Genomic DNA, 57,252 nt, shown 5'->3' with positions numbered 1-57,252 from the left:
GTTGATCAACCGCATCCTGTTGTTCGACGGTCACCCGAACCTGCAGAAGCTCGGTGCCGTGACGGTCGGCGAGGACGCCCAAGAGATGCTCCGGCTGGGGGCCGACGGCGAGCGCGCCGCGGTGGCGCAGTTCAACGGGGCCGCGAAGGAGTGCCACGACCTCGGCGACCACGGCACCGCCGCGGTGTTCGAGGAGATGGTCCGCGACGAGGAGAAACACGTCGACTGGTTCGAGAGCCAGCTCGACGCGATCGAGCGGGTCGGCGCCCAGCAGTACCTCGCCCAGCAGATCGACCCGGGCAAGTCACCCGGCTGAGTCGACGTGATCTCATTCGATCAGATCCGGGTCGAACATGAATTTGCGGACGTCTTGCGCACAGCGGCAGGCGACCGCGATCTTTGCGGCCCACTCCAGGGCGGCAGCCCGGGTGGGTACGTCGACGATCGTCATGCCGCAGATGAGCTCCTTGCTCTCCGGGAACGGGCCGTCGATGACCATCCCGTCGGTCTCCACCACGGCGTGATCCACGTCGTCGTCCTCGTAGTCCAGCCCGCCGCCGGGACATCCGCCGGCAGCGCTCGCCGTGCCACCCACCGCGTGGCGTGGTAGCAGTACCGCCGAGGCCATAGAACAAGACGGGAGTGCAGCGGCTGGTGGATGATCCTGAGGTGCGTGCGTATCGGTCCGAAGTCCCGTGGTGGGTCTTGGCTGTCATCGGCGGCGTCCCGTTCGGGGTCGCTATGGGGCTCTCCACGAAGTTGGACGGGTCGAGTTGGACGGAGGCTGGCGTAGGCGCCCTCGTCACCGGTATTCCGTTCGGTCTGGCGATGGGTTGGTGGAGCGCCAACTGGCAAACCGGGATGAAGGAGGCTGAGGGTGATCTCCCGACCGACAAGGTCGAGGTGGCTCACCAGGCAGCGGCAGGCGGACCCGTGCCCGTGGACGCGGAGATTCGATCGGCAGCTCTCTCCATCGCCTCTGTGCAACTGGGGCAGTTCGCCGGAAAGACACGCAGGCTGTCCATCGTCATGATGGTGTTGTTGTGGATCACTTCTGTCGTTGGAGCCGTCGCTGACTCGCTGTGGGCGCTGGTGCCTGCGTTGTTCTTCGGGGTCATGCTCTTTTGGCAGTGGTACCTGCCTCGCCAGATCCGACGCCGCATCAGCGTGCTCTCCGGAGCAACAACCGCGAGCGCTGACTAGAACGCGCTCAAGCCGGTGTGGCGCGGGGCAACGTCGTATCGCCCTGCGCCGGTGCTCCGGATCAGGCGCCGCTCGGGAACGGCACCCCGGTGCTGCTGTGGCAGCGGTGCCTGCCACGCCTACAGGGCTGCGGACCGGACGAGGCGCCCGGTCCGCAGTCCTTCAGCTCACGGCTCAGTTCACTGACTCAGCTTGGTGAGCCTGGTGTACCAGTTTGCGAGACTGGTGCGCGTGCCTCCGCAGCTTCCGAAATTGGCCAGGTTCGGCGAGGGGAAGTATTCCGCCAGTGTGCAGGTCTGGCCGATGTACTCCGACGCCAACCAGATGTTGCCGCCGTCGGTCACGGCGGCGCCGTAGTCACCCCAACGAGTCCGCGGCGGATCCCCGACGAACGCCTTGTACGAGGTGAATCCGTCAGCTGGCCCGAGCCCCGCGGCCGCGACGTGGATCGGCCCCACCGACCCGCTCTCGTCGATGCGGACGTAACCCGCGCTCGGGAAGTTGGTCTCGCCGAGAACCGAGAAGGCGATCGCTCCCTTACCGGCCGGGGTGAAGGCGATGGCCGGCATGGTGAGGTTGTTGTTCGCGAGCGCGATGTAACCCTGCTTGGTCACCCGTCCCTCGATCTTGCCGGCGCCGTTGATCTTCGGGCTCACCGCGAACCAGGCAATGCCCGCCTTGAGTTCGCCGTCCACCCTGACCGCGGTACCGGAGGAACCCCACAGGGTGCCGTTGACGTACCAGGTCTGCTGCATCCGGGAATCCAGCGAGTCCGGCGTGGACTCCACCTCGTCGTGCGCGGGCTCGTCCTCGGGCACGAAGAACGCCTGCCAGCACCCGGGACCGAACGGTGTCGGCATCGTCGTGTCGTTGATGCACTCGCCGAGCGGGATGTTCCCCGGCTTCTGGTCCGACTTCGGCGGGAACACGTACGTCTGGCTGTTCGTCAGCCGGCTCGTGATGCCGAGGTCCGGAGTCGCGGTGTCCAGCGACGCGGTGTTGGTGATCGCCCAGATGCCCAGCCGGCGCGCGGTACCGGTCGGGTTGCCGGTCTCGCTGCCGTCACCGGCGATCGTGCTCAGCGCGTACTCCGTACCGTTCCGTTCGCTGGAGTACTCCCCGGCCGGCGAGTTGGCCGGCCAGACGGTGAAGCCCGGCGAGCCGTCGACGGCGAGGTTCTCGATCAGGGTCAGGTTGACACTGGCCGGGTGGCCGGCGAGCTGTGCCTTCGAGAACGCGAAGATCTGCGCGGCGCTGAAGTTCGGCCCGAACAGGTCGTACTCGTTGGTCGACACGTACACGCCGTTGGCATCCTGACCGATGTGCGGGTAGTCCTGGAAGCACGGGCCGTGGACGACACCGTCGACGGTGCAGCCGTGGTCGGGCGTGCCGTCGGCCCCGTCGTTCTGCGCCGGGACGTGGTAGATGGTCCAGGTTCCGAGCGGGTTGCCGGTGTTCGACACGGCGAGGTCGATCGTGTTCTTGCCGGTGAAGTCGCCGTTGGGCAGGCTGCCCAAGGTGGTCAGGACCACCATGAAGCGCTGGTTGTCCGGGTCGTACAGGCACACCGGGTCGATGACCTGCGGCCCGATCACTCCGGTCGTGCGGTTGATCGCGGGCGGGTAGCCGAAGAACGTGTTGAGGTCCTGGACCCCGCTCAGCGCGGTGGCGTTCGCGGAGCTGCGGACCCGCAGCACGCTGTTGACCGCCTCGACGACGAACCCGTTGCCGACACACAGCGCCTGGTCGGGCGGTTCGAGCGAGAACTGGTTGCCGCCGTTGGCGAGGCGCTGGTCGCGGTGGGTCAGGCCGTTCACGCTCGCCTGAACATCCGCGTTGGAGCCGGCCACGGCGCTGGACGCGACTACTGGTGCGTCGAGCGGCTTCTTCGGGAACTTGCCGTTCTTGAACCCCGGGCGCGGACGGGTGAACTGACCGGCCTCGCCGTCGCCTTCCTCCTCTTCCCGGCCTCCGGGCCGCAGCTCCGGCTGCTGGAGACCGTCCACGCCGAGCGGACGCGTCTGGATGCTCGTCGTTCCGCCGCTGGGGATCGCGCGCGTACCTCCGGCGGCCGCACCCAACGAGGTTGTCGGGGTGATCAGGCCGGCGGAGATGATCAGGGACGCAGTTGCCAGGCCCAACGCTCTGCGGCGGGTCATCTGAGAGGTGAACTTCATGGGTTGCCTCCGTGCTGGTCGCGTGCCACTGGAGTGACGACCGAACGTCAGCACGTCGGCACCCGCAGTGCAGTGGTCGGCCTACCGCACCCCGAGTTGCCCGTTCGCCAAGCTTCACCAGCCATTTGAGTCCTCATATGTGGTGGAGCGCAAGAACCCCGGAAGCTCTCTGGGTCCGTTGGCGCCCGTCGGCCGGCTCAGGGCATGCCGTTCCGATCCAGGAGGCGCGCACCAGTCGATCAGGCTGGGAGCCAACCCCAGCCACGCGCCCAGCCGAACCTTCATCGGTGGTGGCGCGTGGCCGGGTAACCCGTTCGTGACCCTGACCGAACGTGAGCCCACCGCCGATGACGGGCGGCTCGGGCGCACAATCCTCGAGACGCTGAATGATCTTCCGCCGGACACCACAGCCTCGCAGGCCGCTGCCCGGCTCCGTTTCGTCAAGGAAACAAGGCCGAGCGCGAGGTCCTGCTGGACATTCTCGGGATCTGCGGTGCACTCGACACGGACGGTCATTGAGGAATCGTCAAGGAATTCGTTCCGTGGGTTGCCCGTGACCTGCCACCTCAGCGGTTCGTGGAACGTGCGCACCCAGCCTGCTGGTGGCGAGCTGCCGCAGGGATCAACCCCGATGCCGTCGAGAATGTCCTGCCGAACCTGACGTGATGTTGGGAGAAGGCGTGACGCAGGCCGAGGACTTCACCGCTGGTGCTCGGTCTGCTGGAAGGATCAGTCGTCAGTCGTCAGTCGGGAACGGAACACCCGTGTTCGAGCGGCACCTGTAGCCGTTCGGCACCTTGTGCAAATACTGCTGGTGGCAGCGATGTAAACGCGGCGATAGAAGCGCTCTCCTGCCCAGTCGACGTCTCACCCGCCTCGTCTCCGGGCTTCCGGGGTCCGCGCTCCGCCGCGTCGGTGGTCGCCAGGCCTGCTCAACCAGGGGGGATGTTCTTGTTGTGGTGGAAGGCGTTGTCGGGGTCGTACTTGGCCTTGACCTCGGCGAGTCGCTGGTAGGTGTGATCGCCGTACGCCTCTCGAACGCGGCTGGCGCCGTCGTCGGCATCGAGGAAATTGACGTACACGCCGTCGCCGCGGTGCGGTCCGAGGGCTTCGAGGAACCCCCGCGTCCAGGCTGTCTCGGTCGCGGCGACCTTCTCGGACTCTTCGGGGAGCCACGCACCGTCGATGACGATGTTGTATGCCACGTCGCGACCGGCGTAGGCGGTGCCGTCGTGGGGAACTCGGGTGACGGCGCCACCCATGTGGAACATCGCCGCGTAGCTCCGGGGCGAGTTGGCGGTGTAGGCGTGGTCGGCGATGACAGCGATGGCGTCGTCGGTGAGGCCGGCGAGGTTGGTCGCCTTCCAGTAGTAGTGCCAGCCGTGGGGGACGTGGTCGTCGAGGCCGCCCTGGAAGGCGGCGTACGGCGTGGGTGCGAGCAGGTCCACGAGCGGCGACCCGAACCGTTTGAGGGCCCGCACCGCACGCTCGCCATCGTCGACCGCCCCGACGTAGCAGCAGATCACGGCCATGGCCGGCCGCCAGTGGAGCTCCTCGGGGATGACCTGCAATGGAGGGACGGTGCCGAGCCTGATCACGGTGCCGAGTTCGTCGGGCGCTTCGGCGACGAAGTCCCGGTAGAAGCGCAGTGCGTTGGTGGTGTCTTCGGCGGCCCAGAAGACGGGTCCGGCCATCACGGTCGGGCCGAGAGCGTGCAGCGCAAACTGGAACGAGGTGACGACGCCGAAGTTGCCGCCACCGCCTCGCAGCGCCCAGAACAGATCGTCGTGTTCGTCTGCTGACGACTGGATGATGCTGCCGTCGGCGGTGACCACCTCGGTGGCCAACAGGTTGTCGACGGCGAGGCCGTATTTGCGCATGAGGAAGCCGAGGCCCCCGCCGAGGGTGACTCCGGCGACGCCGGTGTGGCCAATGATGCCGCCGGTGGTGGCCAGACCGTGGGCCTGCGTCTCGTGGTCGACGTCGCCCCACAGCGCACCACCCTGCACCCGAGCCATGCGGCCGGCGGGGTCGACCCACACGGCCCGCATCGCCGAGAGGTCGATGACGATCCCGTCATCGCAGACCGCGGTGCCGGCCACGCCGTGGCCCCCGCCTCGTACGGCGATCTCCAGGTCGTGATCGCGGGCGAAGCGCACGGCCGTGGCCGCGTCGCCGGTCCCGCTGCATCGCGCGATCAGCCGGGGGCGCCGGTCGACGGCGCCGTTCCACACGGCCCGGGCGGTGTCGTAGTCGGCGTCATCAGCAGTGATCAGCTGGCCCCGGAACCCGTCGATCTCCATGGCGGTTGCCTCCTCGCTCGGGTAGCCGACTTGCTCGGTGGTCGATGTCGTCATCGGCCCTTCCGCTGTCGACAGCCCCATCGCATCGCCATCGGCCCCGGCGGTGAAGTCAAGAATCTGGACTTCACCGCCGAAGGCAGCGGCGCGACACTGGCGTCGTGAGGACATACGGCCAGTACTGCCCCATCGCTCGTGGCGCCGAGATCTTCGCCGAGCGCTGGACGCCGCTGATCATCCGCAACCTGTATCTGGGGTGCGGCAGCTTCAGCGAGATCCTGGAGGGCGCGCCCGGGCTCTCCCGCACCATGCTCTCGCAGCGGCTCAAGCAGCTCGAACGATTCGGCATCGTCGAGTCAGCACCCAAGCCGGACGGGCGCGGGCGCCATTACGAGCTCGCACCCGCGGGTCACGACCTCTTCAAGGTCTGCGTGTCGCTCGGCGAGTGGGGTGCCGCCTGGCTCGAGATCGCCCCCGAGCACCTCGATCCCTTCGTGGCCCTGTGGTCGATGTGCAACATGCTCCACCGAGACCGGCTCCCGGGTCCGCGCGTCGTCGTCCGGTTCGACTTCACCGGTCGCCAACGCCCCGAGCGGTACTGGCTGCTGATCGAGCACGGCGACACCGAGATCTGCAAGACGTACCCCGGCCTGGACGAGGACCTCTACATCACGGCGGAAGCCGAAGCCTTCGTCAAGTGGCACGCCGGCCAGCTCAGCTGGGCCGAAGCCACCCGCAACCGCCGCATCCAACTCCACGGCCCCTCGTCGCTCGTCCGAGCCTTCCCCACCTGGAACGCCCGCAGCGCCTTCGCCCACATCAAGCCGGTCTCCCGGACCGCTCCGAGCTCGGCAGCCTGACACCTTCAACCCCGACTGGGGTGATTCGTTGGGTGAACAATCGACGGCACCAACTGGCCCCGGGTTCAGATCCGCTCACGGATATGCCGAGGAGGTGGGCGAGCGCTAGGGGCCGTAGGCGGTGAGGAACCGGTCCCGGAAGGTATCCATCGGCCAGACCGGTGCGCCGGCGTCCGGCCGCAGCCCGCCCCGCCAGCCCCAGTCCGCCACCCGAGCCGTCACGGCCGGGTCGGCGGCGATGATACTCACCGGCACGTCGCGGCTCGCCCCCTCGCCGGAGACGATGCTGGCCGGCTGGTGGTCGCCGAGGACGACGAGGACCAGGTCCCGGTCGTGGAGTTGCTGTACGAACGAGGTCAGGGCGTCGAGCGAGTAGGCGATGGACTGTGCGTAGGCGGCCTTCACACGGTCCGGGTCCCGCCACACGTCGTCCGGCGAGTCGCCCTCGGCCGGCATCGGGTCGAAGACCGAGCCGTCGCCGACCCGGCTCCAGTCGACGAGCCGGGGGAGCGGTGCCCAGGGCGTGTGGCTTGAGACCAGGTCGACCTCGGCCATGACGGGAGCGCGATTGGGCTTGTCCAGCTCCAGGCGCTGGAGCGCGGCCAGGGTGTATTGGTCAGGCATCGAGGCGTAGCTGAACTGTGGCCCGGCGTACCCCACGTTCCGGCGGTCGTAGACCTTGTCGTAGTGGTAGTACGCCTTCGCCACCGGCCAGTCCTCGTCGTTGGACGGTACGTCGGCGATGGTCCGCCAGCCCGCGCGACCGAACGCGTCGGTGAGGGTGAGCCGGTCGAGGGTGACGAGGTGGTCGTACCGCCGCTGGTTGTCCACCCACAGCCCGGACTGAAGGGTGGAGTGGGCCAGCCAGCTGAGGCCGCCGAAGGTCGACGAGGTGAGGAAGCCGCTGCGCGAGGAGAAGCCGGCCTGCTTCAGCCGCCGGTCCCCGGCATCGAGCGCCGACTCGACGACGGGGGAGTCGAGCGCGGTGCGTCCGTAGCTCTCGACGAAGACCAGGAGCACGTCCTTGCCCCTCAGGCCGGCCAGCAAGTCGTCGTCCGGGGTGCCGCGGAAGGGATCCTGCTCGAGCGCCCGCACGAACTCCCGCTGGTCGCGGAGGTCGTCACTGACCTGCGTGGCAAGCCGAGCCGCGGCGGTCGAGGCGATGCGTCCTGCTGGCTCCGGCTGGGCGCCGATCAGTGCGGGCACGATCGAGATCGCGGCCAGGACGGCCACGATCCGGATCGACGACCGCCGGTGTCTCGCCACGAGCCGGGTCAGGCGCACCGCTGACAGCGGCAGCAGGGCAAGCATGGCCACGCAGAGCAGTCCGGCTCCGATGAGGACTGCGACGGCGCCGGCGCGGCCGATCGAGTCGCCGAGCAGGCCCAGCGCGGAGCCGGCGTACGCCGTGTCGTAGACGGGGTGGAAGGGGCGGTCGAAGGCGAAGTAGAAACCTCTGTCGAGCAGCCGCAGGGTCGCCAGCACGCCGACGAGGAGACCGCCGATCAATGCGAGGATCCGCGTGAGTCTGCGCGGCAGCACCAGTACGAGGACGACGAACAGCAGACCCTCGAGCGGGATCCGAAGGAAGGCGGCCGGCGACATGTCGCCGGTGTGGTCCGGCACGAGGAGCGCAGCCCAGAGCAGGAGCACCGCCAGCGCCGAAGTCATGGCGGCGCGAGGGCCGGGCTGGCCTCCGGCCAGACGCCACAGCCCCCAGATGTGACGGCCGAACGACTCGGCCAGCAGTCCCAGTGCGATCAGCAGCACGACGGTGGTCACAGCATCGGGCAGGATGCCGGCCGCCGCGACGGTCAGCGCGATGCCCTCGATCGCGGCGACTACCTTGGCCCAGTAGCGGGGCGGGAGCGAACCGCGCAGCCACGGAAGCGCCCAGCCGGCGACCACGAACACGTAGCGGGCCGCACCTATCGCAAGCACCCACCAGCCCGTCGTCCGTGCGGCGTACACGCTCAGGACCAGGATCAGGAACGCGTCGACCTCCATGTCGAAACGCGCCCCGAACGCCGAGGCGGTGCCGGTACGCCGAGCGATCCGGCCGTCGATCCCGTCGAGGACCAGCGCCACCGTCGAGAGCGCCACGAGGGGCGCCACCCGTGCCTGGCCACCGAACGAGTCCGCCGTGAGCGCCGCGACCCCACACGCGAGGACCGCGCGAGCCAGTGTCACTTTGTCCGCCGGCGCTAGCCCGTCACGACGGTGACTCGCCATCGCGCGGGCGAGGAGGGCGGCAAGGCCGGCTCCGCAGGCAACGCCCGTCGCCCAGCCGTAGGTGTCGAGGCCGGTGGTCGCCGCGAGTACACCGAGGAGCGCGAGCAGGCAGACGAACCCTGCGAGCGGGCCGGTCTGGACCCCGCTGCGCACCCGACCCTGAACCCGATGCACGATGCCTCCGTATCTAGGGGTACGACAAGTCATACGGGAAAGGCGACGCTCCGGTTCATCCGGGGGAGAAGGAGGCTGCGGGTGCCGACAGAAGCACGCGCGTTCTGGATCCGCGAACCCGGCCGGGGCGAGATCCGCCCGGTCCGGCTGCCGGAGCCGGGCCCGGGCGAGGTGCTGGTGCGCACGCTGCGGTCCGGGGTGAGCCGGGGCACCGAGGCACTGGTGTTCCGCGGCGGCGTACCGGAGACCCAGTACGACGCGATGCGGGCCCCGTTCCAGGAGGGGGACTTCCCCGGCCCGGTGAAGTACGGCTACCTCAACGTCGGCATCGTCGAGTGGGGTCCGGACGAGCTGCGCGGGCGCACCGTCTTCTGTCTGTTCCCCCACCAGACGGCATACGTCGTGCCCATCGAGGCCGTGACAGTGGTCCCGGACGAGGTCCCACCGGAGCGGGCCGTTCTCGCCGGGACGGTGGAGACCGCGGTCAACGCACTGTGGGACGCCGCGCCACTGGTCGGCGACAGAATCACGGTCGTTGGCGCCGGCATGGTGGGGTGCTGCGTCGCCCGGCTGATCGGTGGCATACCAGCCACGAGGGTGACCCTCGTGGACGTCGACGAGACGCGCGCGGACACCGCGACCGCCCTCGGCGTCGACTTCGCGCTGCCAGAGGACGCGGCCGGGGGTCAGGACCTGGTGATGCACGCCAGCGCGACGTCCACCGGGTTGCAGCTCTCCCTGGACCTGCTCGCCGCGGACGGCACGGTCGTCGATCTCAGCTGGTACGGCGACCGGCAGGTGCAGCTGTCCCTCGGTGGCGCCTTCCACTCCGGACGTCTGGGCATCCGCGCCAGCCAGGTCGGCGTCGTTGCGGCGGCCCGGCGCGGACGGCGTACTACCGCCGAGCGGCGCGCGCTCGCGCTGGACCTGCTCCGCGACCCGTCCTTCGACGCGCTCCTCACCGGCGCATCCCGCTTCGACGAGCTGCCCGACGTGATGGCCCGACTGGCCTCCGGCCAGCTGCCCGCGCTCTGCCACACGCTGACCTACGACGAAGGGTAGGACCGATGTTCAGTGTCACCGTCCGCGACCACATGATGATCGCGCACAGCCTCCGCGGCGAGGTGTTCGGCCCAGCGCAGCGCCTGCACGGAGCGACGTTCGTCGTGGACGCGACCTTCGCCCGGGAGGAGCTCGACTCCGACGACATCGTGGTGGACATCGGCCGGGCCGCCGAGGAGCTGCGCGGCGTTCTTGCGGACCTCAACTACCGCAACCTCGACGAGGTGCCTGAACTGGCCGGCCGAAACACCACCACGGAGGTCCTCGCCAGGCTGATCGCGGACCGGCTCGCCGACCGTGTCGCGGCCGGCGGACTAGGGGAGTCCGCGAGCGGGCTGGCCCGGATCGCGGTGACGCTGGGCGAGTCGCCCATCGCCTCGGCGGGCTACGAGCGGTCGTTGTGACAGAGGTGCACGTCGTGGTCCCGGACGGGATCAACGACCCGAGTCGGCCGAGCGGTGGCAACGTGTACGACCGCCGGGTCTGTCGCGGGCTCGTGGCGCTCGGCTGGTCGGTCCACGAGCACGCCGTGGCAGGCCAGTGGCCCCTGCCCGACGCGGCGGCCCGCTTGGCCGTGGCTGCGGCGCTGGCCCGGGTACCGGACGGCGGACAGGTGTTGGTCGACGGCCTGCTGGCGTCCGTGGTCCCGGAGGTGCTGGAGCCGGAGGCCGACCGGTTGCGGCTCGTCGTACTGCTGCACATGCCGCGGGACGAGCCACGCGAGGTCGCCGCGCTGTCGGCGGCGTCCGCGATCGTGGCCACGAGCGACTGGACCCGAGGGTGGCTGCTGGACAACTACGCGCTGCCCGAGGATCGCGTGTACGTCGTGCGGCCGGGCGTCGACGTCGCCGACGTGGCACCGGCATCGCCGTCCGGCGGTCGGTTGCTCTGTGTCGGAGCCATCACCCCGCTCAAGGGCCACGATCTCCTGCTCGATGCGCTGGCCACCGTCGACGACCCGGCCTGGCGATGCGTCTGCGTCGGCTCAGTGGAGCTCGATGTGGATTTCGTTGAGATGCTGCGCCGACAGGCCGAGGACAGTGGGCTCGGCGACCGGGTGTGCTTCACCGGCCCGCTCACGGACGCCGCACTCGAGCGCGCCTACGCGGAGGCGGACGCGCTGGTGCTGGCCTCGCGGGCTGAGACCTACGGCATGGTCGTCATCGAGGCGCTCGCCCGTGGGCTGCCGGTCGTGGCCACGGAGGTCGGGGGCGTGCCGGAGGCTCTCGGCCACGCCGCCGACGGCAGCCGGCCCGGCCTGCTGGTCGCGCCGGGCGACCCACAGGCTCTCGCGCAGGCTCTCTGTCGGTGGCTGGGTGACCCCCGAGAGCGCGCGCGGCTGCGCGTGGCGGCCAGGTCCCGGCGACTGACGCTGTCCGACTGGTCGCAGGCCTCACGCGAGCTGTCGGCCGTGCTGACGGAAGTCGCCGGGTGAACGGATGAACCAGCGGCAGGTGATGGCCGTGTCACTGTCAAGGGGCCCAACTAGGAGATCGGAGCCGCCATCAGCCGACGCATCTGGACCTGGGCGCGCCTGGCGGGCGGCGCGGCGATCCTCGCTGTTCTCGTTTGGCGGGTGGGCGCCGGCCCGTTGGTGGACGGGCTCCGACTGACGACCGGATGGGCGCTCGCCGCCGCCCTGGCGATCACGTCGCTGACCACGTTGTGCTGTGCGTGGCGCTGGAGGCTGGTCGCGGGCGGGCTCGGCGTCGGGATGCCGCTGAGGACCGCGGTGGCTGCGTACTACCGGTCCCAATTCCTCAACGCCACGCTGCCCGGCGGAGTGGTGGGCGACGTCCACCGGGCCGTGCGCCACGGGCGCGACCTCGGCCACCTGGGCCGGAGCCTGCGGGCCGTCGCGTGGGAGCGGGCGTCGGGGCAGGCGGTACAGCTGGTGCTTACAGTCGGCGTGTTGCTCCTCCTGCCCTTGCGCTCAGGCTCGCTTCTTCTCCTGGTCGCCTGTCCGGTCGCGGTCGTCGCCGGTGTCGCGCTGGTCGCCGTAGCTCTGCGCCTGGACCCGCGTCGCCTCCCGGCCCGGATCGCACGCGCCGTCACTACCGACCTCCGCGACGCGGTCCTCGCGCGGCGGGCCTGGCCGGGCATCCTGCTCGCCTCCGTCGTCGCCGTGCTCGGCCACGCCGCCGTGTTCCTGGTCGCGGTGCGCGCGACCGGGACACACCTGTCGCTGGGTCGGCTGCTGCCACTGGCACTGGTCGTGCTGATGGCGTCGGCGGTACCGACGAACATCGCAGGCTGGGGCCCGCGCGAGGGTGCTGCCGCGTGGGCGTTCGGCTCGGTCGGGCTGAGCGCGGCGCAGGGCGTCACCGTCGCGGTGGTGTACGGCGTGCTCGCGCTGGTCGCCACCCTGCCCGGAGCCGTCGTCGTGCTGGTTGGGCGTCGGCGCGCCCGCGACAGTGTGCGCGGCCCGACCGAGGCGCAGCCCGAGCGAGTCGGGAGCGGTGTCGATGCCTGATCGCCCCTACACCCTGCTCAGCTGCGGCATGTCGATCGACGGCTACCTCGACACTGCCACCGACGAACGACTGCTGCTGTCCAACGATGCCGACCTCGACCGGGTCGACGCCGTGCGCGCGCGCAGCGACGCGATCCTCGTCGGCGCCGCCACGGTCCGCAACGACAACCCCCGGCTGCTGGTGCGGGCCCGGGCCCGCCGCGCCGAACGCGCCGCCCGGGGCCTGCCGCCGACACCGATCAAGGTGACCGTCACCAGCCGGGTCCGGCTGGACCCGCGCGCCGATTTCTTCGTCACCGGCGACACCGAGAAGCTCGTCTACTGCCCCAGCGACGCCGTGGCCGAGGCTCGTTGCCGGCTCGGGGCGGTGGCCACGGTCGTCGACGGCGGTCGGCGGGTCGACATGTGCCGGATGAGCGAGGACCTGCACGTGCGCGGCGTGCGACGGCTGATGGTCGAGGGGGGCGGGAATGTGCACACCCAGTTCCTCACTGCCGGCCTCGCGGACGAGCTGCACCTGGTCGTGGCGCCGTTCTTCGTGGGCGACTCCCGGGCGCCGCGGTTCGTCGGCGACGGACGCTTCCCGTGGAACCCCGACCGCCACGCGCGGTTGGCGGAGGTGCGCAGGATCGGCGACGTCGTACTCCTGGTCTACGCGCTCTCGGAGCGTTTCTGCCAGGACTGAAGCAAGACCAAAGGAGAGCACGATGCACTTGCCCACGGCGACCATCCGTACCCAGATCATGCTGCCGCTGCGGTTCGCCGACGGGTTCGGCACGACCGCACGCGTCTACTCCTTCGACGGACTCGCCGACGGGCGTGAGCATCTGGCTCTCGGCCTCGGCGACCGGGCGGCGGCGGTCTGCGTGGGCACGGGGGCACCGCCGCTGGTCCGGGTCCACAGCGAGTGCTTCACCGGCGACGTACTCGGGAGCGAGCGGTGCGACTGCGGGCCGCAGCTGCTCGAGGCTGTCCGGCGCATCGAGGAGAGCGGCGGGTTCCTGCTGTACCTGCGCCAGGAGGGCCGCGGCATCGGTCTGTACGCGAAGCTAGACGCGTACGCGCTGCAGGACGCCGGCCTCGACACGTACGACGCCAACCTCGCGCTGGGTTACGCCGAGGACGGGCGCGACTACACGGTCGCGGCCCAGATGCTTCGTGCCCTGGGCGTGGACCGGGTCGCCCTGCTGAGCAACAACCCGGACAAGGCGGGCCAGCTGGACCGGCTCGGGGTGACCGTCGCGGAGCGGGTGCCGACCGGCATCCACCTCAACGCGACGAACGCGCGCTACCTGGCCACGAAGGCCCGACGAGGCGCACACACGCTCGACCTCCCGTTCGGCGAACGGCTCGACGCAGAGGCGTAGGCCAGTTCACCGGCCGCGCGGGACGTCAACTCGGCCGCGCCAGCAGATCCTGGTGGTGCACGGTGACGGACAGCCGGCCGGCGGCTGCCTCGGCCAAGCGTCGCCTTGCGTACGGGACGGCCTCGGCGCCCAGCTCCGGTCGTTGCTCGCATGCCGCGGCCAGCCAGCCGGTGAACCACTCAGCCGCTAGAGCGGCCTGACCGGACGCGAGCCGCCACGGGCTTGGGCGGACCAGGACGTCGATGCCCAGCCGGGTGAAGCCATCCACCGCGGCGCCGACCGCGTCGGGACCGAGCAGCCTTCCGGCGCCGGTTGTGCGTCGCTGGTGGGCATTGAACGCGTCGGAGACGCTTTGGTCGAACGGATCGGTCGGTGTGAGTTCGACGCGACCGGTGACGCTGAGGGCGATCAGCACAGGGCAGCCCGACCCGGCACAGGTGGCGACGAGTCGTCCGAGCTCCTCTGCGGTCATCATGTCCAGCAGCGCAGAGGCAGTGATGAGGGCTGCGCCCGCCAGCTCCCCGGGCTTCAGCCGCGTGATGTCGCGCCGACGGGTTTCTATGGTGACCGGGGTGCGGTCGGAGGCCTCGCCCGGCGGGTCCGCGGCGGCGAGTGTGAGCAGCTCGGCGTCGCGGTCGTACATGACCCAGTGTTGGGGTCCGGTCAGCTGCACGGCGAGCCAGCGGGCCATCGACCCGGTACCGCAACCGAGGTCGTGAATGGCCGCGCCGCCGTCGGTCGGCAGGTACGACCGGACCTCCTCGACGAGCTCGGGCGCCCGGGCTGCCGCGTCGGCCGGCTCCCGCAACCTCAGCCACTCCGAGCTGGCCCGGACCTGTCCGGTCGTCATATCACCTTGCCTCCAGTAAACGGGGACGCTAGCAACGTTCGTAGAACGTCTGTAACCATAGACGCGCGAGGCGCGCTGCTCACGGTTCGAAGGGGAGCGGCGGTTTGGCCTGATGGCTCAGGTCGCGCTGCTCGCGCCGCACTCGGGATGACCGTCGGCCTGAGTCGGTTCGGGCTGGTCTCGTCATATCGGTGAGGTGTACTGCTTGGGTATGCCCTTTCGTCGCCGTTCCGCACTGACAGGAAAATGACGCCCCAGCTGCCACCTCCTGCACGCCGCGACAATTCGCATCAAGGTGGCGGGCCTAACGTCCTGACGGTCAAAATGCATTCGCACGCGGATGCCATAAAGCAGGATGAGCGTGCTCATTTCGACCGGGCCTTGCGGCGGGCCCGGCTGTCGGCGTACGCAACTGGTGAGTTCGTCGGTCAGGAAAGCTTCATGCGCGCCAGCGAAATCCTGTCCTTGGCCGTTGAAGCCGGTATCGCGCCCGGGGTTTCCGTGCTGGACCTGTGCTGCGGAATGGCCGGACCAGGACGGTTGATCACTCGGGAACTGGGATGCACCTATGTCGGAGTGGACTCCAACTCCGGGGCCGTTGACATCGCGCGCGAGCGCGCCGGCAACCTTGGCTGTCGCTTCGAGGTCTCCCGGATCCCCCCGGTGCCTCGTGGCCCCTACGACGTGGTGGTACTGCTGGAAACCATGCTCGCTTTTCCCGACAAGCAGGCCCTGCTAAGCGAGATATCCTCGGCGCTGAAGCCAGGCGGGCGCTTCGCCTTCACCATGGAGGAGGGTCAACCCCTGACGGAGGCGGAACGGGCAAGCATGCCCGACGCCGACACCGTATGGCTCATTCCCCTGCCGGACATGCTCTCCTGCCTGGAGCGGGTCGGGCTGCGGGCTCGCTGGCAAACCGAGTGCAGTCAATCCCACCGTGCCGTGGTCGACTCGTTGATCAATGCGTTTGCCGCCGATGCGCCGAACATCGCCGCGCATGTCGGACGCCACGCCCTGGATGAATTGCTGGCCGCCCATCGGCTCTGGAGCGACTGGCTGCGGGCAGGACGAGTGCGAAAGTTCGCCTTCATCGCCGAGAAGCCACAGGTGCCATGAGGAGAGTCGCGGATGTCCGACTGTTGCGCCATCGCTGATCGGGAACGGCGTGCCCGGGGCCGCGGCTCCTGGGCACCGATCGGCGCGGACGACTACAGCTGTCGGCCTGCACAACCTTGGTTCGAACGGTTCGTGCACACCTTACGCACACCAGGGTCTGGACCTGCGCGGCAAGCCGCCTTCCCAAGACCCTGGCCGAGTTCGATGTCGCGATTTCCGCCGCGGCGATCGAATGGCTCCTCCGAACCCGTTCGCGCCGGCGCTCACAGAGGGGTGGACCATGCACAGGCTGGCTCGCGGACGGACAGCGGGCGGGAGCGCTGATCCTCGGAGTGATCGACAACTCAGCTGTTGCGCGGCGATCTGCTGGTAACGCCGGCCGTGTCGGGTGGGCCTATTGAGATGTGAAGGAGAACAGCGTGCGTACGGGCACCGCGGAGCCCGCCGATCTCGTAGTGCTGGCGCGTGCGGCAATGGAGGGTGACAAGGCGTCCCGGGACACGCTGATGGCAGCGGCACGGCCGTTGATGCTGCGGTGGGCTGCCCGCCTGGTTGATGATCCTGCGGTCGTCGAGGACGTCGTCCAGGATGCTTTGATCGAGGTACACCGCACCCTCGCGGGCCTACGGGAGCCCGAAGCCGTGGCCGGCTGGCTGCACCTGGCTGTGCGCAAGCACGCCGACCGGCACCGGCGCCGACGTCAACCGGGACGGCTCCTGGACTTCGACCTGCAAGGGGATGCTGCCGTGGGCTCACGTCCGATCGATCCGGCAGACCTGGCCGAGCGGACCGAGGATCGTGCCGTGGTCCGGCGTGCACTCGCCCTGGTGAAGGACACCGACCGGTTGTTGCTGGTGCTGCGCTACTACGGCGACTGGCCGGAATCCGACCTCGCCGTACTTCTCGGCATCCGCGGGGGAGCCGTGCGCAAGCGGCTGTACGACGCCCGCCGTCGGCTGCGCGTCGAGCTCGCCACCCGGTCCTCCGTCACACCACTCGTTGCCGCGACCGACCCCTGGGAGATGCTCATGACTGATGTACGCGCCCTGCTAGGTGCTATGTACGACCTCGACGACCCGATGCCCGCGCTGCCGCCGGGCAGGCCACCGCTGTCCCGTCCGGAATCACCCGGCCGGCTGGCCACAGAGATAAAGGTCCTCGACACCCTCGTGCCGCTGCCGCGAGGCGGAGTTGTCGACCTGACCGGCCCTATCGGCACCGGCCACCTGATGCTAGTCGCCGAGATCCTGCACAACCTGACGGCCGGAGGTTCCGCCGCTCTGGTGGCTGTCACCTCTGCTGAACGCTCTCCGACCGGGGCATCGGCCCGGCTGTGGAAGCTTCTCGATGCGCAGGCCCCGGCGGCCGAGTACACCGCGGTCGTCTGTGCCCCTGCGGGGCGGGAGGCCGAGGCGGTGGGCCTGGCGGAGAGGTTCGCCGGCTGGCTGGCTCATGGAGGGGTGACGGTGCTGTTGGCCGTTGACGAGATTGTCGCGGAGCGGACCGGGCCTGGGCTGTTCGACGGTGCGGTCGGCCTTTGCGACGGCGGCCCCGGTGCGGTGACCGGGCTGCGCGTCGCTGCGCACGCTGCCGGTGCCGCACCCGCAGCGCCGTGGCCTGGCTCGGATGCCGAAGTCCGGTTGGGAACCGCCGAGATGGTCGTCGGGCAGCTCCCGGCCGTTGACGTCCTCGCCTCCCGCTCAGCACTGCTCGACGGCGACGCCCTGCCCTTGGAAGAACGCACCACCGCCCACGAAGCCCGCGCCCTGCTGGCCCGCGCAGCACGGATCCGCGACTTCCTGACCCAGCCCCTGGAGGTGACGGAAGCGGCCAGCGGGACGCCGGGCGAGGCCGTCCCACCCCAGGAATCGATCACGGGTTTGGCGCGATTGCTCGCATGAGCCCATCACGAGCGAGGAGGAGCGGCCGTGGGGCTGCTCCTCCGTCGCTCTAGTCAGGCGTCAGCTGGGAACGGCACGCCGGTGTTGCTGTGGCACCTGTAGCCGTTGGGATTCTTGGCCAGGTACTGCTGGTGGTAGCAATACCGGCCAGGCGATAGAAGATCGGATCCCCTGCTACGCCTCACTCACTCGCTTTGGAAGGGCTGCACAGATACTGCGTCAACGTGATCTCAGTCGTCCTGCTCCGGGTCGAACATGAACTTGCGGACGTCCTGAGCGCAGCGGCAGGCGACCGCGATCTTCGCGGCCCACTCCAAGGCGGCCTCGCGGGTGGGTACGTCGACGATCATCCCGCCGCCGATGAGCTCCTTGCTCTCCGGGAAGGGGCCGTCGGTGATCGTCCCGTCGATCTCCACCACGGCGTGCTCCACGTCGTCGTCGTCGTACCTCAGCCCGCCGCCGAAGATGAACACGCCGGCGTCCTTGGCCTCCTGGACCACCGCGTGGGACGCCTTGCCCACGTCGGCAAAGTCCTCCTCGGGGATGTGGTCCATCGCGCCCTTCTCGAACGAGATCAGGTACTTCGGCATCTCATCACTCCTTGTCCCGGGCAGCCTCCTTCGGCCACCTATCACCCGTACTACGAACGCCGCGCTCCGGATCCGACAGGCTACCGACAGAAATTCTCACCGGACCTCCGCCAGGCGCAGTCGAGCGTCGGCACCTGGCCTAGCGACCAGTTCCACGGCTAGCACCGAAACCCTCGGGGCCAGATAGAACGACCTCCATCCGCCAAGCGGTTCGGGTTGGCGCAACCAACCCAACAGGTGAGTGCGGGTGGGGTGTTACCGGTTGTCTGCCGGGAACGGTTCGCCGGTGTTGCTGTGGCAGCGGTAGCCGTTGGGGTTCTTGTAGAGGTACTGCTGGTGGTAGCTGTTCCGTCGAGGCGATAGAAGACCTCGGGCTGGAGCTTTCTCCGCGGTGGGGCAAGGAGTAACGTCCTAAGGCAGGACTGTGGACCGCGACGCGAGGGAGCCGCCGCCCATCTGACTGGCGGGGATGCGTCGCCAAGGAGGTCGCTGCAGCTGCGGCCCCGGCCCATCGCGGCTGTATGTCGGCCACCAAGTTCAAACGTATGTGGTGGGCACGCAACCCTTGCCGCGTCGCACCGCCGGGGGGTCATCGTGCGAGTAATCACCAGTCAAAGGGCCGCTCTCCGAGTGCCAGCGCCAACACCACACCGACCATTTCGATTCGCGGCCATTGGGGTTCGCGCGGTGTGCTCAGTGGCACCCGTCGTGCTGTTGGCTGCGGCCCTGCTGGTCGGCTGCTCCGCCGACGTCACCGTTGGGGGCGACACGGTCGATTCGGACCGGACGGCGGACGCTGTCGGCAAGTACCTGCGCGAACTGGTGCCCGAGGTGCAGGTTGGAAGCGTCACCTGTCCCAAAGAGGTGAAGGTCGCCGAGGGCGCGAGTTTCCAGTGCACCGCCGAGGTAGCGGGCAGCCAACTGCCGGTAACCGTGACCCTGAGTCATGTGAAAGATGGCGATTACACCTACGAGCTCAAACCATCCAAGGCGCTCATCGACAGCGGCAAGGTCACAGCCGAGATCAAGTCGAGGCTGCCGGCGCAGGCCGCAGCTGCCACCGTCGACTGCGGCACGCCGCGCGTGCGGGTCGTCGAGGTCGGGAGGACGATCCCGTGCACCATTTCCTTGGGGAGCAAGCGCCAGGTCGTACGGACCGTGGTCGACAACCTTGACGGGACAGTGCACTTCGAGCCGGCCACGGTCTGGCCGGTGACGCCGCCGAAGTCTTCGACCGGCAAGATCGGCGACACGCTGACGGTCTACGACGAGGCGGGTGACGCCCAGCTCGAGGCCACCGTCACGCGCCTGAAGTTCTCTGTGGGCGACGAGTTCGACCGCCCCGAGCATGGCCTGTACTTGGGCGCGTACGTGAAGCTACGCGCACTCGCGGACGGGCAGGACCTTGTGGAGATAACCGCGCTGGTGGGCGGCCGCAGCTACAGCGGGGACGCGATCATCACCTCGACCGCGTTCGATCCGCCCCTGGATCCGGTGATCCTCGACAAGGGCGAGCAGGCGTCCGGCTGGCTGGTGTTCGACGTCCCCGCCCGGCACGGCCAGCTGGTGATGCATGACGTGGGCGGGCACCAGCTAGCGGCCTGGAAGTACTGAGAGCGCCAGGACTCGAAAGAGTCCTGGCGCTCTGGGCCGGCTGTCAGCTCTCGGCCGGGAACGGTACGCCTGTGTTGCTGTGACACCTGTAGCCGTTCGGGTCCTTCGACGGGGACAGGTACTGCTGGTGGTAGCGATGATGGCGAGGCGATAGAACAGGTCGGGTTACTGCGCTCGCCAGATGAACATCAGGCAACCCGGGGCACGGCTACACGCCCTGACCGGTGGATTTCTCGAACCACACGCGGTCGGCAGTGCCCACGGCCATCGTCTCATCGACGTACTGCCGGTCTGACCGGGTGAGGAATCGGAGATCGGCGTTCATGATCTCCCGGTACGCCGCCGGCGTTTCGCCGGTGCGGTCGGCTGCACCTCCGTTACGGATCCAGTCGGCCACGGCGTTGCCCTGGTCACGGACGGAGTTCCACCGCCCGCGGGTCATCGGCCCCATGCCTGCCTCGATCGTCGCAACCACCGCCGGTGGCGTCTCCGGCCAGGAGCACCAGTTACTCACCACTTCGACCAGGCCCAGCGTGAGCGCGTGGTCGAGCTTGGCACTGGGCTCGTGGTCGAGATTGGCACCCGCCAGGGCCTCTTCGGTGATGGCGAGGGCGGTCATCACTGGAGCCGCGTCACCCTGCTCAATCGCTGGACACAGCCGATGCTGGGCGAGGTGCCCGAGTTGCAAGTGCGGCGTGGGAGCGTCGGCGAGGGAGGGCCGGAACCAGCGCAGGCTCTTGGACAGGCGTCGGAGTACGACTTCGGTGGGGTCGGTCGGGCGGCGAAAGATGCTCACCGGCCAACCTTATGGGGCAACACTCGGTGAGCTCGTGATGGCCGCCGGCCAGCTACGGCGCTCAGCCTCCAAGGCCGAGAAGGCCGTCGCCCGGAGACGACCGAGGGCACCACCGCGAAGGTGGTGCCCTCAGTCTTCAGTCTGCTGTTATGCGTCGGCCGGGAACGGGACGCCGGTGTTGCTGTGGCACCTGTAGCCGTTCGGCACCTTGTGCAAATACTGCTGGTGGTAGCCCTCGGCGTAGTAGAACGTGCCGACGGGGGCGATCTCGGTGGTGATGTCGCCGTAGCCGAGGGGCTTGATGACCGGGGCGTAGAGGTCGCGGGTGCGCTCGGCCTCGGCCTTCTGCTCTTCGGTGGTGTAGTAGATCGCCGAACGGTACTGGGATCCCAGGTCGTTGCCCTGGCGCATGCCCTGTGTCGGGTCGTGCGTCTCCCAGAAGACCTTCAGCAGGTCGGTGAAGGTGGTCTTGGTCGGGTCATAGACGACCCGGACGGCCTCGGTGTGACCCGTGCGGCCGGTGCAGACCTCCTCGTACGACGGGTACGGCGTGTACCCGCCCGCGTAGCCGACGGCGGTGGTGTAGACCCCCGGCTGCTGCCAGAAGATCTCCTCGGTGCCCCAGAAACAGCCGGTACCGAACCACACCTCGGCGAACCCCTCGGGGGCCGGTGCGGTCTGCGGCGTACCGAGCACGATGTTCTCCGCCGGTACGGCGAATCCGGGCTGGGGCCGGCCGGGCAGGGCGGCCTCGGGCTCGACCAGGGCTGTCTTGCGGTTGAAGAACGACATCTCACGCCTCTCGCAGAATGACTCTCATAGTCTCCCAACGCGACGCCGCGGGTGAACCTTCCCCCGGCCGATTACGGGGCGTTTACGTCAAGCGATCATCGCGGCGGTACGGCGAGCCGGCGGCCCCGCGGCAAGTGCCCCATAGGACAGAGCCAGCCGCTGTACTGCGTCACGCAGCGTGTCCGGGTCCAGGGTGTACGGCAGCCGCAGGAAGGACTCCAAACCACCATCGGGCGAGAACCGTGACCCAGCGACGACCAGTACTCCGTTCCGCTGCGCCACCCCGACCAGGCTGGAACCCACCGGCTCGGGCAACTCGCACCACAGGGACAACCCGCCGCCGGGAAGCTCGAACCGCCACGACGGCAACGCAGTACGGAGTGCGGAAGCCAACGCGTCCCGACGCACCGCCAGGTCGGCCCGGCGCTCGGGCAGGATCTCGGAGCGAGAAAGCAGCAACCGCGAGACAACGAGCTGCTCGAGCACGGGAGCACCGAGGTCCATCGAGGCGCGGGCGTCGAGGATGCGCGCGACCAGGGTCTCCGGGACCCGCAGCCAGCCGATCCGCAGACCGCCCCAGAACGACTTGCTCACCGAGCCGACCGTGATCACGCCGCTCGGGTCGAACAGCGCGAACGGCGGCGGCGTCTCCTGACCGTCGAGCGACAGCTCGAACAGGGTCTCGTCGATGATCGCGGTGGTCCGGCTGCGCGCGAAGGCGATCGCCAGCCGTTGCCGGTCGGCGGCGGACATCAACCACCCGGTCGGGTTCTGGAAATCCACCACCAGCCAGGCGGCTCGCGGCGCCGACTGCCGGATCGTTGCCTCCAGCAAGGGAAGGTCCCAGCCGTTCGGGCTCATCGGGGCGGCCACCACCCGGCAGCCGCTGCGCCGGATCGCGTCGACCGAGTTCGGGTGGGTCGGGCTCTCGGTCAGCACCCGGTCGCCGATCTGCGTCATCGCCCGGATCGCGATCGAGGTCGCAGCCAGCGCGCCGGCGGTGACGATGATCTGGTCCGGCGAGGTCGGCAACCCCCGTGCCTCATAGGAGGCGGCGATCTGCTCGCGAAGCTGCGGCAGCCCCTGCGGGTGGTAGCCGGGCGTCGCCAGGTGCCGAGGGAGATCCTCCATCGCCTCGGCGACCGCAGTACTGATCCCCGGTACTGCGGGCGACGCGGCGCAGGTGAAGTCGTAGAGCCCGTCCGTGTCGATCCCTGGCGCATGGTGGCGCCCGAGCTCGGGCTCGACCTTGGACGGCAGCGAGGTGACACTGCCGGAACCACGGCGGCTGGTGAGATACCCGCGGTCGCGCAGTTCCCGGTACGCCGAGGCGACCGTGGTACGGCTGACCCCGAGCGCGTCGGTCAACTCGCGCTCACTGGGCAGCCGTGCGCCCGGCATGATCCGCCCGTCCGCGATCAGCAGCCGGAGCCGGTCGGCCAGCGCGCGATACGCCGGTCCGGCTGTGTCGGACCAGGTGCCGAGCAGACCGTTCAAGGTGCTCGCGGGGAGATGTTGCCCTGTCATGCAGTCCACTATTGCTTAATTGGCTATCGAGCACCAGGCCAATCGGCCGCAGACTGGGACGTGTGACCGCCACTTCTGAAGCCGTGCCCGCCCAGCGCAGGCAGTTGGCCGCCCTGAACCCGATCCAGCAACTGCAGGCAGGCCAAGTCCCGCGCCGCCTGGTCCAGCTCTACCTGGGACTGATCCTGTACGGCGCCTCGATGGGCCTGATGATCCAGGGCAACCTGGGCCTGGACCCGTGGGATGTCCTGCACTCCGGCATCACCAAGCACCTGGACGTCAGCTTCGGCACGGTCGTGATCGCGATGAGCTTCGTCGTGCTGCTCGCGTGGATCCCGCTGCGGCAGTGGCCCGGCTTCGGCACGATCAGCAATGCCATCGTGATCGGCCTGGTCACCGACCTGACGCTGACCACCGTCGCCCGGCCGGACGAGCTGTGGCTGCGAGCGGTCTTCATGGTCGCCGGGATCGTGGTGAACGGCCTGGCCGGCGCGATGTACATCGGCGCCCAGTTCGGGCCCGGTCCGCGCGACGGCCTGATGACAGGACTCGTACGGCGGACCGGGCTCAGCGTGCGGCTGGTTCGTACCACGATCGAGGTGATCGTGCTCGGGATCGGCTGGCTGCTTGGCGGTGTCGTCGGCCTCGGGACAGTCGCCTACGCGCTGGCGATCGGGCCGATCGTTCACGTCCTGCTGCCGCTCTTCACCGTGAAGCTCAGCGTGCCAGCGGTTCCAACTCCTTCTCCTCAGCCTCAGGAGCAGCCTGAAGCTTGAGCTTGCGCGGCCACCAGGCGCGCGGGCCAAGCAGCGCGATCACGCTCGGCACCAGGAAGATCGACATCACGAACGCCGAGATCGCGATCCCTGCGGCGACCGAGAATCCCATCTCCGTGAGCAGCGCCATCCCGGCGAGCATCAGCGACGAGAACGTGCCCGCCAGGATCAACCCGGCCGCAGCCACCGACGGCCCGCCGTGTTCGATCGCCAGGTCCGCGGCCTCCCGTGGACTCGTACCACGTTCGGCCTCCTCCCGCAGCCGGGCGATCATCAGGATGTTGTAGTCGGTGCCGATGGCAACGACGAACAGGTAGAGCATGATCGGCAGCGAGAACGTCACGCCGGGGTGCCCGGCCGCGCCCTGGAACACCAGCACGGTCGCGCCGGTGGTGCTGAAGAAGCTGAGCACCACCGCGACCATCAGCAGCAGCGGCGCCAGCAGGCTCCGCAGCAACAGCGCCAGGATGATCGCGATCAACCCGCCCGCGACCGGGAAGATCACCGACAGGTCGCGGCTGTTGGCGTCCCGGATGTCGGTGTAGCTCGCGCTGACCCCTCCGAGCAGCGCGGACGTACCGGCAGGAGCCTCGGCGTGCGCGGTGTCCCGGAGCGCGCCGTCTACCAGATCCAGCGCCGATTTCGCGTACGGCGGGTCCGCCAGTACGACGTTGATCTGCGCGACGGTCTTGTCTGGATTGAGTAGCGCCAGTGATCCGTCGGGGGCGGCCGGGAGTACCGAACCGACGCCGTCCACCTTCGCCAGCTTCCCGGCGTACGACTGCAGCTCGGCGGGGTTCAGCGGCGTACCGTCGGTGCTCCGCAGGTAGACGGTGGTCGGGTTGAGCGCGCCGGCCGGGAAGCCTGCCTGCAGGTCCTTGACGGCGCGAGCGGACTCAGTGTCCTTCGGGAGTTGGCTGAAGGCGTCGTAGTCGACCTTCATCCCGAGCGCACCGAGCGCGAGGGCCACCATCAGGCCACCCGAGATCAGCGCGACCACGGCGGGACGGCGGGCGGTGAATCGGCCGAATCGCTTGAACATCGCGCCCTTCGGCGTCTTCTGCCAGGACTTCGACGGCCAGAACACCTTCGGGCCGAGCAGCGAAACGACGGCCGGGATCAGCGTGATCGCGGCGAACGCCATCACCGCGACGGCGATCGCGAGGCCCGGACCGAGGCTCTTGAAACCGCCGAACACGGCCAGCAGCAACGCGCTGAACGCCACCACGATGGCGCCGGCGGCCGACACGATCACCTCGGAGACGCGGGCCGTCGCGGAGACCAGTGCCTCCTTCGGCTGCTCGCCGGCGCGGAGGCGTTCGCGGTACCGGAACAGCAGGAACAGGATGTAGTCCGTGCCGACCCCGTAGAGCACCACGGTCAGGATGGTCTGCAGATCCTGTGTCACCTGGAGGCCGAACGCCTTCGCCGCCAGCGCGATCAGGCCGGGCGCGATCGCGCTGACCAGGCCGACCGTGAGGATCGGCAGGAACGCGGCGACCGGGCTGCGGTAGATGAACAGCAGCAACCCGATGATCAACACGACGGTGGCGATACCGACCACCACGAAGGCGTTGTTGAAGGCGTCCTGGTTGTCGAGGAAGAGCGCAGCGTCACCGGTCACGCCGTACTGGAGTCCGCTGTCGGCGACGGCGGGTCCGGTCAGGTCGCGGACGTGCTGCACCGCGTCGAGCACGGCTTGGTCGTCCGGCAGACCCTTCAGCCCGACGCTGATCAACTGGACCTGCTTGTTGGGCGAGACCGCCTGCGGGCCGGTCACGGCACCAGTGACCCGGTCGATCTTCGCGGCGGCGATCTTGCTCGCGAGGTCGGCGGCCTTCGCCTGGTCGGCCGCGGTCAGCGCACCGCCGTCGCCCCGCTTGATCACGATGCTCGCGGTCGCGTCGTTGGTCTGGCCGAACGCGTCGGCGGCGAGTTTCTGCGCCTGGACCGACTCGTAGGAGTCGGGCAGGAAGCTCGCCTGGTCCTTGTTGGTGACATCCGCGAGCGTCGGCGCGAACGCCAGCACGGCGATGGCCGCGATCACCCACGCGGCGATCACCTTCCAGGGATTGTGGACGACGAATCGTCCGAGCTTCGTGAACACGCGACCCCTCCTGATTCACTGTCTACCTGCCGGTCGGTAGGTAGACTACCTGCCGCCCGGTAGGCAAGAGAAGTGAGAAGGTGGTGACGTGCAGCACGAGACGAGTCCCCGCGACGGGACCAGAGACCGGGCCCGGGACACCAAGTCCGAGATCCACCAGGCGGCGCTCGAGCTGTTCTCCAGTCGCGGCTACGAGAAGACGAGCCTGCGCGAGATCGCCGAACAGGTCGGCATCACCAAGGCGTCGCTGTACTACCACTACTCGTCCAAGCAGGACCTGCTGAAGGCGATCATCGGCACCTTCCTGGCCGACATCCAGCAGGTGCTGACGCTCGTCGACCAGGTCGAGTGGTCGCCCGAGTCCGAGCGCGAACTGCTCGGCGCCTACCTCGACGTGGTGATCAAGCACCGCGCGACAGGCCCGACGGTACTGCGGGACGTCGCGGCCGTGCTCGCGGCCTTCGGCGAGGACCTGGAAACGCTGATCGACCGCAGCAGGAACTTCCAGCTCTGGCTGGCAGGCCCCAACCCGACTGCCAAGGACCGCGTCCTCGCGGCAGCCTCGGTCGAGGTCATCGGCGCCGCCCTGGCCGCCGGCACGGACCAGACCGAGCTCAGCGACGCCGAACTCCGAACAGTCCTCCTAGACGCCGCCACCGCAGTACTAGCCCGCCGCTCCACCCCCACCGAGTCCAAGCTCTAACAGGCGCCATTGTGGACGGGCTGCTCGGCCGGATAGGACCAGGCCTTACGCTGGTCCGGTGAATCACGAACACCAGTACGGCTTCGAGACGCTTGCCATCCACGCCGGGAACGAGCCCGACCCCACCACCGGAGCGGTGGTGCCGCCGATCTATGCGACCAGCACCTACAAACAGGATGGTGTCGGGGGGCTCCGCAACGGCTACGAGTACTCCCGGTCGGCCAACCCGACGCGGACCGCGCTCGAGGAGTGTCTGGCCGCGATCGAGGCGGGCACCCGGGGCTTCGCCTTCGCCAGCGGTCTCGCGGCCGAGGACACCCTGATCCGCTCGCTCTGTGTGCCGGGTGACCACGTGGTCTTCCCCAACGACGCGTACGGCGGCACGTTCCGGCTGTTCTCCAAGGTGCTCGGCGCCTGGGGTGTCGAGATGACCCCGGCCGCGGTGACGCACCCGGACGCGATCCGGGCCGCGATCCGCCCGGGCAAGACCAAGGTGGTCTGGCTCGAGACACCGACGAACCCGCTGCTGAACGTGGCCGACATCGCGATCGTGGCGCAGATCGCGCACGAAGCCGGCGCCCTGCTGGTCGTCGACAACACCTTCGCCTCGCCGTACCTGCAGCAGCCGCTCGAGCTGGGCGCCGACGTGGTCGTGCACTCGACCACGAAGTACATGGGTGGGCACTCGGACGTGGTCGGCGGCGCGCTGATCGTCCGCGACGCGGAACTGGCCGAGAAGATCGCCTTCCACCAGAACGCGATCGGCGCCGTCGCCGGCCCGTTCGACTCCTGGCTGGTGCTGCGCGGCATCAAGACGCTCGGCGTCCGGATGGACCGGCACAGCGACAACGCGGAGAAGGTCGTCGAGTTCCTGCAGCGCCACAAGGACGTCACCTCGGTGCTCTACCCGGGCATCGACGGCCACCCCGGCCACGAGACCGCCGCCAAGCAGATGAAGCGGTACGGCGGGATCGTGTCGTTCCGGGTCTCCGGCGGCGAGCAGCACGCGATCGACATCTGCAACAAGGCGGAGATCTTCATCCTGGGCGAGTCGCTCGGCGGCGTGGAGTCGCTGATCGAGCACCCGGGCAAGATGACGCACGCCTCGGTCGCGGGCACTCCGCTGGAGGTCCCGGCCGACCTGGTCCGGCTCAGCGTCGGCATCGAGACGATCGACGACCTGCTGACGGACCTCGACCACGCGCTGTCCTGACCCGTGAGCCTGGTGGTTGCGGTCGACTTCGGGTCGACCTTCACCAAGGCGATCGCGGTGGACGCCGGCTCGGGTGACCTGGTCGCCCGGGCCGAACACCGCACCACCGTCGATACCGACGTGATGGACGGCTGGCATGCCTGCCGTACTGCGTTGCTGGCGGCGGACTCCGGCGTCGCCAAGGCCGAGGTGCTCGCCTGCTCGAGTGCGGGCGGGGGACTGCGGATCGGTGTCGTCGGCAACGAGGAACTGGTCACCGCGGAGGCGGGCCGCCGGGTCGCGTTGTCCAGCGGCGGCCGGGTGGTTGCCGTGGTCAACGGTGGGCTGACGGCAACGTCGTTGAAGCAGTTGCGGGCCGAGCGCCCCGATGTTGTGCTGCTCCTGGGCGGCACGGACGGCGGCAACTCGGCGGTGATCACCCAGGCCGCGTCGGTGCTGGCGAAGTACCGGTGGCGTCGTCCGGTGGTGACGGCCGGCAACGTCGAGGCGCAGGCGTCGATCGCGGAGATGTTGTCGGAGGCAAGCGTTCCGCACGTGCTCGCGGACAACGTGGTGCCGGAGATCGGCGTGTTCGCCCCGGACAGCGCGCGGGCCGCGATCCGCGAGATGTTCCTCGCCCACGTGATCGGCGGGAAGAACCTGTCCCGCGATCCAGGCTTCGCCGCGATGGTCCGCGCCGCGACGCCGGACGTCGTACTGCGGGGTGTCGAGGTGCTCGCCAAGCTGCACGGGGACGTCGCCGTGGTGGACATCGGCGGCGCGACCACCGACGTGCACTCGGTGATCGAACTGGACCCCGAGGACGCGAACCTCGGCCGCGAGGTGGTGGCGACCCACCCGGTCACCCGCACGGTCGAAGGCGACCTCGGCATGCGGTGGAGCGCAGTACCGGTGGTTGCCGCGGGAATCGAGGCCGGGCTGGTCTCCACGGATGACGCCGGGCTGGTTGAGGCCGCAATACGTCGACACGATGACCCGTCGTACCTGCCGGGCGGGGCGGTCGAGGCGTCGTACGATGAGACGTTGGCGCGGGTGGCCGCGACGGTCGCGCTGCGGCGGCACGCCGGGCGGCAGCGGGTGGTGTTCGGACCGGGTGGGCGCGTGATCGAGCGGTCCGGCAAGGACCTGCGCGAGGTCGACCTGCTGGTCGGGTCCGGGGGAGTGCTGCGGCACAACGGGCCCGAGGTGGCGGCCCGGATCCTCGGCTCGGTCGCTACCGGCGCCCAGGAGGAGGGCTGGCTGGTCCCTTCCGACGCTCGCACCTGCGTCGATACCGACTACGTCCTCGCAGGCGTCGGACTCCTCGCCGATCTTGATCCAGCAGTAGCTGAAGGACTAGCCGCCCACATTCATGGAACCGTAGACGCGGGGCATTAGCGCCGCGGACCATGTGTCCGCACGTCATCTCCGGCGCCCGGCCACATGGTCCGGGGCACTAGTCTCTGGAACAACTGAGACCCGGAGGTGCACCAGTGAGCGGACCGGACGAGCCGGTGGGGCGGGACGACTCGGCCGCGGTGCCGGAGGTCGGACACGACGAGTCGAGTCCCGTAGCGGACAACAGCGTCGCCGAGGAGCTCAGCGACACGGTCGTCCCGGACCCGGAGAAGCAGCTGGTGGCGGCGTCCAGCAAGGGGCCGGTGGATCTCGGGGTCACGCCGGGGATGCAGATCGCGAGTGCGTGGGCCTGGCGCTTCCTGGTGGTCGTGGCCGCGGTCGTGGTGATCGGCTGGGGGATGCGCTACTTCTCCGAGGTCGTCGTCCCGGTCACGGTCGGAGTGCTGCTGACCGCCTTGCTCATTCCTGTGACGCTGGGGTTGCACAAGTTGGGATTGCCGCGTGGCCCAGCCGCCGGCATCACCGTGCTCGGTACGATCGTCGTGATCGCCGGGCTGTTGACGCTGGTCGGTACGCAGATAGCGAGCCAGTTCGACCGCCTGTCGACGCAGGTCGGCGAGGGTGTGCAGAAGGTACGCGACCTGCTCCGGATCAACTTCGGGCTGTCCGAGCAGGACATCACCAACTCCTTGAACAACCTCCGCGAGTCCATCATGAGCGGCGGCGCGCTCGGTCAGCGCGCGGCCGAGGTCGGCACGACAGCGACCCACGTCGTGGCCGGGCTCTTCATCGCGCTGTTCTGCCTGTTCTTCTTCCTCTACCAGGGCGAGCAGATCTGGGCCTGGGTGGTCCGGCTGTTCCCGCGGCAGGCGCGCGAGAAGGCGGACTCGTCCGGGCGGAAGGCCTGGGTGTCGCTGACCGCCTTCGTCCGCGCCACCATCATCGTCGCGTTCGTGGACGCCTTCGGGATCGCGCTCGGCGCGGCGATCCTCGGCCTACCGCTGGTCAGCGCGATCGGGATCCTGGTCTTCGTCGGTGCCTTCGTGCCGGTGGTCGGCGCCCTGGTCAGCGGCAGCGTCGCCGTCCTGGTCGCGCTGGTCGCCAAGGGCCCGATCGTCGCGATCATCATGCTCGGCGTGGTGATCGGCGTGCAGCAACTGGAGGCACACGTGCTCCAGCCGTTCCTCCTCGGCCGAGCCGTCAGCGTCCACCCGCTGGCGATCATCCTGGCGATCGCCACCGGCGTAGTTGTCGCGGGAATCGTCGGCGCCCTGATCGCAGTACCAACCGCCGCCGTCGTCAACGCCATCGTCAACCACCTGGCCGGCAACGACGTAGACCCAGAACCCCCACGCCCCCTCCCACGCCGAAGACCCCACAGCCCACCCCCCGAACCAGCCGACCCCTCAACCTGACCCGCCGGTGTCAGTGCTCGCGTTCGCCGCTGCCGCGCTCTTGCTCGTACGGCGAATGTCGCCGCGCCGCCTCAGCGCTTACCTCCGCGGCCTGCCCATGCCCCGGCCTGGTCTGGCCGGTCTGCGTCAACCGCAGGGCGTTGTCCAGATCAGGGTTCTCCGCTCGAGTCCGCAGCTCCTGGGCCCACCCGGCCATGTCGTGCTTCAGCGCTGCCGTTTCTTGGGCGCCCAGCCCGCACTCGGCGTACTTCGCGTCCGGGATGCGGGTGGCCGCTGACAGCTGCTCGGCGAACATATCGCGGTCCATCGAGGAGGCTTCGCGCTCGTCGCCGAGCGCCATCAACTCGTCGCGTGTGTACCGGCCGGACCAGGCTGCCGCGGAGAGATCGACGTAGTCCTTGGCATCGCCTCGACCGTATACCGCGCTGACCTTGGAGCCGACCGCATCATCGGCGGAGAGCACCGGGCCGACCTCGGTCTCGACCGGCGGCCGGGTCCGGTAGTCGCGGCCGATGTCGAGCTGGGTCGTGCGGCCGTCCTTCGTCAGCTCGAGCCGGGCGTACTCCGGGTACAGGCGCGGGACCTCGACCTGGTAGCTCTGCTCGGCGTAGGCAGCCCGCAAGTCTGTGACAGCCTGGCCGAAGTCCGTCTGCCGGTCGGTGAAGAGGTCGATGTCCTCGGCCTGCCGGGATCCAATGCCGTGCATCGTGAGGGCGTGGCCGCCGGCGAGGGCGAAACCGCGGTCCTCGATCGCCGACAGCGCGATCCGGGATGCCTTCTCGTGGTCCGGATCCATCATTGCCAGACGCCACCGGAGCCCAGTGCGGCCAGTTGTGGGAACTGGTCGTGCCACCGGCGGACGCAGTACCGGGGTAGCCGGAGCTGCGGCCACAGCTCGATCAGCAGGTCCTTGTTCAGGAAGCGACTTAGGTCCTCGAGCGTCGAGGCCTCGCTGATGACCGTCGTGTACAGCGACACCTGGTCGTCGTGATCGGCCAGGTCGAAGGTGTGTTTCGGGCTCCAGTTGATCGGGACGCCGAGCTCGACGATCCCTGTCCGCGGACCGGTGAGCTGGTCGAGGGACTCCGGGACGACATAGGGGATCCGCGACTCGTGCAGGTCTCCTGGCTTGGTACGGCGGTCCTCGTTCATGCGGCCATTTTCGCCGATCAGGAGCTCAGCCGTTCCGCCCACGCGCCAGCCGTCTCCCGGATCCGCGCGATCAACTCCGCATCGGCGCCGTACCGCTTGAAACCGCTCGCCGGCAGCTGGCTGCCGGCGAGCAACTGGCCGGCGAACATCCGCCGGTCCAGTGGCGTCGCCTCCCGTTGGTCGGCGAGTGCGAGTAGTTCGTCCGGGTCGTAGCGTCCGCTGTCGAGCACGGCTTGGACATCGATCAGATCCCGCGGCTCCAGCCGGGAGTACACCGCGCCGACCTTGCTCCCGACCGCATCCTGCTCGGACAGCACCGGACCGACGTTCAGTCGCACCGGCGGGAAGCCCCGCTGATCGACGCCGAGGTCGACCTTGGCGGTCGCGCCGTCCTTGGCGGCGACGATGAGCCGGGCGAACGCGGGCGCTTGCCGGGCTACCTCGGTCTCCAGACCGTCGTCGCGATAGGCGCCGGTCAGGCGCTCGACCGCCGAGGCGAACCGCTCTGGATCCAGCACGTCGGTGAACAAGTCGATGTCGTCGGAGTCGCGCTCGCCGAAGCCGTGGGCGCGGAGCGCGTAGCCGCCGGCCAGGACGAACCCGTCACCCGCAAGGGCACGCAACCCGACGATCGCCATCCTGCGCTGGAGCGGTTCCATCCCGACAGTTTGCCGAACGCGAACGGCTCGTCCGTCACCTGGTTGCCGCGGAAGGCCAGCTACCCCACCGTGGGATTGTCAGTCCGGGCCGGTACGGCGGAACGGGCGGCTGAGTTGGTCTCGCTGTCGCAGGTGGAAGTCGACCAGTTGGTTGCCGAAGGCCTCTAGTCGCGACATCACCCGCAGCCTATCCGCCCGGACAACGGAAACAGCCGCCGCCCGGGGAGTCCCGGGCGGCGGCTGTTCGTGGTACTGCGGGTTAGTGCATCGCGGCGGCCGCGGAGGCCTCCACGTTCTCGTCGTCCTCGGGCTTCTGCGGGCCGTCGGAACGACCGGCCAGTCGCTGCTCGGGGGTGATCACCGCGAGGATCAGGGCGATCGCCAGGAACGGCAGCGAGACCAGGAAGACGTCTCCCATCGAGTCCACCAGACCGTGCAGGGCCCAGCCCTTCATCGGCTCCTTCAGGCTGTGCAGCGCCTGGACGCTGTTCGCCGCCTTGGCGAGTCCGTCGATCATGGTCTGCGTGGCGTTCGGCACGATATCGCGCAGGTGGACCTCCAGCCGGCTGGTCAGCACCGCGCCGTACACGGCGGTACCGATCGCGCCACCCATGGACCGGAAGAACGTCATCGTCGAGGTCGCCGTGCCCATGTGCTTGCGGGGCACGCTGTTCTGCGCGGCGGTGACGGTGATCTGCATCGACAGACCCAGACCGGCGCCCATGATGAACATGAAGATCGCCAGGTGCCAGTACGGCGTGCTCATCGACAGCGTGGACAGCAGCACCATGGCGCCGCCGACCAGGACCGAGGAGATGATCGGGTAGACCTTGTAGCGGCCGGTCTTGCTCATCAGCTGGCCGCTGGGGATCGAGGCGGCGAAGATACCGACGATCATCGGCAGCAGGGCCAGGCCCGAACGGGTCGGGGACAGGTCCTTGACCGCCTGCAGGTAGAGCGGCAGGAAGATCAGCGCGCCGAACATCGCGAAGCCGAGGAGGAACGCGTACGCGGCGTAGCCCGAGAAGATCCGGCCCTTGAACAGGTCCATCGGGATGATCGGCTCGGCCACCCGCAGTTCGACCAGGACGAACGCGACGGCCAGGACGATCGCGCCGACCAGCAGGGCGATGGTGGTGCCGTTGCCCCAGCCGTTGCCCGGTCCGCTCCAGGAGATCGCGAGCAGCAGCGTGGTGACCGCGCCGGTGACGATCGCGGCGCCGAGGTAGTCGATCTTGTGGCTGCGCCGCACGTGCGGCAGCTTGAGGACGGCGGCCACGATGACCAGCGCGACCAGGCCGATCGGCAGGTTGATCCAGAAGATCCAGCGCCAGCCGGGACCGTCGGTGAGGACACCACCGAGCAGCGGTCCGGCGACCGAGGACAGTCCGAAGACGGCACCGAAGTACCCCATGTACTTGCCGCGCTCGCGCGGCGGGATCACGTCGCCGATGGTGGCGAACGCGAGCGACATCAGACCGCCGGCGCCGAGACCCTGGACGGCGCGGAAGCCGATCAGTTCCTCGATGTTCTGCGACAGTGCGGCCAGCACGGAGCCGGCCAGGAAGGTGACGATCGCCGCGATGAACAGCGGGCGGCGGCCGTAGAGGTCGGAGATCTTGCCCCACAACGGAGTGGAGGCGGTCGAGGTCAACAGGTAGGCGGTGACCACCCAGGACAGCTTGTCCAGGCTGTTGAACTCACTGACGATCTGCGGCAGCGCGGTTCCGACGATGCTCTGGTCGAGAGCGGCCAGGAACATGCCGGCCATCAGGCCGCCGAGAATCACCAGGATCTGCTTGTGTGACAGATAGTTTGGTGCGCTGGGTTCAGGCGCGGCGCCGCCGGCGGTGGCGGGCTCGGTCGTGCTCATTGGCTATTCTCCACGTTCTCTTCGGAATTCAGGTGCGCGGCGGCAGCGGCCGGCTTGCGCTGGGCGGCCATCGCGGCGGCCCAGCCCTTGTCGGCCCAGGCGCGTCCGTCGGCGCGGTCGTCGACAAGACTGGTGACCCCTTCGGCGAACCGGGTCATCAACTTCTCGAAGGTCTCGATGTCGGAGTCCGTCCAGCCGTCCATGGCCCGGCTGAGCAACTCCATCCGGCGCTTGGAGGCGGCTTCCCACTCCTGGGTGCCCTGCTCGGTCAGCTCGACCCGGAAGGCGCGGCCGTCGTCGGGGTCGGCGGAGCGGCGGACCAGGCCCACCTGCTCGAGCGACCGGACGTGCCGGCTGGCGGTCGAGGCGTCGATCTCCATCTTGCCGGCCAGATCCGACAGCCGCAGCGCGCCGTTGCACCGCAGCACGAACAGCGCCAGGTGGGCGCTGGGGTCGATCGTGTCACCGGGTTGCTTCGCCTTCAGCCGGCGGCCGATCCGGGTGAACGCGTGCAGCACGCCCTCCACCGGCGTCTGAGGCATCCATCCGTCATTTACATGCATGGTGCAAGCATATACATGCTTGCGTGATGCACGCAAATGAGTTTCCGACTATGTTTGCAGGGCGGCAAGTCGTTAACCACACGTAGTTCACCGATCACGCACAGGCAATTTCCAGGCTGCCGGAGCCGGTCGGGGAGGGGTGGGGTTTGATGAGTCGGGTCGGCTGACGAGGAAGGGACTGGGATGCAGAAGGTTGCGGTGGTGACCGGGGGTGGGTCCGGGCTCGGACGGGAGATGGCGCTGGCCCTCGCGGCTGTCGGTTTCCAGGTGACGGTGACCGGGCGGACGGAGACCAGACTCCGTGAGACCGCGGCCGCCGCCGAGGGAGTGGCCGGTGTCGGTGCGGCCGGGGTCGGCGAGGTGCGCACCGCAGTACTGGATGTGGCGGACGGGTCAGCCGTCTCGGCGTTCTTCCAGTCACTCGATCGGATCGACCTGCTCGTGAACAACGCGGGTACGGGGTCGCCGGCGGCCGCAGTACAGGACGTGACGGATGAGGACTGGCGGCAGGTGATCGACACCAACCTGACCGGCTCGTTCCTGTGCGCGCGGGAGGCCTTCGCGCTGATGCTGCGGCAGGACCCCAAAGGTGGCCGGATCATCAACAACGGCTCCATCTCGGCGCACGTGCCGAGGCCGCACGGGATCGCCTACACCGCGAGCAAGCACGCGATCAGCGGCCTGACCAAGGGACTCGAGCTCGAAGGTCGCGCCCACGGCATCACCTGCGGTCAGATCGACATCGGCAACGCCGCCACCTCGATGACCGCCAGGATGAGCCAGGGTGTCCTCCAACCGGACGGCTCCACTGCCGTAGAGCCCACCTTCGACCCGAGGGTCGTCGCCGACTTCGTGGTCCAGATCGCCCAACTCCCCACCACGGTCGCCGTGCCCACCCTCACCGTCATGGCCGCCGGCATGCCGTACGCCGGCCGCGGCTAGTACTCCGACCCGCCACGCCTCTCCTCCGTCGGCGCTCCAACCCGCCCGGGTTCGCCGCTCCTGCGTCGCGCCTCGGTTCGCCGTACGCCGGACCTGGGCCGTCTACGATCCGACAGGTGGGGATCTTCTCTCGGAAGCGGCGGGTCAGTACTGAGGGGCTTCGGCTCGATCAGTCCTGGGATGATCCGGAGCTCGACGCGGCGTACGCGGCTGTTCGTGCGGGGGATGATCTGTCGGCCGGGCTGGGACTGCTGAAGGCGAGCCCGATCAGTACCGATCTGCGGGCGATCCGGATGACCGGGCTGGCGAATGCCGCGATCGGGCGGAGTGAGCAGCTCGAGTTGCGGCTGCAGGCGATACCGGGGGATCCGGAGCTGCTCGTGTGGCTGGCGCAGACGCTGGTCTTCGAGGCGTGGGGGGTGCGGACCGCCCAGCGGGCCGTGAACGTGTCGTCGCGGCAGTTCGCCACCTTCCACGACATCCTGCGGACCGCGAACGACGTGATCACGGCCGCGATCGACGCCGCGCCGGACGACGCCACGCCGTGGTGTCCGCTGCAGTGGGTCGCGCTCGGCCTGCAGTTCTCGGCGCGGGACAAGGAACTCGTCTTCGCCAACGCGGTGGCGCGGCAGCCGGACTCGTACCTCGTGCACGCCCGGCAGGTGCAGATCCTCGCGCCGAAGTGGACCCGGGGGCCGGTCGAGGATCTCCTCCGGTTCGGCCGGGACACGGCGTACAAGACGCAGCCGTACCGGGCGCTCGGTACCGGGATCCTGTCGCTGGTGCTCGCCGAGGCGATCGTCGACATCGCCCAAGACGCGACGAGGCCGCAGGCGGAGCGCGACGCCCGGTTGCAGTCCCTGATCCTCGATCGCCGCGACATGCTCCTGGACGCTCGCGCCAACTGGTGGCGCCCCGGCCACCACCCCGAACCGGCCGACATCGAGACCCATCAGGCGGCCGCCTACACACTCCGCCTCCTCAGGCGCCCGGAACTGGCCATGGAGCACGCCGCCCACACCAAGGGCCGCGTCAGCTTCAACCCCTGGGCCATGTCCGCCGAAGGCCACGATGCCCTAACCGGCTTCGCCACCGCCGTAGCCGACAAAATGCGCACCTGACGAGTACTCCGGCCTACCCGCGCGCCTCCTGCCGACGGAGGGGCAAGTGCTCAAAAGCACAAGAGATTTGTCGGGAGGGGCGTCTAGTGTCCTGGTGTGGATGATCAGCGGGAGTCCTTGGTGCATGCTCGTGGGCTGCGGAAGTCCTACGGGGACTTCGAGGCGGTTGCGGGGATCGACCTGGACGTCTGGAAAGGGGAGGCCTTCGGGTTTCTCGGGCCGAACGGGGCGGGCAAGTCGTCGACCATGCGGATGATCGGGGCGGTGTCGCCGATCAGTGGCGGGGTGCTGCGGATCCTCGGGATGGATCCGGCCACGGACGGGCCGGCGATCCGGGCGCGGCTCGGGGTGTGCCCGCAGGACGACACGCTCGACACCGAGCTGTCCGTGCACGAGAACCTGACGGTCTACGGCCGGTACTTCGGGCTCAGCCGGGCCGAGTGCCGGGAGCGGGCCGACGAGTTGCTCACCTTCGTCGCGCTGACGGAGAAGGCCAAGGAGAAGGTCGACGAGCTGTCCGGCGGGATGAAGCGGCGGCTGACGATCGCGCGGTCGCTGGTGAGCAAGCCCGACCTGCTGCTGCTCGACGAGCCGACCACCGGGCTCGACCCGCAGGCCCGGCACCTGTTGTGGGACAAGCTGTTCCGGCTGAAGCAGAGTGGCGTGACCCTGATCATCACGACGCACTACATGGACGAGGCGGAGCAGTTGTGCGACCGGCTGGTGGTGATGGACGGCGGCCGGATCGCGGCCGAGGGATCACCGGCCGAGCTGATCCGCGACTACTCGACGCGCGAGGTGACCGAGCTGCGGTTCGGCCCGGACGTGATGTCCGCGGACCACGATGCGTTGGCCGGCAAGGTGGAGGACCTCGCCCAGCGCATCGAAGTACTGCCTGATCGGCTGTTGCTCTACACCGACGACGGTGAGCGGGCGGTCGCGGCGGTGCACGAGCGCGGGCTGGAGCCGGCGGCCGTGCTCGTACGCCGGTCCACCCTCGAGGACGTCTTCCTGCGGCTCACCGGCCGGACTTTGGTCGACTGATGAGCGTCACCGCGATCGAGAACGGCCGCCGCCAGTTCGACTACTGGGCGACCGTCTACAAGCGCACCTGGAAGGGCAGCCTGGTCAGCAGCTTCCTGCTGCCGCTGCTCTACCTGGCCGCGATGGGGATCGGCCTGGGCTCGTTCGTCGACGAGAACGGGACGGGCGCGCTCGGCGGCGTCAGCTACCTGCAGTACATCGCGCCCGGCCTGCTCGCGGCGACCGCGCTGCAGATCGCCGTGGGGGAGTCGACCTACCCGGTGATGGGCGGGATCAAGTGGCAGAAATTCTACTTCTCGATGATCGCGACCCCGTTGCGCCCTGCCGACGTGATGTACGGGCAGCTCGCGTTCATCGCCTTCCGCGTGTTCACCACCTGCGCGGTGTTCACGGCGGTGATCGCCGCGTTCGGTGGACTCGCCTCGCCGTGGGGACTGCTCGGGCTGCCGGTTGCCCTGCTCGTCGGGATGGCCGCGTCCGCGCCGGTCTGCGCGGTGGCGACCCGGCTCGACAACGACTCCGGGTTCGCGATGATCTACCGCTTCGGGGTGGTCCCGGCCTTCCTGTTCTCCGGCGCGTTCTTCCCGGTCTCCCAGCTGCCGGACTGGATCGAGTGGCTGGCGTACCTGAGCCCGCTGTGGCACGCGGTCGAGCTGTCCCGTGACTTGAGCCTGAACACAGTCGAGCCGCTGCCGGCCCTCGGCAACCTCGCCTATCTAGCCGCCTGGTTCGCCGTCGGCACCTGGTTCGCGGTGCGCGGCCTGACCCGGAGGTTGATCAGCTGATGGCGACACTCACTGCCCGGGTGCTCCCGGTCCCGCTTCGCCCCGGCAACGGGCGGCAGCTGGTCGAGCGGAACTTCCTGGTCTACAAGCGGTCCTGGATCGTCTTCGTGTCCGGCTTCTTCGAGCCGGTGTTCTATCTGCTCTCGATCGGTCTCGGCGTCGCCCAGCTGGTCGGCGACTTCACCCTGTCCGACGGCACCGTGATCGGGTACGCCGCCTTCGTGGCTCCGGCGATGCTCGCGAGCTCAGCGATGAACGGCGCGATCTTCGACTCGACGTACAACATCTTCTTCCGGATGAAGTACGCGAGGTTGTACGACTCGATGCTCGCCACACCGCTCAGACCGTGGGACGTCGCGACCGGCGAGGTGACCTGGGCGCTGCTGCGCGGCGCGTGCTACTCGGCGATGTTCATCCTGGTGATGCTCGTGATGGGGCTGGTCGAGTCGTGGTGGGCGCTGCTGGCGTTGCCGGCGTCGGTGCTGATCGGGTACGCGTTCGCCGGCGCGGGGATGGCGCTGACCACCTTCATGCGGAGCTGGCAGGACTTCGAGTTCGTCCAGCTCGCGACGATCCCGATGTTCCTCTTCTCGGCCACCTTCTACCCGGTCGAGACGTACCCCGACTGGATCCGCTGGCTGGTCGAGATCACCCCGCTCTACCAGGGCGTCGCGCTCGAACGCGCTTTCACCACCGGCAACGTCAGCTGGACCCTGGTGATCAACGCCCTGTACCTCGTCGCGATGGGCACCGCCGGTATGTACGTCGCGTCCCGCCGCCTCGGCAAACTCCTCCTCAAGTGAGGCAACTCCTGCTCAACTGACGAGGCTGCGGAGCCACCAATGGGCGCCGTCGATCATCGCCTCGGCGCTCGGCCCGGAAAGGTGGTCCGGCAGGTGGAGCGAGGTCATCACCTGGTGCAGCGCGCCGAGTTCCTGGGCCAGCGCGAGAGCCCGGCGCAGGTCGGCCGGCTCGGCGTACTCCTCCCACTCGCCGAGATAGGCGTCCGTCAGCCGCGGATCCTCCGAGATCGGCGAGCGCCTCTCGACGAAGGTCACCAGGTCGAGGAACGGGTGCGACACCGCCGCGTCCGTCCAGTCGAAGGCGAGCACCGATCCGTCGCGTACGGCGAGGTTCCGCGGATGCAGATCACCGTGTAGCAGCGTCTCCGGTACGCCGATCGCCGCGAGCTCGGTGATTGCCTCGCGCAACTCCTTCGCACGCCGCGGCAACCGCGCCCGCTCGGCAGCTTCGAGCCGCTCGGTGGCAGGGTTCGGCCCGAACAGCCGGTCGATCTCCCCGTCCAGTACTGCGAGCCGTCGGTCGACGCAGGTGAACTCCAGCAGCCGATCGGCCTGATCCGCATAGCTGCGCTGCAACCGGGCGTGACCCCGCAGCGAGTCGATCCACACCTCGACCTTCGGCTCGGTGGCGAGCGGCGGCCCGAGATCCGGCAGCAGCATCCACACCTGCTTCTCGTCGATCGCCAGAGGCTCCGGTACGGATCCCGGCCGATCGTCAGCGAGCCGCCTCAGCAGCAGCGGTTCATGCGCGAACAGCAACGGCAACGCGTCCACCCGCGCGGGCCGGATCGTGCTGGAGTGCGCGAGCGCCTTGAAGTAGACGTCACCCATCGCGGTCGGACACCGCAGTACGTTCGACAGCCCCCACGACCGCACCTGAGCCGGTACGCCGGTCCGTGGTGATCCCGCCGCGTCGAGTTGCTCGTCGATCCAGCCGAGCGCGTCGGCGTACCAGCCGGGTTTCGTCCACAGCGGCGTGACCGGGTGGCCGGACGGCAGCGCGAGGTGCTCTCGCGCCGCGGTGACCAGTGGATCATCGACCTCCGCGACCCAGCGCGCATCCGATGGGATCGCGCCGACGCTTTCCAGCAGGTAGGCAGTCACGTCCGGCTGTCTGTCGAGGCACACCAGCACGTCGGCGTCGAGACCGAGCTCCGAGTGGAAAGCACGCAACGGCGTCTCGACGTCCGGGAACCAGAACCCGTCCGCGAGCTCCACCTGCGGAAGTCCCGACGGCAGCACGAGCACCGCCTCGTCCTCTGGACGCACCACCACAGCCGTGACCTTCAAAGCGATCTCCTCATCGGCGGGATCCAGCAGCGAGCCTCCGTGAGCTCACCAGTCCAGATGACGCTCGCCGAGGCGGTCGGCGTACCAGGCCTGGATCGCCTCGACCGTGGCTGCAGGCAGCGGCTCGGCGGCAGCGGCGATGCTGGTCTGCAGGTGCTCGACCGAGCGGGTGCCCGGGATGACCGTGGACACGCTGTCGTTGGCGAGCAGGAACCGCAGCGACGCGTCGACGAGGCTCAGGCCGGACGGCAGCAGCCCGCGCAATTCGTCGACCAGACCGGCCCGCAGCGCGACGTCGTCGGCGGACCAGCGGGACCGCACATCGTCGAACGTGCTGTCCGCGCCATAGCGACCCGAAAGCCAGCCGGATTCGAGCGGGACCTTCACGATGACTCCGGCGCCCCGCGCGGCCGCCGCCGAGACCGCCGGCCAGGTCTCCTGGTAGAGGGCGGACATCCGTACCTCGAGGACCTGCGAATCGGTGTCGGTCAGCACCGTGCGGACATCGCGGTCGTAGTCGACCGATGCGCCATAGGCGCGGACCAACCCTTTGGCTCGCAAGGTCTCGAGCGCCTCGTAGTGCTCGGCGCTGTTCAGCACGTCCGCCGGCGGGCTGTGCAGGATCACGAAGTCGATGTAGTCGACGCCCATCCGCTCCGCGCTGCCCTCGACCGATGACGCGATCGCGCCGACCGACCAGTCGGTGCGGCCGTCGTGGGTGGGGCCGACCTTCGTGCAGAGCACGAACTTGCCGCGGGGCACGCTCTTCAATGCCCGGCCCAGGTTGAGCTCGCTCTGGCCGTCTGCGTAGGCGGGCGCGGTGTCCAGGAAGTTCACGCCGGCGTCCAGCGCGGCGTGCACGATCCGCACCGCCTCGTCCGGGTCGGGGCCGGTCGGCCAGCTCGCGGGCCGCCCGAGCTGCCACGCTCCCAGCCCGATCACGCTGACGTCGATACCGGTGGAGCCGAAGGGGCGTGTCTGCAGTGTCATGCCGCACAACCTAACCGGTGGTCATCACTGCCAGCACCGAATTAAGGCGGCCCGAGTCACGCTCAGCAAGTAACCATCAGAGAGGGAAAGGCCACCAGCTCACCTGTCTGTGGATCTCCTGATCGTTGGAACCCAGCGGCAACGCCACGTCGATGTCACGGTCGCCAAGGCTGCCAGGTGTGAACCACCAGATCCCTCGCTTCTTCACCCGAGCGATGACCAGCCTGTCGTTGTCGCTGGGCGGGCCGGAGGGCACGAAGAACAGGCCGTGGTTGTCGTCAGGATTTGCCAGGACGATCGAGCTGTCCGGCCGTTTGATCGTGGCGCGCGAGTCCGGGTCCTGGGACCGAATCGAGGGGCCGTGGCCGCTGGTTTCGAACCTGTTGTTCCTGCCCGGCTTGGTCAGATGCTCGCCCGGTTCCAGCACGAGTTCGGCGCCGGTCGCCGTGGCTGTCGCGATGGCGTTGACCAGCGCATCCACGTCATCCGCCGATGGCGCCAACACAATTGGATCGATGATTGGTCAGAACCCCCAAACCGGCGTTTGCCCACTCGCCGATCTTTCGGGACTGGCCCTGGTCGGCGTACGTGTCAACGACGCGCAGGCGCCCTGCCGCCACGCTGGATCCACCTTGGCGGCTGCAAGGGTCAGCTGGCGGCACGCCAGCTGGACGGCGTACCGCTGATTCCGAGCGAGTGGCGGTGGCCGCCGGTGCTGTCCATCATCCAGATCACCGGAGTGACGCCCAGGCCCGGATTATCGGGGTTGTAGACGCCAGGTCCGCGACCGTAGGTCAGCCAGCGTCCGTCCGGCGACCAGACCGGGCTCAGTTCCTGGAGGTCCGGAGTGTTCGTCAACCGCCGGATCGCCCCGGACGCGACGTCGACCAGCCACAGGTCTCCCAGTGCCTCGACCGCGAGCTGGTTCTCCTTCGGGTTCCAATCGAGGCGGTAGGCGCCTGCCATCGGGATGACCTTGCGGGTGTGTGCGCCGTCCGCGCTGTAGATCCGGACGTCGTTGTAGGTCGAGGTCGCGAACCGGTGTCCCTTCGGCTCCCAGGTCGGAACCAGGTCGTTGCTGTCGTGCGCACCGGTCAGGTTCGTCCAGCCGGAGGCGTAGCCATCCTTGCTGACCGACCAGATGTCGCCCGCGGACTCGGCGATGATCCACTGGCCGTCTGGCGACCAGCGCGGATACGCGGGCCCGGACGCCGCGTCGACGAGCCACCGGTCGTCGGTGCCGTCGGCGGCCATGATGCGGAAGCTCCACCCGTCGAGATAGGCGATCCGGGTGCCGTCAGGCGAGTAGTCCGGCGAGTAAACCAGCCTCTCCCCGATATCCTGCCCACCCTGCCCTGTCGGCAGCACGCTCTTGAGGCGGCTCTCCAGATCGACGTACAAGATGCGTCCGCCAGGCGCCGGCGCAGCGGCGTACGCCGAGGTGCCCGGCACCACCACCAGAACCACGGCCACCACCGCAATGAACAGTTTGCGAGAACCACGCATGACAATCCCCCTTCGCCGACTCCGCTGAGAACACGGCTACCAGGCTCGATGCAGTCAGGACCGCGGAAGTTGCGAAACCGCGAGCGCCCACCCGACGACCGGCTGACGTGGGTCCCGTAGGCGAACGCCACGCCGGCGGCGATCGCGGCCGAGTCTGAGCAAGATAGAGGAGGCGTCACAAGCCGGTAAATGCGGCCGGGCCCGGGGGTTGCGGTCGTAGTGTGAGCGGGTGAGCATCACCGCGGCGGACATCGCCAGGGCAGCGGACCTGCTGCATGACGTGGTCGCGCCTACCCCGCTGGAGTACTCCCGCTGGCTGAGCGAGCTCGTCGGCGGCGACGTGTTCCTGAAGTGCGAGAACCTGCAGCGGACCGGGTCGTTCAAGCTGCGCGGGGCGTACGTCCGGATGGCTCGGCTGCCCAAGAGGGACCGGGCCCGCGGCGTGGTCGCTGCCAGCGCGGGGAACCACGCGCAGGGTGTCGCGCTCGCCGCGCAACTGCTCGGGATCAAGGCGACGGTGTTCATGCCACACGGCGCGCCGATCCCGAAGGAGAAGGCGACCCGCGCGTACGGGGCCGAGATCCGCTTCGCCGGCACCTCGATCGACGACTGCCTGACGGCGGCGCGCGAGTTCGAGGCCGAGACCGGGGCGATCCTGATCCACCCGTTCGACCACGAGGACATCGTTGCGGGGCAGGCGACCACCGGGCTGGAGATCGTGGAGCAGTGCCCGCAAGTCCGGACGGTCGTCGTACCGACCGGTGGTGGCGGGCTGATCGCGGGGATCGCGCTGGCGATGCAGCGCGACGGGATGCCGATCGAGGTGGTCGGGGTACAGGCGAAGGGAGCTGCCGCCTACCCGGCCTCGCTCGCGGCCGGCGAGCCGCTACAGCTCGAGCAGATGGCGACGATGGCCGACGGGATCGCGGTCGGCCTGCCGGGGACGGTCCCGTTCGAGACGATCCAGCGGTACGTCAGCGAGGTGCGCACGGTCGACGAGGATTCGTTGTCCGAGGCCCTCTTGCTGATCCTCGAACGGGCCAAGCTGGTGGTCGAACCAGCAGGCGCGGCCGCCGTGGCCGCGGTACTGGATGAGCCGGCGCGGTTCAAACCCCCTGTCGTGGTGGTCCTTTCCGGCGGCAACATCGATCCGCTGCTGCTGATGCGGGTGATCCGGCACGGCATGGCCGCCGCCGGTCGCTACATGTCGCTCAGGGTGCGCATCCCCGACACCCCGGGCGGGCTGGCGACACTGCTGTCCCGGCTGGCGGAGGTGGATGCGAACATCATCGAGGTGTTGCACGAACGCATCTCGAAGACGCTGAACCTGGACGAGGTCGAGGTGGCGTTGCAGCTCGAGACCCGCGGTGAGGATCACCGGGAACGGGTCTTGGCCAGTCTGAGCGGCAACGGGTACACGTACACGCTGAACTGAGGAGCCCGCGGTCAGAGAGTAGGGGCGTCGCAGGTCTTGGTCAGCGGAGCATGCAGGCGCTCGGCGAGGACGCGGCGCTGGGTGGGCTGGGCCTCCGTCTGCCGGAGCAGGCCGTCGTCCGTGAGGCGGACGTTGATCGCGCGGCGGTCCTCCGGGCACATGTGACGCTCGACGAGTCCGGCGGTCTCCAGTCGGCCGATCACCCGGGAGAGGGCGCTCTGGCTCAGGTGCACCGACTTGGCGATCTGCTGGACCTTCGCCGACTGCTCGGGCAGTTCCGCCAGCCGCTCGAGCACTTCGTACTCACTCATGCCCAGTTCGTGGCCTGATTGCAGCTCGCGGTCCAGCGCGCAGGTGAGGTCCGCATGGCGGGCCAGCAACTGGCGCCACTCGCGGACGTCGGCGCTGATCTCACCAGTCCCAGCGCTGACCTTCGTCTCGGTCATGAGCGCGACGTTATCATGCATGTAAATTTAATGCAAACGCAATTAATGAGTAGACATTAGATGCACGTGCATGCAAAGCTCTCCTCTTGTGACAGACACAACGCAAGCAACCGCACCGACCCGCCTGACCTGGGACGCGCGCCTGTGGGGTGCGCTCCTGGTGGTCTGCGGCGTGATCTTCCTCGACGGCCTGGACGTGTCCATGGTGGGCATGTCGCTGCCCTCCATCGGCGCCGACCTCGGCGTTTCCCTTTCCTCGCTCCAGTGGGTCGTGACCGGCTACGTGCTCGGCTACGGGGGCCTGCTGCTACTCGGCGGCCGGACCGCCGACCTGCTCGGCCGCCGTCGCGTCTTCCTGATCGCGCTGGCCGTGTTCGCCGTGGTCTCGATGCTGAGCTCCCTGGCCACCAACCCCGAACTGCTCATCGCCGCGCGGTTCGTGAAGGGCATCGCCGCCGCGTTCACCGCGCCGGCCGCGCTCTCGATCATCACCACCACCTTCCACGAGGGTCCGGACCGCAACCGGGCGCTCAGCATCTTCACCACCTGCGCCGCCAGCGGCTTCTCGATGGGCCTGATCCTCGGTGGCCTGCTGACCGAGGTCGGCTGGCGCTGGACCTTCCTGATGCCCGGCCCGGTCGCCCTGATCGTGCTGGCCTTCGCGCTCAAGCTGATCCCGAACAGCCCGCGGGACGACTCCGCCGGCGGGTACGACGTACCGGGGGCCGTGACGGTCACCGCCGGCATGCTGACGCTGGTGTTCGCCGTGGTCGGGGCGGAGGGCGCCGGCTGGGCCTCGGTCCGCACGATCGGCCTGTTCGTCCTGGCGGCCGCGCTGCTCACCGCCTTCGTGCTGATCGAACTCCACTCCAAGCACCCGCTGGTCCGGCTCGGCATCCTGCGCAAGGCCAACCTGCGGCGGGCGAACCTCGCCATCATGACCGTGTTCGGCGCCTACGTCGCCTTCCAGTTCATCGGCACCCTGTACCTGCAGAACCTGCTGGGCTGGTCGTCGTTCGAGACCGCGCTGGGCTTCCTGCCGGCCGGCCTGCTGGTCGCCTTCCTGTCGCCGAACGCGGGCAAGGTCGCCGACCGGATCGGCACCGAGCGGATGGTCGCGATCGGGATGGCGCTGTTCGTCGTCGGCTACGCGCTCTTCTTGCGGATCGGTACGTCGTCGGACTACGTCGCCACGGTGATGCCGACCATCGTGCTGATCGGCCTGGGCTTCGCGATCACCTTCCCGGCGCTGAACATGCAGGCCACGAACGGGGTGGACGACAACGAGCAGGGGCTCGCGTCCGGCCTGTTCAACACCTCCAGCCAGGTCGGCGGCGCGATCGTCCTCGCCGTCACCACAGCTGTGATCGGGGGCCAGACCGGGGGCACCTCCACTCCCAGCAGCGTGCTGGCGTCGTACAAGCCGGCCCTGGTGGTCGTCACCGGCATCACGCTTGCCGGTCTGCTGATCGGGCTCGCCGGTCTTCGCGGCCTCAAGCAGCGTCGCGCCGAGGCTTCGGCCGAGGCCGCCGAGCTGAACGCGGTCCAGGAAGAACTGGCCGAGGAGGAGATGTCTCCGGCCGCGTGATCGCTCCACGCAGTACAAACCACAACCGGCTCCTCGAGTCGTGAAGTGATAGAGAAGCAGTGCGGGTCACGGGCTACTCCGCCGTGACCCGCACTGCTGTTCTCAGCTCTGTCCGACTGGCGCGCCATGGTGTTCTCGGCTGTGGCCCCACGTGTGGCGGACGGCGGTGGTGGGCACCAGGAGCGAACGACGCCGCCCGATCGGAGTACAGGCTGTGAGCTCTTCTACCGCCCTAGTGACCCTCCCCGCCGGGAGGCGTTGCTGACGATGGCGGGCGCGGCGGCAAAGGGTCTTCTCCTGGCGGGGCGGTACCGACTGCTCGGATCGCTGGGGCGTGGCGGGATGGGCGTCGTCTGGCACGCTCGCGACGAGTTACTGGGGCGCGAGGTGGCGGTGAAGGAGATCCTGCTGCCGCCGGAGCTGCCGGACGTGGAACGCGCAGTACTTCGCCGGCGCACCCTCCGCGAGGCCCGCTCCGCCGCCCAGCTCAGCCACCCCAACGTCGTCGCCATGTACGACGTGGTCGAGGAGGAGGGGCGGCCCTGGATCGTGATGGAGCTGGTGCGGTCCCGTACGTTGGCCGACGTAGTCCGGGAGGACGGCCCACTGCCGGTACGCCGGGTCGCGGAGATCGGCCTGCAGATGCTCGCCGCGCTGCAGGCGGCGCACGCGGTCGGGGTACTGCATCGCGACGTGAAACCCAGCAACGTGCTGCTCGCCGACCGCTATCGAGTGGTGCTCACCGACTTCGGGATCGCAACGCTGGAAGGCGATTCGTCCCTGACCCAATCGGGCACGCTGGTGGGGTCGCCGGCGTACATCGCCCCGGAGCGAGTGAAGGCGAAGAGCGCCGGGCCGGAGTCGGATCTGTGGTCGCTGGGAGCCACGCTCTACACCGCGGTCGAGGGAAGACCGCCGCACGAACGTGGAAGCGTGCTGCCGACCCTGACCGCGGCTGTCACAGACGCTCCTGATCCCGCGCTGCGAGCTGGTCCGCTCTGGCCGGTCCTGGAAGGCCTTCTTCGAAAGGACCCTGCCGACCGCCTGACCGCCCCGGCCGCGGTCCGCTTGCTCGTCTTGGCGCTGCGCGACGAGCAGTCGGTACCGGCGGCGCGTTCCGGGCAACCGTCATCCCGTGATCGCCGATGGGTTCCGAAGGTTGTGGCTGCCTTGGTCGCATGCCTGGTAATTGGTGCTGTCCTGGTCGGTTGGGCCATGTTCAAGCCCGACGACAACCAGACGCAGTCACCTCAGACCACAGCCACCAGGCCCGGTGGTGGATCCACCTCACAGGCGCCCCGCAGTACTCCATCTGGATCGGGAAGCAGCGCACCCTCCAGCCCACCGCCTTCCTCCAGCAGCCGACCACCCACGTCAGCACCGTCGAACACTCGCAAGCCTTCTCAGTCGAGCACCGACCCGCCGGCCCTGCCCGCCGGCTTCAGGCGGCACAACGATCCGACGGGGTTCTCCTTGCCGGTGCCGAGCAACTGGACGGTGGAACGGCAGAACGGACGCGTCTACTTCAGGGAGCCGGGTGGCTCGCGCCTCCTGCTGATCGACCAGACCGACGCTCCGAAGCCGGACCCGGTGGCCGACTGGCGTCAGCAGGAGGAGGCTCGCCGCGACACCTACGACGACTACCGCCGCATCCGGATCGAACCGGTCGACTACTTCCGCAAGGCCGCCGACTGGGAGTTCACCTACGCCGTCCGTAGCGGCCGCCAGCACGTCCTGAACCGCGGCGTTATCACGAGTCCGACCCAGGCCTACGGCATCTACTGGTCCACTCCCGAGTCCCAGTGGACCTCCAGCCAACCCCTCCTGCGCACCATCACCCGCAACTTCCGCCCGGCGCCGTGACCCGCACTGCTGCATTCCGGCCCGCCGATCGGGATGAGCGGGGGAGTTCGGGGCTATCCCCGATTGGTTTCGACCCGTCCGGGTGCTGGACTGGGGGCATGAGCGATCAGAGCAACCAGAGTGACCACGACAGCCGCGTCAAGGACATCCTCGACCGAGTGGCCCAAGGCCACCTGTCCAGCGACGAAGCCGCGACCCTGATCGCCGCCCTCTCCACCCCCCGCCACGCCGCCACCTCCGACGCCACCACTCCCGACGCCACGGCCGGCGACAGCCCGTCCGGTACTGCGCAGCCGGGCTCGGCTGGTCAGGGTGCTGCGGCTGACGATGCTCCGTCTGCTTCGGTGTGGGCCGACGTCGTCGACTCCCCGGACACCGCGGACGCCGACTCGGCCGATGCCGGCTCGGCCTCCACGTCGGCCACGGATGCGCCGGCGGCGGGAGCCGGATCGGCTTCCAGCGATGCGCCCTCGGCCCCGCAGGGAACAGCCGGGGCAGGCTCGGCCGGAGACGTTGTCGGGCAGGGGAGCGGAGTACAGGACAGTGTGGTTGACGATGCGCCGGCCGAGGATGAGGACGTCGAGGCTGAGCACAGCAATGTGCCGGTACCGGCCGGCGTGCAGCGCGTGACGATCCGGGCGATCGGGCGGCGGGTCCGGCTGATCGGTGAGCCGGCGATCAACGGGGTCGCGGTCGACGGTCCGCACGTGATCAAGCGTGACGGCGACACCCTCGCGATCAGCAGCGAGGGCGACATGGGTGTCTCGATCGACGGCTTCAGCATGCTGCGCAACCCGACCAACCTGAAGTCGCACGTGAACGGTCTCGCCAAGGAACTCTCGATCCGCGTCAACCCGGCCCTCCAGGTGGAGATCGAGGTGACCGGCGGCAGCGTCGTCGCCGAGCGCCTACCGGGCCTGACCCGGGTCCGCGTCACCGCCGGTACCGCGAAGGTGACCGACGTGGACGGCCCGATCGACCTGCTCGTCCAGGCGGGTTCCGCGAACCTCGACGCCCAGATCACCAAGGGCCGCTCCCGCGTCCGGGTCGAGTCCGGCTCCGCGAACGTGACGTTGCGCCGAGGCTCCGACGTCCGCGTCCACACCGAGGCCCAGCTCGGCCGTGTCACCTGGACTGGCGCCGTCAACGGCCAGAGCAAGGATGTCGAGATCGGTCGCGGCCGAGCCGCCCTGGACGTCGAGGTCCTGGTAGGCGCCGCCCAGATCATCTCCGACTGATCGGACCCGCACCACTCACCAACCCCACAACGCACCCCGGAGCGACGCTCAGACCGCTCCACCCCGGTACGCGTTCCAGGCGTTGGTGAGTGGTGCACGTCCGGACGCCATCACCGACCGAATGTCGGCCACCGACTGACCCCTACTCCGCCTCACTCGGCAGCGGAGCTTCAGGGGATGGCAGGCGGGGCTCGAGGTCGGCTGGTTGGGGTGGGGTGGGGGCGGGGATGCTGCGGAGGGTTCGGAGCGGGGAGAAGAAGAGCCAGGCGGTGCCGAGGAGGGTGGCGAGGCCGGCCAGCCAAATGGTCGGGCGGAGGCCTAGGAGGGTAGCGGTGATGCCACCCAGGAGGCTGCCGATGGGGGCGGATCCCCAGCTCACGAAGCTCATCGTGGCGGTGACCCGTCCTTGGAGGTCGGGTGGGCAGAGGCGCTGGCGGATGCTCATCTGCAGGATGTAAGCGACGATGATGCAGATCGCGGCCAGCAGGGTCGCCGCGACGTACCAGACGAGTTGCCAGCCCGGGCCGGTCAGAGCCTGGAGCGTGAAGGCGACACCGATACCGACCGAGGCGATGAGCAGCGCGCGGGCATCGCCCAGCCAGGCGCTCAGGCGTTCGGTGAACCACGACGCGACCAGTGCGCCGAGCAGGCCGATCATGCTGAGCAGACCGATGGCGCTGGGGGAGAGGTGGATCTCCCGGACTAGGAAGACGATCATCACGGCGCCGCTCGCCGCCTGGAACAGCATGGTGGTGGTCGTGTTCAGCACGATCGGCCGCAGCAACGGGTGGCCGAACACATAGTGCAGCCCCTCGCCGATCTCGCGCCGCAGATCGGGCTGTTCCGCCGGCGCGGGCCGCGGTTCCGGAGTACGGATCGAGCGGAGCCAGAGCGCTGACCAGAGGAAGGTGACGGCGTTCAGGCCGAGCGTGACCGCCGCGGTCAGCCACTGGACCAGGAATCCTCCTGCTCCGGCACCGACCACCGCCGCGATCGAGTGGTTGCCCGCCAGTTTGGCGTTGGCAGGCAGCAACTGCTCGGGCGCGAGCAACCTCGGCGGGTAGGCGTTGTGCGCCACGTCGAACATCACCGTGAGCAGCCCGGCCAACCCCAGTACGACGTACAGCTGGGTCAAGGTCAGTACTCCGAACCAGGCCGCGACGGGGATCGAGGCGAAGAGCAGAGCCCGGCCGAGATCCGCGATGACGAGAACCGGGAGGCACCGCATCCGGTCGATCCACGCGCCGGCGAACAAGCCCAGCAGCAGCCAAGCGGCGGTCTCGCAGGTGCGCAGCAGCGAGACCTGCAGGGTTGTGGCGTTCAGCGTGATGACGGCGAGCAGGGGAGCGGCGGTCATGCCGAGGCGGATGCCCAGCTGGCTCAGCAGGTCGGCCGTCCACAGGCGGCGGAAGTCGGGGTGGCTCAGGATGCCTTGGCCTGAAGTCATGCGGGGACGGTAGACCGCAGAGTTGAGCCTTGTCGACTCAATGTCAACAAAGTTGAGTCGAGGCCACTCAGGTTTGAGTCTGCAACCAAATAGTGGCATGAGCTTATATAACTGCTAGCGTACTTACCGGGCATCGCGGGCGAAAAGCCGTCGAAACTGTCGGCGGAGTGGTCCACGATGGCCACTGATCACAGTCCGGCGGGGATCCAGGAAGGGGCGGCTGGAATGGCTGCTATCGAGGCGACCGGCCTCGTGAAGACGTTCAGGACCAGGAAGAACACGGTCAAAGCCCTCGACGGCATCGATCTGGAGGTTCCGGAAGGCAGCGTGCTCGGCCTGCTGGGACCCAACGGAGCAGGTAAGACGACAGCGGTCCGGGTCCTGGCGACCCTGTTGGCACCCGACGCGGGCACGGCCCGGGTGCTCGGCCACGACGTGGTGAAGGAAGCCGACACCGTCCGGGCCCTGGTGGGCCTGTCGGGGCAGTACGCGGCCGTCGACGAACTGCTGACGGGCCGGGAGAACCTGTGGATGTTCGGCCGGCTCTACCAGTTGAGCAGCCAGCAGGCGAAACAACGGGCCGGGGAACTGCTCGACACCTTCGACCTCACCGACGCCGCCGACCGGATCCTGAAGACGTACTCCGGGGGGATGCGACGCCGGCTCGACCTGGCGGGTTCGCTGATCGCCCATCCCAAGGTGCTGTTCCTCGACGAGCCGACCACCGGGCTCGACCCGCGCAGCCGCCTCGACCTGTGGCAGATCATCCGCGACCGGGTCAGCGAGGGAGTCACCATCCTGCTGACCACGCAGTACCTCGAGGAGGCCGACGAGCTGGCCGACAGCATCGTGGTGGTCGACCAGGGCTCGGTGATCGCCCGAGGGACGGCCGATGAGCTGAAGAACAAGGTGGGCGGTGAGCGGATCGAGGTGGTCGTGCAGGACCAGGACGAGACCTACCGCGCGCTCGAGTTGCTCACGGCCGCGCTGGAGGTGACCGACCCGGAGGCGACCACGCTCGACAAGCACAGCAAGCGGCTCACGCTGCCGGCGCCGGGTGGTTCGAGCGCGCTGGTCGAGGTGATCAGGACGCTCGACGGGGCTGGGATCCGGATCGCCGACATCGGGTTGCGGCGGCCGACGCTGGACGACGTGTTCCTGACGCTGACCGGACACGCGGCGGACAAGGCGGAGACGGTGCCGGACGAGTCGGCCGGGAAGCCGGCGGGAAAGAAGGTGCAGGTATGAGTGCCACGGACACGCGGGTCAAGCAGAACTCCTCGGGCCAGGCGTTGACGGACGCGCGTGTCCTTGCCTGGCGGACGCTGAAGCGGATCCCGCGGACGCCGGACATGCTGATCTACGCGACGATCCAGCCGATCATGTTCGTGCTGCTGTTCGCGTACGTGTTCGGCAACGCGATCCCGATCCCGGGTTTTCCGGGGCCGCGGGCGTACCGCGAGTTCCTGATGGCCGGGATCTTCGCGCAGACGATGGCGTTCGCGGTCGCGTCGGCGAGCGTCGGGCTGGCCGACGACATGGCGAAGGGGCTGATCGACCGGTTCCGGTCGCTGCCGATGGCGCGGTCCGGGGTGATCGCCGGGCGGGTGATCGGGGACGTCGTCTTCAACGCCTTCGTGATGCTGGTGATGGTCATCTGCGGGTTCATCGTCGGGTGGCGCTGGCACAAGGGATTCGATCAGGCGCTGGCGGCATTCGCGATCCTGTTGCTGTTCGCGTTCGCGATGCTGTGGGTGGGCGCGTTGATCGGCCTGTCGGTGAGCAGCGCCGAGGTGGCCGCGTCGGCGGGGTTGATCTGGTTGTTCCCGTTGACGTTCCTGTCGAACGCCTTCGTGCCGACCCCGAACCTGCCGAGCGGACTGCAACCGATCGCCGAGTGGAACCCGATCTCCTCCATCGTCGCCGCCTGCAGACACCTCTTCGGCAACCCGTCGCCCTTCGCCAGCCCCGACGGCTTCCCAGCCCAGCACCCGGTCTGGCTCAGCCTGATCTGGTGCACCGCCATCATCGCCGTCTTCGCCCCGTTAGCCGTCCGCAAGTACAGAAGCTCAACCGCCCACTGAGCCCACGGGAGGGCGCGCAGAGCCCGCGATCAGCCTGCGCGCCACCTCGGCAACAACTGATCGGGAGAAACAACCACCCCGGCCCCCCAAGCGGGGGAGCCGGGGTGGGGTGTCTGGTTGGTCAGCCCTTGAAGGGGACCGCGGCGACGATCGTTACCGTCACCGGCTTGCCGTTGGGCGCCTCATAGGTCGCCTTCTCGCCCTTCTTCTTGCCCAGGATGGCGGCGCCGAGCGGGGACTGCGGCGAGTAGACGTCGATGTCCACCGAGGAGTCCAGGGCGAGGAGTTCGCGGGAGCCGAGCAGGAACGTCTCGACGTCGTCGTCACCGGCGAACTTGATCGACACCTTCATGCCGGGCTCGACGGCGCCACCGGACTTCGGGGTCTCGCCGACACGGGCGCGGCGCAGCATGTCCTCCAGCTGCCGGATCCGGGCCTCCATCTTGCCCTGCTCGTCCTTGGCGGCGTGGTAGCCGCCGTTCTCCTTGAGGTCGCCCTCGTCGCGGGCGTCGCTGATCCGCTGCGTGATCTCGGCCCGGCCGGGACCCTTCAGGTCCTCGAGCTCGGCCTTCAGCTGGTCGTAACCATCCTGCGTCAGCCAGACAACGCTGTCCTCGTCGATCTTCTGCGTCACGGGCTGCTCCTTTGTCGATGGGATGGGTAGAAAAGCCTCAGGCCGCCGTCGTCGACGGCGACCAATCCAGTGAGCGTAGCAAGATCGGGCTGAGAACCCCACAGTTCTTTGCCCGCTCAGCAGCTTGGCAAACGCTTGCGTGGCGCCGGTCGGTAATCGGTTGCAGCGGCGAGACCAGTGATCAGACCAATCGTTAGACCACTTGTAGACCACCGGGATGGCCGGAGCTAACCGGCCCGGGCGTTGACTTCGGTGTCAGTTCGGCCGGTGCGCGTCGGCGGTGGTGCACCCGACCAGTACGACGGACGTCGCCGCGCGCTGTGTCGTCAGGGTCGAGGTGACCGTCTGCTGACGGGGTGAGTCGGCCGGCACCGTCACGGTGATCTCGCCCACGATCGAGAAGTCCGCGGCCTTCGCCTGCAGCCGGCAGGCCGCTTCGACCGACTTGCTCCGGTCCACCTGGATCGTCACGTTCGCCGAGGTCTGCGAGGTGATCTGGAAACCCAGCAGCCGCGAGGACACCGGCGGGTTCGACTGGACGAACGCGACCCACAGCAGCCAGACCAGTCCGAGCAGCACCAGGGTGCCGATGGCGCCCAGGACCAGCGGCCTGCGGCGGCGGCCGGTCCGTCCGTAGCGGGCGTCCAGAGCGGCCTGCGCGCTGTCGGTTCGCACGGCCGGGTGTGGGTCGGTCACTGGTTCTCCTCGGGCTTGGAGGACCATTGTGTCTTGTGACTGAAGATCTTCGCCTGCTGCATGTCCATGCTCACCCCGACGACGAGTCCAGCAAGGGCGCCGCGTCGACCGCCAAGTACGTCGCCGAGGGCGTCGATGTGATGGTCGCCACCTGTACCGGTGGAGAACGCGGCTCGATCCTGAACCCGAACATGGATCGCCCGGACGTGCTGGCCAACATCAGCGAGATCCGCCGCCAGGAGATGGACGCCGCCCGGGAGATCCTCGGCATCCGGCAGGAGTGGCTCGGCTGGGTCGACTCGGGCTTTCCCGAGGGTGACCCGCTGCCGCCGCTGCCGGAGGGCTCCTTCGCGTCGCTCAAGGTCGAGGACGCCGCCGCCCCGCTGGTGAGGCTGATCCGCGAGTTCCGCCCGCAGGTCGTCACGACGTACGACGAGAACGGGGGCTACCCGCACCCGGATCACGTGATGTGCCACCAGATCACGGTGGCCGCGTTCGAGGCGGCCGGGGACCCGGACGCGTACCCGGAGCTCGGGGAGCCGTACCAGCCGCTGAAGCTGTACTACCACCACACCTTCCATCGCGAGCGGATGAAGGCGCTGAACGACGCGATGCTGGCCCGCGGCCTGGAGTCGCCGTACGCCGACCGGCTGAAGGACTGGAAGCCCGACCCGGAGAACGAGCGCCGGATCACCACCCGGGTGGAGTGCTCGGAGTACTTCGCGGTCCGGGACCGGGCGCTGCTCGCGCACGCGACCCAGATCGACCCGGAGGGCGCGTGGTTCGCCGTACCGCTGGAGGTGCACCAGGCGGCCTGGCCGACCGAGGACTACGAGCTGGCCCGCAGTCTGGTGGAGTCCGAACTGCCTGAGGACGACCTCTTCGCGGGGCTGCGCTGACGGCGGGGCGGGACGGTGAGACACTGGCGTGGTGAAAGCGACGACCCATCTTCTGAGCATCAAGCTGCCGGCGACAGAGATCGACCCGAACTCGGTCAAGCCGGGCTGGGTCGCGCTGCTGATCGTGCTGGCGCTCGGTGCCGCCACGGTGCTGCTGTGGCGCAACATGGGCAAGCAGCTGAAGAAGATCGACTTCGACCCGGACGCTGGTGCGCGCGACCAAGCACCGTCCGACGTCCCGCCGACCACGGACAGCTCAGCGGACCAGGCTGGCGCTGTCGGGCCGACGGCTGACCAGGCCCAGGCCGACGCGCAACCCGAGGCTGGGGCCGAGGCGAAGACCGAGGCCGAGAACGGCGCATCGCAGCCGAAGTAGGGCCTTGACCAGGTCGGTGCCGGGGGCAACAGCCTGCCCGCCGCGATTGCCGAAAGTCACGCCGACGCAACCGTTTGCGACACCCGGGTCACGAGATGGTGTCGTGGCGGGACACTGTTAGATAGCTCACCTATAGTGTGCGCGTGTTCAACGAAGGTGCCGAGGGCGGGATCGCTCTGTGACCGCGACCCGCGCCGCCCGGCACCGGATGCCCGGACGTCTGGTCGCGGGTGGCGCGAGCGCGGTGCTGGTGGCCGCGGTGGCGCTGGTCGTCGGCATGTACGCGGCCGGCAGCGAACCGCAGGCGGACCCGCTGGCGATCGGTGGGCCGGGAGTCTTCATCGACTGGCTGCTGCCGTTCTTCCGGCTGCTCTCCACGATGGCGACGGTCGGTTGCGCCGGCGCGCTGCTGGCTGCGGTGGTGCTGCTGCGCACTGACGGTGGTCCGCTCGGCGTGCAAGGCCGCCGGGCGATCCGCGACGCGAGCAACTCCGCGATCATCTGGGCAGTCTCCGCGTTCGCGGGGGCGATCGTGACGGCGGCGATCCTGCTCGACACCCCCGTCACTCTGCTCCGGCTCCGGCTGGACGACGCGCTTGGCGTGCCCGAGGTGAAGGCCCTGCTGATCACCGGCATCCTGGTGGTCGCACTGGCGATCGGCATCCGCCGCGTTCAGACCTCCTCAGCCGCCGGCCTCGGAGTACTGGTGGCCATCGCCGCGCTGATCCCGCCGGCCCTGACCGCCTACCCCCGCAACGAGTCGTACGTCGTACTGGCCGGCGCCGCTCTGGTCATCCACGTCATCGCGGCGACCACCTGGGTCGGAGGACTGGCCGGCCTGGTCCGGTACGGGCGGGCCAGCCGCAACGGATTGCCTCTCGTGCTGGAGCGCTACAGCCAGGTCGCCCTCGCCTCGTCGATCGCGGTACTGCTCAGCGGGGTGATCAGCGCGGCCGGCCGTCTCGCGGCCAAGGGTGGCGGCTACGACACGGTGCTCGACGTCCTCACCTCCGACGCGTACGGCGGGCTGCTGCTCGCCAAGACGGTCGCGTTCGTCGTGCTGATCATCGGCGGCTGGATCCACCGCCGCCAGGTAGTCACAAACCTGATCGAACCAGGCCCCCGGTTCTGGCAACTCGTCATCGGCGAACTCGTCGTGATGGCGCTCGCGATCGGCCTGTCGGTGGCCCTCTCGCAGACCACCTGAGGCGGGGTACAGCTTCCGCGGAGGA

General features: G+C 68.8%; 54 protein-coding genes (1 of these 54 only partly in view). 31 read left to right on the top strand and 23 right to left on the bottom strand.

The genetic code is table 11. The annotated features are described in order from the left end of the window. Positions 1-316, top strand: the 3' portion of a protein-coding gene (gene bfr / locus EV644_RS35605) for a bacterioferritin (protein WP_132194404.1). 173 nt of this gene lie to the left of the window's left edge; the window shows 316 of its 489 coding nt (coding positions 174-489); the start codon falls outside the window, past its left edge; it ends in the stop codon at positions 314-316. Positions 317-328: 12 nt separating this feature from the next. Here bfr and EV644_RS35600 read toward each other — a convergent pair whose 3' ends face one another. Continuing rightward, positions 329-595, bottom strand: a complete 267-nt coding sequence (locus EV644_RS35600; RefSeq protein ID WP_241999217.1) for a YciI family protein — start codon at positions 593-595, stop codon at positions 329-331. A gap of 47 nt (positions 596-642) precedes the next feature. Between EV644_RS35600 and EV644_RS35595 the strand changes: the two genes are divergently transcribed. Then, positions 643-1,203, top strand: coding sequence for a hypothetical protein (locus tag EV644_RS35595; protein ID WP_132194408.1), 561 nt, complete (start codon positions 643-645; stop codon positions 1,201-1,203). A gap of 179 nt (positions 1,204-1,382) precedes the next feature. On the opposite strand, the gene EV644_RS35590 is transcribed toward EV644_RS35595, so the two are convergent. Both EV644_RS35590 and EV644_RS35585 read right to left on the bottom strand, forming a co-directional pair. Beyond that, positions 1,383-3,380 carry a hypothetical protein gene (locus EV644_RS35590; RefSeq protein WP_132194410.1) on the bottom strand — a complete coding sequence of 666 codons (1,998 nt, stop codon included), beginning with the start codon at positions 3,378-3,380 and terminating at the stop codon, positions 1,383-1,385. A 932-nt stretch (positions 3,381-4,312) separates the two neighbouring features. After that, positions 4,313-5,737, bottom strand: coding sequence for an FAD-binding oxidoreductase (locus tag EV644_RS35585; RefSeq protein WP_199240176.1), 1,425 nt, complete (start codon positions 5,735-5,737; stop codon positions 4,313-4,315). Between the two features lie 104 nt (positions 5,738-5,841). Here EV644_RS35585 and EV644_RS35580 point away from each other — a divergent pair, with 104 nt between their 5' ends. After that, positions 5,842-6,540: a winged helix-turn-helix transcriptional regulator gene (locus tag EV644_RS35580; RefSeq protein ID WP_132194412.1), complete on the top strand. Its 699-nt coding sequence runs from the start codon at positions 5,842-5,844 to the stop codon at positions 6,538-6,540. A gap of 105 nt (positions 6,541-6,645) precedes the next feature. On the opposite strand, the gene EV644_RS35575 is transcribed toward EV644_RS35580, so the two are convergent. Next, the gene (locus EV644_RS35575; protein ID WP_199240175.1) at positions 6,646-8,946 is read right to left on the bottom strand and encodes a CDP-alcohol phosphatidyltransferase family protein; all 2,301 of its coding nucleotides are present in this window, start codon (positions 8,944-8,946) and stop codon (positions 6,646-6,648) included. Between the two features lie 81 nt (positions 8,947-9,027). On the opposite strand from EV644_RS35575, the gene EV644_RS35570 reads away from it, so the two are divergent. Genes EV644_RS35570 through EV644_RS35545 form a run of 6 tightly spaced genes read left to right on the top strand, consistent with a single transcriptional unit; the run spans position 9,028 to position 13,848 of the window. After that, the gene (locus EV644_RS35570) at positions 9,028-10,008 is read left to right on the top strand and encodes a zinc-dependent alcohol dehydrogenase (RefSeq protein ID WP_132194416.1); all 981 of its coding nucleotides are present in this window, start codon (positions 9,028-9,030) and stop codon (positions 10,006-10,008) included. A gap of 5 nt (positions 10,009-10,013) precedes the next feature. Continuing rightward, the gene (locus EV644_RS35565; protein WP_132194418.1) at positions 10,014-10,412 is read left to right on the top strand and encodes a 6-pyruvoyl trahydropterin synthase family protein; all 399 of its coding nucleotides are present in this window, start codon (positions 10,014-10,016) and stop codon (positions 10,410-10,412) included. Next, positions 10,409-11,443 (top strand): glycosyltransferase family 4 protein, encoded by a 1,035-nt coding sequence (locus EV644_RS35560; protein WP_132194420.1) that lies wholly within the window; start codon positions 10,409-10,411, stop codon positions 11,441-11,443. Before EV644_RS35565 ends, EV644_RS35560 begins: the two co-directional genes overlap by 4 nt. Before the next feature lie 57 nt (positions 11,444-11,500). After that, a complete protein-coding gene (locus EV644_RS35555; RefSeq protein WP_132194422.1) occupies positions 11,501-12,481 on the top strand; it encodes a lysylphosphatidylglycerol synthase transmembrane domain-containing protein in 981 nt (326 codons plus the stop codon). Continuing rightward, the gene (locus EV644_RS35550; RefSeq protein WP_132194424.1) at positions 12,474-13,166 is read left to right on the top strand and encodes a RibD family protein; all 693 of its coding nucleotides are present in this window, start codon (positions 12,474-12,476) and stop codon (positions 13,164-13,166) included. The genes EV644_RS35555 and EV644_RS35550 overlap by 8 nt, the downstream gene beginning before the upstream one ends. A gap of 22 nt (positions 13,167-13,188) precedes the next feature. Next, positions 13,189-13,848: a GTP cyclohydrolase II gene (locus EV644_RS35545; RefSeq protein WP_132194426.1), complete on the top strand. Its 660-nt coding sequence runs from the start codon at positions 13,189-13,191 to the stop codon at positions 13,846-13,848. 25 nt (positions 13,849-13,873) lie between these two features. Here the strand turns inward: EV644_RS35545 and EV644_RS35540 are convergent, their stop codons facing one another. After that, on the bottom strand, positions 13,874-14,698 hold the full coding sequence (locus tag EV644_RS35540) for a class I SAM-dependent methyltransferase (RefSeq protein ID WP_132194428.1): 825 nt from the start codon (positions 14,696-14,698) through the stop codon (positions 13,874-13,876). A gap of 246 nt (positions 14,699-14,944) precedes the next feature. Here EV644_RS35540 and EV644_RS35535 point away from each other — a divergent pair, with 246 nt between their 5' ends. After that, positions 14,945-15,814 carry a class I SAM-dependent methyltransferase gene (locus EV644_RS35535; RefSeq protein WP_199240174.1) on the top strand — a complete coding sequence of 290 codons (870 nt, stop codon included), beginning with the start codon at positions 14,945-14,947 and terminating at the stop codon, positions 15,812-15,814. Between the two features lie 419 nt (positions 15,815-16,233). Then, on the top strand, positions 16,234-17,715 hold the full coding sequence (locus EV644_RS35530; RefSeq protein ID WP_132194430.1) for a sigma-70 family RNA polymerase sigma factor: 1,482 nt from the start codon (positions 16,234-16,236) through the stop codon (positions 17,713-17,715). 230 nt (positions 17,716-17,945) lie between these two features. Here the strand turns inward: EV644_RS35530 and EV644_RS35520 are convergent, their stop codons facing one another. Next, positions 17,946-18,305: a YciI family protein gene (locus tag EV644_RS35520; protein WP_132194432.1), complete on the bottom strand. Its 360-nt coding sequence runs from the start codon at positions 18,303-18,305 to the stop codon at positions 17,946-17,948. A 696-nt stretch (positions 18,306-19,001) separates the two neighbouring features. Here EV644_RS35520 and EV644_RS35510 point away from each other — a divergent pair. Then, positions 19,002-19,919 (top strand): DUF4333 domain-containing protein, encoded by a 918-nt coding sequence (locus tag EV644_RS35510; RefSeq protein WP_158293014.1) that lies wholly within the window; start codon positions 19,002-19,004, stop codon positions 19,917-19,919. A gap of 208 nt (positions 19,920-20,127) precedes the next feature. Here the strand turns inward: EV644_RS35510 and EV644_RS35500 are convergent, their stop codons facing one another. The 3 genes from EV644_RS35500 to yczR form a co-directional block, all read right to left on the bottom strand. Then, entirely contained in the window at positions 20,128-20,538 is a 411-nt protein-coding gene (locus EV644_RS35500) for a hypothetical protein (protein ID WP_132194436.1), read from the bottom strand. A 324-nt stretch (positions 20,539-20,862) separates the two neighbouring features. Next, positions 20,863-21,507, bottom strand: coding sequence for a peptide-methionine (S)-S-oxide reductase MsrA (msrA, locus tag EV644_RS35495; RefSeq protein WP_132194438.1), 645 nt, complete (start codon positions 21,505-21,507; stop codon positions 20,863-20,865). A gap of 87 nt (positions 21,508-21,594) precedes the next feature. Next, positions 21,595-23,034: a MocR-like transcription factor YczR gene (gene yczR, locus EV644_RS35490; RefSeq protein WP_132194440.1), complete on the bottom strand. Its 1,440-nt coding sequence runs from the start codon at positions 23,032-23,034 to the stop codon at positions 21,595-21,597. A 62-nt stretch (positions 23,035-23,096) separates the two neighbouring features. Between yczR and yczE the strand changes: the two genes are divergently transcribed. Beyond that, on the top strand, positions 23,097-23,810 hold the full coding sequence (gene yczE, locus EV644_RS35485; protein ID WP_132194442.1) for a membrane protein YczE: 714 nt from the start codon (positions 23,097-23,099) through the stop codon (positions 23,808-23,810). Here yczE and EV644_RS35480 read toward each other — a convergent pair. Then, positions 23,752-25,917, bottom strand: coding sequence for an MMPL family transporter (locus tag EV644_RS35480; RefSeq protein WP_132194444.1), 2,166 nt, complete (start codon positions 25,915-25,917; stop codon positions 23,752-23,754). The two genes, yczE and EV644_RS35480, sit on opposite strands and share 59 nt — an antisense overlap. Positions 25,918-26,005: 88 nt before the next feature. Here EV644_RS35480 and EV644_RS35475 point away from each other — a divergent pair, with 88 nt between their 5' ends. From EV644_RS35475 to EV644_RS35460, 4 genes are all read left to right on the top strand, one after another. Then, positions 26,006-26,620: a TetR/AcrR family transcriptional regulator gene (locus EV644_RS35475; protein ID WP_132194446.1), complete on the top strand. Its 615-nt coding sequence runs from the start codon at positions 26,006-26,008 to the stop codon at positions 26,618-26,620. A 58-nt stretch (positions 26,621-26,678) separates the two neighbouring features. Further along, positions 26,679-27,833, top strand: a complete 1,155-nt coding sequence (locus EV644_RS35470) for a cystathionine gamma-synthase (protein WP_132194448.1) — start codon at positions 26,679-26,681, stop codon at positions 27,831-27,833. Between the two features lie 3 nt (positions 27,834-27,836). Next, positions 27,837-29,210: a glutamate mutase L gene (locus EV644_RS35465; protein ID WP_132194450.1), complete on the top strand. Its 1,374-nt coding sequence runs from the start codon at positions 27,837-27,839 to the stop codon at positions 29,208-29,210. A gap of 95 nt (positions 29,211-29,305) precedes the next feature. After that, a complete protein-coding gene (locus EV644_RS35460) occupies positions 29,306-30,586 on the top strand; it encodes an AI-2E family transporter (protein ID WP_132194452.1) in 1,281 nt (426 codons plus the stop codon). Between the two features lie 10 nt (positions 30,587-30,596). On the opposite strand, the gene EV644_RS35455 is transcribed toward EV644_RS35460, so the two are convergent. The 5 genes from EV644_RS35455 to EV644_RS35435 form a co-directional block, all read right to left on the bottom strand. After that, positions 30,597-31,385 carry a nucleotidyl transferase AbiEii/AbiGii toxin family protein gene (locus EV644_RS35455; protein WP_132194454.1) on the bottom strand — a complete coding sequence of 263 codons (789 nt, stop codon included), beginning with the start codon at positions 31,383-31,385 and terminating at the stop codon, positions 30,597-30,599. Further along, a complete protein-coding gene (locus tag EV644_RS35450; RefSeq protein ID WP_132194456.1) occupies positions 31,382-31,738 on the bottom strand; it encodes a hypothetical protein in 357 nt (118 codons plus the stop codon). Before EV644_RS35450 ends, EV644_RS35455 begins: the two co-directional genes overlap by 4 nt. A gap of 17 nt (positions 31,739-31,755) precedes the next feature. Further along, complete coding sequence (locus tag EV644_RS35445; protein WP_132194458.1) at positions 31,756-32,397, bottom strand: nucleotidyl transferase AbiEii/AbiGii toxin family protein; 642 nt, start codon at positions 32,395-32,397, stop codon at positions 31,756-31,758. Positions 32,398-32,656: 259 nt separating this feature from the next. Then, positions 32,657-34,270 (bottom strand): MDR family MFS transporter, encoded by a 1,614-nt coding sequence (locus EV644_RS35440; protein WP_132194460.1) that lies wholly within the window; start codon positions 34,268-34,270, stop codon positions 32,657-32,659. Further along, a complete protein-coding gene (locus tag EV644_RS35435) occupies positions 34,267-34,812 on the bottom strand; it encodes a MarR family winged helix-turn-helix transcriptional regulator (RefSeq protein WP_241999224.1) in 546 nt (181 codons plus the stop codon). Before EV644_RS35435 ends, EV644_RS35440 begins: the two co-directional genes overlap by 4 nt. Positions 34,813-35,016: 204 nt before the next feature. On the opposite strand from EV644_RS35435, the gene EV644_RS35430 reads away from it, so the two are divergent. The 5 genes from EV644_RS35430 (at position 35,017) to EV644_RS35410 (ending at position 39,528) form a co-directional block, all read left to right on the top strand. Beyond that, entirely contained in the window at positions 35,017-35,775 is a 759-nt protein-coding gene (locus EV644_RS35430; RefSeq protein ID WP_132194462.1) for an SDR family oxidoreductase, read from the top strand. Positions 35,776-35,891: 116 nt separating this feature from the next. After that, positions 35,892-36,896, top strand: a complete 1,005-nt coding sequence (locus tag EV644_RS35425) for a hypothetical protein (protein ID WP_132194464.1) — start codon at positions 35,892-35,894, stop codon at positions 36,894-36,896. A gap of 96 nt (positions 36,897-36,992) precedes the next feature. Then, positions 36,993-37,940 carry an ABC transporter ATP-binding protein gene (locus EV644_RS35420; RefSeq protein WP_132194466.1) on the top strand — a complete coding sequence of 316 codons (948 nt, stop codon included), beginning with the start codon at positions 36,993-36,995 and terminating at the stop codon, positions 37,938-37,940. After that, a complete protein-coding gene (locus EV644_RS35415) occupies positions 37,940-38,725 on the top strand; it encodes an ABC transporter permease (RefSeq protein WP_132194468.1) in 786 nt (261 codons plus the stop codon). The genes EV644_RS35420 and EV644_RS35415 overlap by 1 nt, the downstream gene beginning before the upstream one ends. After that, positions 38,725-39,528, top strand: a complete 804-nt coding sequence (locus EV644_RS35410; protein WP_132194470.1) for an ABC transporter permease — start codon at positions 38,725-38,727, stop codon at positions 39,526-39,528. The genes EV644_RS35415 and EV644_RS35410 overlap by 1 nt, the downstream gene beginning before the upstream one ends. Positions 39,529-39,540: 12 nt before the next feature. Here EV644_RS35410 and EV644_RS35405 read toward each other — a convergent pair whose 3' ends face one another. From EV644_RS35405 to EV644_RS35390, 4 genes are all read right to left on the bottom strand, one after another. Further along, positions 39,541-40,818, bottom strand: coding sequence for an aminoglycoside phosphotransferase family protein (locus EV644_RS35405; RefSeq protein WP_132194472.1), 1,278 nt, complete (start codon positions 40,816-40,818; stop codon positions 39,541-39,543). A 45-nt stretch (positions 40,819-40,863) separates the two neighbouring features. Then, positions 40,864-41,808: an aldo/keto reductase gene (locus EV644_RS35400; protein ID WP_241999226.1), complete on the bottom strand. Its 945-nt coding sequence runs from the start codon at positions 41,806-41,808 to the stop codon at positions 40,864-40,866. A gap of 76 nt (positions 41,809-41,884) precedes the next feature. Further along, entirely contained in the window at positions 41,885-42,289 is a 405-nt protein-coding gene (locus EV644_RS35395; RefSeq protein WP_132194474.1) for a hypothetical protein, read from the bottom strand. Positions 42,290-42,456: 167 nt separating this feature from the next. After that, the gene (locus tag EV644_RS35390; RefSeq protein WP_132194476.1) at positions 42,457-43,314 is read right to left on the bottom strand and encodes a PD40 domain-containing protein; all 858 of its coding nucleotides are present in this window, start codon (positions 43,312-43,314) and stop codon (positions 42,457-42,459) included. A 229-nt stretch (positions 43,315-43,543) separates the two neighbouring features. Between EV644_RS35390 and ilvA the strand changes: the two genes are divergently transcribed. After that, positions 43,544-44,749: a threonine ammonia-lyase gene (ilvA, locus tag EV644_RS35385; protein WP_132194478.1), complete on the top strand. Its 1,206-nt coding sequence runs from the start codon at positions 43,544-43,546 to the stop codon at positions 44,747-44,749. 11 nt (positions 44,750-44,760) lie between these two features. Here the strand turns inward: ilvA and EV644_RS35380 are convergent, their stop codons facing one another. Then, the gene (locus EV644_RS35380; RefSeq protein WP_132194480.1) at positions 44,761-45,195 is read right to left on the bottom strand and encodes a MarR family winged helix-turn-helix transcriptional regulator; all 435 of its coding nucleotides are present in this window, start codon (positions 45,193-45,195) and stop codon (positions 44,761-44,763) included. Between the two features lie 88 nt (positions 45,196-45,283). On the opposite strand from EV644_RS35380, the gene EV644_RS35375 reads away from it, so the two are divergent. From EV644_RS35375 to EV644_RS35365, 3 genes are all read left to right on the top strand, one after another. Next, positions 45,284-46,783 (top strand): MFS transporter, encoded by a 1,500-nt coding sequence (locus EV644_RS35375; RefSeq protein WP_241999228.1) that lies wholly within the window; start codon positions 45,284-45,286, stop codon positions 46,781-46,783. Positions 46,784-47,050: 267 nt separating this feature from the next. Continuing rightward, positions 47,051-48,646, top strand: coding sequence for a serine/threonine-protein kinase (locus EV644_RS35370; protein WP_132194484.1), 1,596 nt, complete (start codon positions 47,051-47,053; stop codon positions 48,644-48,646). A 98-nt stretch (positions 48,647-48,744) separates the two neighbouring features. Continuing rightward, positions 48,745-49,884, top strand: a complete 1,140-nt coding sequence (locus EV644_RS35365) for a hypothetical protein (protein ID WP_132194486.1) — start codon at positions 48,745-48,747, stop codon at positions 49,882-49,884. Between the two features lie 142 nt (positions 49,885-50,026). On the opposite strand, the gene EV644_RS35360 is transcribed toward EV644_RS35365, so the two are convergent. After that, positions 50,027-51,331: an MFS transporter gene (locus EV644_RS35360; RefSeq protein ID WP_132194488.1), complete on the bottom strand. Its 1,305-nt coding sequence runs from the start codon at positions 51,329-51,331 to the stop codon at positions 50,027-50,029. Between the two features lie 225 nt (positions 51,332-51,556). On the opposite strand from EV644_RS35360, the gene EV644_RS35355 reads away from it, so the two are divergent. Together EV644_RS35355 and EV644_RS35350 are read left to right on the top strand one after the other, a co-directional pair. Next, positions 51,557-52,579, top strand: coding sequence for an ATP-binding cassette domain-containing protein (locus tag EV644_RS35355; protein ID WP_132194490.1), 1,023 nt, complete (start codon positions 51,557-51,559; stop codon positions 52,577-52,579). Continuing rightward, positions 52,576-53,415 (top strand): ABC transporter permease, encoded by an 840-nt coding sequence (locus tag EV644_RS35350; RefSeq protein WP_132194492.1) that lies wholly within the window; start codon positions 52,576-52,578, stop codon positions 53,413-53,415. The genes EV644_RS35355 and EV644_RS35350 overlap by 4 nt, the downstream gene beginning before the upstream one ends. A gap of 121 nt (positions 53,416-53,536) precedes the next feature. Here the strand turns inward: EV644_RS35350 and greA are convergent, their stop codons facing one another. Both greA and EV644_RS35340 read right to left on the bottom strand, forming a co-directional pair. Continuing rightward, a complete protein-coding gene (greA, locus tag EV644_RS35345; RefSeq protein ID WP_132194493.1) occupies positions 53,537-54,049 on the bottom strand; it encodes a transcription elongation factor GreA in 513 nt (170 codons plus the stop codon). A 255-nt stretch (positions 54,050-54,304) separates the two neighbouring features. After that, a complete protein-coding gene (locus EV644_RS35340; protein ID WP_241999230.1) occupies positions 54,305-54,745 on the bottom strand; it encodes a DUF4307 domain-containing protein in 441 nt (146 codons plus the stop codon). 35 nt (positions 54,746-54,780) lie between these two features. Here EV644_RS35340 and mca point away from each other — a divergent pair, with 35 nt between their 5' ends. The 3 genes from mca to EV644_RS35325 all read left to right on the top strand — a co-directional run bounded on the left by mca (position 54,781) and on the right by EV644_RS35325 (position 57,227). Continuing rightward, entirely contained in the window at positions 54,781-55,644 is an 864-nt protein-coding gene (gene mca, locus EV644_RS35335; RefSeq protein WP_132194497.1) for a mycothiol conjugate amidase Mca, read from the top strand. 31 nt (positions 55,645-55,675) lie between these two features. Then, complete coding sequence (locus EV644_RS35330) at positions 55,676-56,020, top strand: hypothetical protein (protein ID WP_132194499.1); 345 nt, start codon at positions 55,676-55,678, stop codon at positions 56,018-56,020. 178 nt (positions 56,021-56,198) lie between these two features. Next, positions 56,199-57,227 (top strand): CopD family protein, encoded by a 1,029-nt coding sequence (locus EV644_RS35325; RefSeq protein ID WP_132194501.1) that lies wholly within the window; start codon positions 56,199-56,201, stop codon positions 57,225-57,227. Positions 57,228-57,252: the final 25 nt, after the last annotated feature.

It is taken from the genome of Kribbella orskensis (genome assembly GCF_004342085.1).
Taxonomy (GTDB): domain Bacteria; phylum Actinomycetota; class Actinomycetes; order Propionibacteriales; family Kribbellaceae; genus Kribbella; species Kribbella orskensis.
Note: the sequence above shows the minus strand (reverse complement) of the source record. Positions and strands in the feature narration are given on the sequence as shown.

Bases quoted from the DNA above. Each gene is read 5' to 3' on its own strand.
- EV644_RS35590 (WP_132194410.1), bottom strand. From the start codon at position 3,380: ATGAAGTTCACCTCTCAGATGACCCGCCGCAGAGCGTTGGGCCTGGCA.
- EV644_RS35585 (WP_199240176.1), bottom strand. From the start codon at position 5,737: ATGACGACATCGACCACCGAGCAAGTCGGCTACCCGAGCGAGGAGGCA.
- EV644_RS35565 (WP_132194418.1), top strand. From the start codon at position 10,014: ATGTTCAGTGTCACCGTCCGCGACCACATGATGATCGCGCACAGCCTC.
- EV644_RS35550 (WP_132194424.1), top strand. From the start codon at position 12,474: ATGCCTGATCGCCCCTACACCCTGCTCAGCTGCGGCATGTCGATCGAC.
- EV644_RS35545 (WP_132194426.1), top strand. From the start codon at position 13,189: ATGCACTTGCCCACGGCGACCATCCGTACCCAGATCATGCTGCCGCTG.
- EV644_RS35540 (WP_132194428.1), bottom strand. From the start codon at position 14,698: ATGACGACCGGACAGGTCCGGGCCAGCTCGGAGTGGCTGAGGTTGCGG.
- EV644_RS35535 (WP_199240174.1), top strand. From the start codon at position 14,945: ATGACGCCCCAGCTGCCACCTCCTGCACGCCGCGACAATTCGCATCAA.
- EV644_RS35520 (WP_132194432.1), bottom strand. From the start codon at position 18,305: ATGCCGAAGTACCTGATCTCGTTCGAGAAGGGCGCGATGGACCACATC.
- EV644_RS35500 (WP_132194436.1), bottom strand. From the start codon at position 20,538: ATGACCGCCCTCGCCATCACCGAAGAGGCCCTGGCGGGTGCCAATCTC.
- msrA (WP_132194438.1), bottom strand. From the start codon at position 21,507: ATGTCGTTCTTCAACCGCAAGACAGCCCTGGTCGAGCCCGAGGCCGCC.
- yczR (WP_132194440.1), bottom strand. From the start codon at position 23,034: ATGACAGGGCAACATCTCCCCGCGAGCACCTTGAACGGTCTGCTCGGC.
- EV644_RS35455 (WP_132194454.1), bottom strand. From the start codon at position 31,385: ATGATGGATCCGGACCACGAGAAGGCATCCCGGATCGCGCTGTCGGCG.
- EV644_RS35450 (WP_132194456.1), bottom strand. From the start codon at position 31,738: ATGAACGAGGACCGCCGTACCAAGCCAGGAGACCTGCACGAGTCGCGG.
- EV644_RS35445 (WP_132194458.1), bottom strand. From the start codon at position 32,397: ATGGAACCGCTCCAGCGCAGGATGGCGATCGTCGGGTTGCGTGCCCTT.
- EV644_RS35440 (WP_132194460.1), bottom strand. From the start codon at position 34,270: ATGAGCACGACCGAGCCCGCCACCGCCGGCGGCGCCGCGCCTGAACCC.
- EV644_RS35435 (WP_241999224.1), bottom strand. From the start codon at position 34,812: ATGCCTCAGACGCCGGTGGAGGGCGTGCTGCACGCGTTCACCCGGATC.
- EV644_RS35430 (WP_132194462.1), top strand. From the start codon at position 35,017: ATGCAGAAGGTTGCGGTGGTGACCGGGGGTGGGTCCGGGCTCGGACGG.
- EV644_RS35415 (WP_132194468.1), top strand. From the start codon at position 37,940: ATGAGCGTCACCGCGATCGAGAACGGCCGCCGCCAGTTCGACTACTGG.
- EV644_RS35410 (WP_132194470.1), top strand. From the start codon at position 38,725: ATGGCGACACTCACTGCCCGGGTGCTCCCGGTCCCGCTTCGCCCCGGC.
- EV644_RS35400 (WP_241999226.1), bottom strand. From the start codon at position 41,808: ATGACACTGCAGACACGCCCCTTCGGCTCCACCGGTATCGACGTCAGC.
- EV644_RS35390 (WP_132194476.1), bottom strand. From the start codon at position 43,314: ATGCGTGGTTCTCGCAAACTGTTCATTGCGGTGGTGGCCGTGGTTCTG.
- EV644_RS35380 (WP_132194480.1), bottom strand. From the start codon at position 45,195: ATGACCGAGACGAAGGTCAGCGCTGGGACTGGTGAGATCAGCGCCGAC.
- EV644_RS35370 (WP_132194484.1), top strand. From the start codon at position 47,051: ATGGCGGGCGCGGCGGCAAAGGGTCTTCTCCTGGCGGGGCGGTACCGA.
- EV644_RS35365 (WP_132194486.1), top strand. From the start codon at position 48,745: ATGAGCGATCAGAGCAACCAGAGTGACCACGACAGCCGCGTCAAGGAC.
- EV644_RS35360 (WP_132194488.1), bottom strand. From the start codon at position 51,331: ATGACTTCAGGCCAAGGCATCCTGAGCCACCCCGACTTCCGCCGCCTG.
- EV644_RS35355 (WP_132194490.1), top strand. From the start codon at position 51,557: ATGGCTGCTATCGAGGCGACCGGCCTCGTGAAGACGTTCAGGACCAGG.
- EV644_RS35350 (WP_132194492.1), top strand. From the start codon at position 52,576: ATGAGTGCCACGGACACGCGGGTCAAGCAGAACTCCTCGGGCCAGGCG.